Annotated in this window: 48 protein-coding genes and 2 tRNA genes (2 of these 50 cut by a window edge); 11 read left to right on the top strand and 39 right to left on the bottom strand. The window is 70.2% G+C overall.

Annotated elements, in window-relative coordinates; all coding sequences use genetic code 11:
• The 5 genes from ppgK to N7E59_RS00240 all read left to right on the top strand — a co-directional run.
• On the top strand, positions 1-137 hold the 3' portion of the coding sequence (gene ppgK, locus N7E59_RS00220) for a polyphosphate--glucose phosphotransferase (RefSeq protein ID WP_261622902.1). It extends 742 nt beyond the left edge of the window; the window shows 137 of its 879 coding nt (coding positions 743-879); the start codon falls outside the window, past its left edge; it ends in the stop codon at positions 135-137.
• Between the two features lie 153 nt (positions 138-290).
• On the top strand, positions 291-593 hold the full coding sequence (locus N7E59_RS00225; protein ID WP_261622903.1) for a DUF6504 family protein: 303 nt from the start codon (positions 291-293) through the stop codon (positions 591-593).
• A gap of 11 nt (positions 594-604) precedes the next feature.
• Positions 605-3,976: a DNA polymerase III subunit alpha gene (locus tag N7E59_RS00230; protein ID WP_261622904.1), complete on the top strand. Its 3,372-nt coding sequence runs from the start codon at positions 605-607 to the stop codon at positions 3,974-3,976.
• Between the two features lie 81 nt (positions 3,977-4,057).
• Complete coding sequence (locus tag N7E59_RS00235) at positions 4,058-4,435, top strand: GNAT family N-acetyltransferase (protein ID WP_261622905.1); 378 nt, start codon at positions 4,058-4,060, stop codon at positions 4,433-4,435.
• Between the two features lie 68 nt (positions 4,436-4,503).
• Positions 4,504-4,579, top strand: a tRNA-Val gene (locus tag N7E59_RS00240).
• Positions 4,580-4,648: 69 nt separating this feature from the next.
• Here the strand turns inward: N7E59_RS00240 and N7E59_RS00245 are convergent.
• The 4 genes from N7E59_RS00245 to N7E59_RS00260 form a co-directional block, all read right to left on the bottom strand.
• Positions 4,649-5,032, bottom strand: a complete 384-nt coding sequence (locus tag N7E59_RS00245) for a DinB family protein (RefSeq protein ID WP_315942967.1) — start codon at positions 5,030-5,032, stop codon at positions 4,649-4,651.
• Between the two features lie 283 nt (positions 5,033-5,315).
• The gene (locus tag N7E59_RS00250; protein ID WP_261622906.1) at positions 5,316-6,575 is read right to left on the bottom strand and encodes a phospholipase D-like domain-containing protein; all 1,260 of its coding nucleotides are present in this window, start codon (positions 6,573-6,575) and stop codon (positions 5,316-5,318) included.
• Positions 6,576-6,681: 106 nt separating this feature from the next.
• The gene (locus tag N7E59_RS00255; RefSeq protein ID WP_261622907.1) at positions 6,682-8,295 is read right to left on the bottom strand and encodes an MDR family MFS transporter; all 1,614 of its coding nucleotides are present in this window, start codon (positions 8,293-8,295) and stop codon (positions 6,682-6,684) included.
• On the bottom strand, positions 8,292-8,897 hold the full coding sequence (locus tag N7E59_RS00260) for a TetR/AcrR family transcriptional regulator (RefSeq protein WP_261622908.1): 606 nt from the start codon (positions 8,895-8,897) through the stop codon (positions 8,292-8,294). The genes N7E59_RS00255 and N7E59_RS00260 overlap by 4 nt, the downstream gene beginning before the upstream one ends.
• Before the next feature lie 160 nt (positions 8,898-9,057).
• Here N7E59_RS00260 and N7E59_RS00265 point away from each other — a divergent pair, with 160 nt between their 5' ends.
• On the top strand, positions 9,058-9,552 hold the full coding sequence (locus N7E59_RS00265) for a DedA family protein (RefSeq protein ID WP_261622909.1): 495 nt from the start codon (positions 9,058-9,060) through the stop codon (positions 9,550-9,552).
• A 69-nt stretch (positions 9,553-9,621) separates the two neighbouring features.
• On the opposite strand, the gene nrdF is transcribed toward N7E59_RS00265, so the two are convergent.
• From nrdF to N7E59_RS00290, 5 genes are all read right to left on the bottom strand, one after another.
• Positions 9,622-10,596: a class 1b ribonucleoside-diphosphate reductase subunit beta gene (nrdF, locus tag N7E59_RS00270; protein ID WP_261622910.1), complete on the bottom strand. Its 975-nt coding sequence runs from the start codon at positions 10,594-10,596 to the stop codon at positions 9,622-9,624.
• Between the two features lie 72 nt (positions 10,597-10,668).
• The gene (nrdE, locus tag N7E59_RS00275; protein WP_261623273.1) at positions 10,669-12,789 is read right to left on the bottom strand and encodes a class 1b ribonucleoside-diphosphate reductase subunit alpha; all 2,121 of its coding nucleotides are present in this window, start codon (positions 12,787-12,789) and stop codon (positions 10,669-10,671) included.
• A gap of 44 nt (positions 12,790-12,833) precedes the next feature.
• Positions 12,834-13,319 (bottom strand): class Ib ribonucleoside-diphosphate reductase assembly flavoprotein NrdI, encoded by a 486-nt coding sequence (nrdI, locus tag N7E59_RS00280; protein ID WP_261622911.1) that lies wholly within the window; start codon positions 13,317-13,319, stop codon positions 12,834-12,836.
• A 32-nt stretch (positions 13,320-13,351) separates the two neighbouring features.
• Positions 13,352-13,597 carry a glutaredoxin-like protein NrdH gene (gene nrdH, locus N7E59_RS00285; protein WP_261622912.1) on the bottom strand — a complete coding sequence of 82 codons (246 nt, stop codon included), beginning with the start codon at positions 13,595-13,597 and terminating at the stop codon, positions 13,352-13,354.
• Positions 13,598-13,956: 359 nt separating this feature from the next.
• Positions 13,957-15,762, bottom strand: coding sequence for a glycerol-3-phosphate dehydrogenase/oxidase (locus N7E59_RS00290; protein WP_261622913.1), 1,806 nt, complete (start codon positions 15,760-15,762; stop codon positions 13,957-13,959).
• Positions 15,763-16,053: 291 nt separating this feature from the next.
• Between N7E59_RS00290 and N7E59_RS00295 the strand changes: the two genes are divergently transcribed.
• Positions 16,054-16,983: a GTP pyrophosphokinase gene (locus tag N7E59_RS00295; RefSeq protein WP_261622914.1), complete on the top strand. Its 930-nt coding sequence runs from the start codon at positions 16,054-16,056 to the stop codon at positions 16,981-16,983.
• 30 nt (positions 16,984-17,013) lie between these two features.
• Here N7E59_RS00295 and thiD read toward each other — a convergent pair whose 3' ends face one another.
• The 5 genes from thiD to mptB (N7E59_RS00320) form a co-directional block, all read right to left on the bottom strand.
• Positions 17,014-17,856 (bottom strand): bifunctional hydroxymethylpyrimidine kinase/phosphomethylpyrimidine kinase, encoded by an 843-nt coding sequence (thiD, locus tag N7E59_RS00300; protein ID WP_261622915.1) that lies wholly within the window; start codon positions 17,854-17,856, stop codon positions 17,014-17,016.
• Positions 17,857-18,031: 175 nt separating this feature from the next.
• Entirely contained in the window at positions 18,032-18,889 is an 858-nt protein-coding gene (locus N7E59_RS00305; RefSeq protein ID WP_261622916.1) for an SOS response-associated peptidase, read from the bottom strand.
• Between the two features lie 30 nt (positions 18,890-18,919).
• On the bottom strand, positions 18,920-20,293 hold the full coding sequence (locus tag N7E59_RS00310) for a glycosyltransferase family 87 protein (RefSeq protein ID WP_261622917.1): 1,374 nt from the start codon (positions 20,291-20,293) through the stop codon (positions 18,920-18,922).
• Positions 20,290-21,939 (bottom strand): polyprenol phosphomannose-dependent alpha 1,6 mannosyltransferase MptB, encoded by a 1,650-nt coding sequence (gene mptB / locus N7E59_RS00315; RefSeq protein ID WP_261622918.1) that lies wholly within the window; start codon positions 21,937-21,939, stop codon positions 20,290-20,292. Before mptB (N7E59_RS00315) ends, N7E59_RS00310 begins: the two co-directional genes overlap by 4 nt.
• Complete coding sequence (gene mptB / locus N7E59_RS00320) at positions 21,932-23,587, bottom strand: polyprenol phosphomannose-dependent alpha 1,6 mannosyltransferase MptB (RefSeq protein ID WP_261622919.1); 1,656 nt, start codon at positions 23,585-23,587, stop codon at positions 21,932-21,934. Before mptB (N7E59_RS00320) ends, mptB (N7E59_RS00315) begins: the two co-directional genes overlap by 8 nt.
• A 131-nt stretch (positions 23,588-23,718) precedes the next feature.
• Here mptB (N7E59_RS00320) and orn point away from each other — a divergent pair, with 131 nt between their 5' ends.
• Together orn and N7E59_RS00330 are read left to right on the top strand one after the other, a co-directional pair.
• Positions 23,719-24,249: an oligoribonuclease gene (gene orn / locus N7E59_RS00325; RefSeq protein WP_261623274.1), complete on the top strand. Its 531-nt coding sequence runs from the start codon at positions 23,719-23,721 to the stop codon at positions 24,247-24,249.
• Between the two features lie 138 nt (positions 24,250-24,387).
• Positions 24,388-24,463, top strand: a tRNA-His gene (locus tag N7E59_RS00330).
• A 73-nt stretch (positions 24,464-24,536) separates the two neighbouring features.
• Here N7E59_RS00330 and phoA read toward each other — a convergent pair.
• A complete protein-coding gene (phoA, locus tag N7E59_RS00335; RefSeq protein WP_261622920.1) occupies positions 24,537-26,159 on the bottom strand; it encodes an alkaline phosphatase in 1,623 nt (540 codons plus the stop codon).
• A gap of 513 nt (positions 26,160-26,672) precedes the next feature.
• Between phoA and N7E59_RS11825 the strand changes: the two genes are divergently transcribed.
• On the top strand, positions 26,673-27,449 hold the full coding sequence (locus N7E59_RS11825; RefSeq protein WP_315942968.1) for a transglycosylase family protein: 777 nt from the start codon (positions 26,673-26,675) through the stop codon (positions 27,447-27,449).
• A gap of 147 nt (positions 27,450-27,596) precedes the next feature.
• On the opposite strand, the gene N7E59_RS00350 is transcribed toward N7E59_RS11825, so the two are convergent.
• The 4 genes from N7E59_RS00350 to leuS form a co-directional block, all read right to left on the bottom strand.
• Positions 27,597-30,206, bottom strand: coding sequence for a ComEC/Rec2 family competence protein (locus N7E59_RS00350; protein WP_261622921.1), 2,610 nt, complete (start codon positions 30,204-30,206; stop codon positions 27,597-27,599).
• Positions 30,203-31,069, bottom strand: a complete 867-nt coding sequence (locus N7E59_RS00355) for a ComEA family DNA-binding protein (protein ID WP_261622922.1) — start codon at positions 31,067-31,069, stop codon at positions 30,203-30,205. Before N7E59_RS00355 ends, N7E59_RS00350 begins: the two co-directional genes overlap by 4 nt.
• Before the next feature lie 104 nt (positions 31,070-31,173).
• Positions 31,174-32,232 carry a DegV family protein gene (locus tag N7E59_RS00360; RefSeq protein ID WP_261622923.1) on the bottom strand — a complete coding sequence of 353 codons (1,059 nt, stop codon included), beginning with the start codon at positions 32,230-32,232 and terminating at the stop codon, positions 31,174-31,176.
• A gap of 4 nt (positions 32,233-32,236) precedes the next feature.
• Positions 32,237-34,765: a leucine--tRNA ligase gene (gene leuS / locus N7E59_RS00365; RefSeq protein WP_390904987.1), complete on the bottom strand. Its 2,529-nt coding sequence runs from the start codon at positions 34,763-34,765 to the stop codon at positions 32,237-32,239.
• Between the two features lie 146 nt (positions 34,766-34,911).
• On the opposite strand from leuS, the gene N7E59_RS00370 reads away from it, so the two are divergent.
• Positions 34,912-35,949, top strand: a complete 1,038-nt coding sequence (locus N7E59_RS00370; RefSeq protein WP_261622924.1) for an alpha/beta fold hydrolase — start codon at positions 34,912-34,914, stop codon at positions 35,947-35,949.
• Here N7E59_RS00370 and N7E59_RS00375 read toward each other — a convergent pair.
• The 20 genes from N7E59_RS00375 to mltG form a co-directional block, all read right to left on the bottom strand.
• Positions 35,946-37,967, bottom strand: a complete 2,022-nt coding sequence (locus N7E59_RS00375; protein ID WP_261622925.1) for a primosomal protein N' family DNA-binding protein — start codon at positions 37,965-37,967, stop codon at positions 35,946-35,948. The two genes, N7E59_RS00370 and N7E59_RS00375, sit on opposite strands and share 4 nt — an antisense overlap.
• A gap of 141 nt (positions 37,968-38,108) precedes the next feature.
• Positions 38,109-39,329, bottom strand: coding sequence for a methionine adenosyltransferase (gene metK, locus N7E59_RS00380; protein ID WP_261622926.1), 1,221 nt, complete (start codon positions 39,327-39,329; stop codon positions 38,109-38,111).
• 90 nt (positions 39,330-39,419) lie between these two features.
• Positions 39,420-40,679: a bifunctional phosphopantothenoylcysteine decarboxylase/phosphopantothenate--cysteine ligase CoaBC gene (gene coaBC / locus N7E59_RS00385; protein WP_261622927.1), complete on the bottom strand. Its 1,260-nt coding sequence runs from the start codon at positions 40,677-40,679 to the stop codon at positions 39,420-39,422.
• Between the two features lie 44 nt (positions 40,680-40,723).
• On the bottom strand, positions 40,724-40,987 hold the full coding sequence (gene rpoZ, locus N7E59_RS00390; RefSeq protein ID WP_261622928.1) for a DNA-directed RNA polymerase subunit omega: 264 nt from the start codon (positions 40,985-40,987) through the stop codon (positions 40,724-40,726).
• A gap of 99 nt (positions 40,988-41,086) precedes the next feature.
• Entirely contained in the window at positions 41,087-41,665 is a 579-nt protein-coding gene (gene gmk, locus N7E59_RS00395; RefSeq protein ID WP_261622929.1) for a guanylate kinase, read from the bottom strand.
• 86 nt (positions 41,666-41,751) lie between these two features.
• Positions 41,752-42,069: an integration host factor, actinobacterial type gene (gene mihF, locus N7E59_RS00400; RefSeq protein ID WP_261622930.1), complete on the bottom strand. Its 318-nt coding sequence runs from the start codon at positions 42,067-42,069 to the stop codon at positions 41,752-41,754.
• A gap of 217 nt (positions 42,070-42,286) precedes the next feature.
• Positions 42,287-43,162, bottom strand: a complete 876-nt coding sequence (pyrF, locus tag N7E59_RS00405) for an orotidine-5'-phosphate decarboxylase (RefSeq protein WP_261622931.1) — start codon at positions 43,160-43,162, stop codon at positions 42,287-42,289.
• 11 nt (positions 43,163-43,173) lie between these two features.
• The gene (gene carB / locus N7E59_RS00410) at positions 43,174-46,467 is read right to left on the bottom strand and encodes a carbamoyl-phosphate synthase large subunit (RefSeq protein WP_261622932.1); all 3,294 of its coding nucleotides are present in this window, start codon (positions 46,465-46,467) and stop codon (positions 43,174-43,176) included.
• Positions 46,460-47,647, bottom strand: a complete 1,188-nt coding sequence (gene carA / locus N7E59_RS00415; RefSeq protein ID WP_261622933.1) for a glutamine-hydrolyzing carbamoyl-phosphate synthase small subunit — start codon at positions 47,645-47,647, stop codon at positions 46,460-46,462. Before carA ends, carB begins: the two co-directional genes overlap by 8 nt.
• Positions 47,644-48,168, bottom strand: coding sequence for a PH-like domain-containing protein (locus N7E59_RS00420; protein WP_261622934.1), 525 nt, complete (start codon positions 48,166-48,168; stop codon positions 47,644-47,646). Before N7E59_RS00420 ends, carA begins: the two co-directional genes overlap by 4 nt.
• The gene (locus N7E59_RS00425; protein ID WP_261622935.1) at positions 48,165-49,502 is read right to left on the bottom strand and encodes a dihydroorotase; all 1,338 of its coding nucleotides are present in this window, start codon (positions 49,500-49,502) and stop codon (positions 48,165-48,167) included. The genes N7E59_RS00420 and N7E59_RS00425 overlap by 4 nt, the downstream gene beginning before the upstream one ends.
• Positions 49,499-50,524: an aspartate carbamoyltransferase catalytic subunit gene (locus N7E59_RS00430; protein WP_261622936.1), complete on the bottom strand. Its 1,026-nt coding sequence runs from the start codon at positions 50,522-50,524 to the stop codon at positions 49,499-49,501. Before N7E59_RS00430 ends, N7E59_RS00425 begins: the two co-directional genes overlap by 4 nt.
• Complete coding sequence (gene pyrR, locus N7E59_RS00435; protein WP_261622937.1) at positions 50,521-51,120, bottom strand: bifunctional pyr operon transcriptional regulator/uracil phosphoribosyltransferase PyrR; 600 nt, start codon at positions 51,118-51,120, stop codon at positions 50,521-50,523. Before pyrR ends, N7E59_RS00430 begins: the two co-directional genes overlap by 4 nt.
• 68 nt (positions 51,121-51,188) lie before the next feature.
• A complete protein-coding gene (gene nusB / locus N7E59_RS00440; RefSeq protein WP_261622938.1) occupies positions 51,189-51,599 on the bottom strand; it encodes a transcription antitermination factor NusB in 411 nt (136 codons plus the stop codon).
• 16 nt (positions 51,600-51,615) lie between these two features.
• Entirely contained in the window at positions 51,616-52,179 is a 564-nt protein-coding gene (efp, locus tag N7E59_RS00445; RefSeq protein ID WP_261622939.1) for an elongation factor P, read from the bottom strand.
• A gap of 159 nt (positions 52,180-52,338) precedes the next feature.
• Positions 52,339-53,544, bottom strand: a complete 1,206-nt coding sequence (aroB, locus tag N7E59_RS00450) for a 3-dehydroquinate synthase (protein WP_261622940.1) — start codon at positions 53,542-53,544, stop codon at positions 52,339-52,341.
• A complete protein-coding gene (locus N7E59_RS00455) occupies positions 53,541-54,170 on the bottom strand; it encodes a shikimate kinase (RefSeq protein ID WP_261622941.1) in 630 nt (209 codons plus the stop codon). The genes aroB and N7E59_RS00455 overlap by 4 nt, the downstream gene beginning before the upstream one ends.
• A 5-nt stretch (positions 54,171-54,175) precedes the next feature.
• Positions 54,176-55,429, bottom strand: a complete 1,254-nt coding sequence (gene aroC, locus N7E59_RS00460; protein ID WP_261622942.1) for a chorismate synthase — start codon at positions 55,427-55,429, stop codon at positions 54,176-54,178.
• A gap of 54 nt (positions 55,430-55,483) precedes the next feature.
• The gene (locus tag N7E59_RS00465) at positions 55,484-56,404 is read right to left on the bottom strand and encodes a shikimate dehydrogenase family protein (protein WP_261622943.1); all 921 of its coding nucleotides are present in this window, start codon (positions 56,402-56,404) and stop codon (positions 55,484-55,486) included.
• Positions 56,401-57,671 carry the 3' portion of an endolytic transglycosylase MltG gene (gene mltG, locus N7E59_RS00470; protein WP_261622944.1) on the bottom strand. Its footprint extends 247 nt past the window's final position, so 1,271 of the gene's 1,518 nt are visible here — the last part of the coding sequence; the start codon falls outside the window, past its right edge; it ends in the stop codon at positions 56,401-56,403. The genes N7E59_RS00465 and mltG overlap by 4 nt, the downstream gene beginning before the upstream one ends.

The raw sequence follows: 57,671 nt of genomic DNA on the forward strand, positions 1-57,671 counted from the left end.
TCCCCTTCGTCACCGACACCCGGGCACCGGTGGTGACGGCGAAGCTGCGCAACAACGCCGGCATCGTCGGCGCCGCCCTCTTCGCCGCGGAGCAGGAGGCCTCGGCGCGGGCGATCCGCGACGGCGCCGTCGACTGATCCCACCCCGTCCCCACGCCGTCCCCACCCCCGTTCCACACCCCCGTCCCCGGCGCGCTCTCCGTCGGATGGGGCGGCGACCGCTTGGCGATGTCATCGGACGGACCTACACTCAGAGGATCGAAAGTATGTTCGAATCTCTGAGGGTGTGAGATGACTGTCGAGACCACCACGGGCCATGAGCTGGCCACGGTGTGGACCACCGCGACGGGTGCCCCCGAACGACTCCTCTGGGCGTCCCGGCGCTTCGTCGTGGTGGCCCGACCCATCCCGTGGATCGATCGGATCTCCTGGTGGGAGCACTCCCCCCGGGTGCCTGCCGGTGAGGCGGCCCAGGTGTTGGAGCGGCAGATGTGGCAGGTCCAGGTCAGGGCCCTGGACACCGGTGAGCTGCTGATCGTGGACCTCTCGGTCGCCGAGGGTCCCCAGTGGCCGATCACCGCAGTCTTCGACTGAGGGGCGCTGCGATGGCGAGCTTCACCCATCTGCACGTCGCCGGCGCCTTCTCCGCCCACTACGGCACGGCCCGTCCGGAGCTGCTGGTCGACGCCGCTCGGGACGCCGGGGCGACGGCGGCGGCGCTGACCGACCGCGACGGCGTCTACGGAGCGGTACGGCACATCCGCGCCTGTCTCGAGTCCGGCCTCTCCCCCATCGTGGGGGTCGACCTCCAGGTCCGCGAGGCCGAGGAGCTCTCCGAGGTCACCGTGCTCGCCCACGGGCAGGACCGCGGAGCGGGCTGGGCCTCACTGGTCCGACTGGTCTCCGCGGCGCATTCTCCGCGACGCCGCGGAGGACGCAGGCTCAGCGGCACCGCCCACCGGTCCGCCTGGGTGGAGGTCGGGCGCCTGGAGGGCTTCCTCGCCGGCGAGGAGGGGCCCACCGCCACCGTGCTGCTGGGACCCTCCTCCGACGTGGGCCGGGCCGTCCTGGCCGGGGAGAGGAGCCGCGCCCGTCAGCTGCTCCAGCGGTGGCGCAGACTGCTGCCCGGCGGCGTCGTCGTGGAGGTCGTCTGCCATCGGACCCGGCCGGGCATCTCGGCCAGTCTGCGGCATGCCGCAGATATGCTCCGCCTCGCCGTCGCCTCGGAGACTCCGGCGGTGCTGACCAACGCAGTGCGGTACCTCACCCCCGACGACGCGCTCACCGGCGACGTCCTCGACTCTGCGGCGCATCTGCTCCCGCTGGGCAGCTTCCGCCCCCAGCCCAACGGGCAGGCCTGGCTGAAGCCCCCGGAGGCGATGCGTCGCCTGGCCCACGAGATCACCGAGTACGCCGGGCTGCGTCGGGACGCGGCGGCGGATCTGCTGACCGCCACCGAACAGGTCGCCGACCGGTGTCGGCTGGACCCGGTGACCGATGTGCAGTGGCGCAGGCCCAAGGTTCCCGAGCTGGAGGTCATCGGCGTGGATGAGGACCCCCGCAGAGTCCTGGCACGACGCTGTGAGACCGCTCTGGCCGAACGTTATCCGGACGCCGGCGGGCGGCGTCTGACCGGGCTGCATGACCGTCTGGACACTGAGCTGAGGACGATCACCGACTTCGGCTTCGAGACCTACTTCCTGGCGGTGGCCGACGTCGTCTCGCTCATCCGGGGGATGGACGTCCGGGTCCAGGCCCGCGGCTCCGGGGCCGGAAGCCTGGTCAACTACCTGCTGCGCGTCAGCAACGTCGATCCTGTCGAGCATGACCTGCTGTTCGAACGGTTCCTGGGCAGCAGGCGCTCGACCCTGCCGGACATCGACATCGACACCGAGTCCGCCCGCCGCCACGACGTCTACCGCAGGATCTTCGAGCACTACGGCCATCACCGCGTGACGCTGCTGTCGATGCAGAACGCCTACCGGGCGCGCGGGGCCGCCCGTGACGCGGGCCTCGCGCTGGGCCTGGAGGAGCACCGGATCGATCAGATCGCCGAGAGCCTCTGGCGGTTCCCGGCCCGCGAATTCCGTGAGGTCCTCGGCGAGAAGCCCGAGCTGCGCGAACTGGCCGAGCTCGTCGACGCCGACCCCCGGCTGGACACCCTGGTGGACCTGACCGAACGGCTGGACCGTCTGCCGCGGCACATCTCCATGCATCCCTGCGGGGTGATCCTCGGCGACAGCGGCCTGCTCTCGGTCACTCCCACGCAGCCCTCGGGGATCGGGCTGCCCATGAGCCAGTTCGACAAGGACGACATCGACGATATGGGGCTGCTCAAGCTCGATGTGCTGGGGGTGCGGATGCAGTCCACCATGGCCTATGCGGTCGGGGAGATCATCCGTGTCAACGGCTCCGGCGCGGCGGTGGCGGGAGGTCTCCCTCCGGATGCGCCGTACGTCTCGGCGGAGGGCAGGATCGATCTCGACGAGATCCCCCAGGACGACGAGCCCACCTTCGCCGCGATCCGCACCACCCACACCCTGGGCATGTTCCAGATCGAGTCCCCGGGACAGCGCGAACTCATCGGCAAGCTCCAGCCCGACCGGTATTCGGATCTGATCGCCGACATCAGTCTGTTCCGCCCGGGTCCGATGAAGGGGAACATGGTGCTGCCCTTCATCGACACCAAACACGGATACCAGCGGCCCGACTACCTCCATCCGCGGTTCCGTCCCTTCCTGCAGGACTCCTACGGTGTGGTGATCTATCACGAGCATGTGCTGCGGATCCTCCACGAGACCATGGGGGTCTCCCTGGCCGAGGCCGATGAGATCCGCCGCGCCATGGAGCGCGACGTCGACCGGATCGAGGAGGCCTTCCGCACCCGCACCGCGGCCCGCCGGGACGAGGACGGAGAGCGCCTGTTCGCCGATCGGGACGTCGACAGGATCTGGTCGACGCTGCGCGGGTTCGGCAGCTTCGGCTTCTGCAAGGCCCACGGGGCCGCCTTCGCCCTGCCCACCTACCAGTCCTCCTGGCTGAAGACCCACTATCCCAGCGAGTTCATGGCGGGGATCTTCGAGCATGATCCGGGGATGTACCCCCGCAGGCTGCTGATGGGCGAAGCCCGCAGGATGGGCATCAGTCTGCTGCCCCTGGACGTCAACGCCTCCACCGAGCAGTACCGCGTGGAACGTCTGGAGGACGGGAGCAAGGCCGTCCGGCTCTCCCTGCGGGACGTCCGGGGCATCACCGACGCCGAACTCGGACGCATCACCACCGGTGCGCCCTACGGGTCGATCAGCGACTTTCACCGCCGGGCACGTCCGTCCCGTCCGCTGATGCGGAGCCTCGCCGCCCTCGGTGCGCTCGACTCCCTCGCCGCGGAGGGCGGCATCCCCGCCGGACGCGGAGGCATCATCGCCTACGTCAGGCAGCTCACCGCCGCCCCTCCGAGGCACCCGGTCCCGGAGGCGGAGCACCAGCCCGCCCTCTTCGACGACCGGCTGCTCATCGACCCTGCCGCTCCCGAGCCGAGCGCGGAGGAGAGGATCACGACCTCCCTGGACCTGCTGGCGGCGGAGACCGAGGGGCACGTCATGGACCTGTACCGCCCGATGCTCAGAGGTCTCGGCGTCGTCGCCGCGGAGGATCTGCTCGGTGAGCGCAACAACTCCGAGGTCCTGGTGGCCGGCATCCGGGTCGCCACCCAGACTCCGCCCATGCGGTCGGGCAGGCGTGTGGTGTTCATCAGCCTCGACGACGGCACCGGCTGCTCCGACGCCACCTTCTTCGAGGACGCCCAGGAGCAGGTCGGACCGCTGCTGTTCGGCACCAAGCTGATGATCATCCGAGGGCGGACCCGACGCACCGGAGAGCGGGGGATCTCCATCCAGGCGGAGACGGCCTGGGACCTGCGAGAGGTCTTCGAGCAGTGGCGGGCGGATCAGGAGCACACGGCCCGGCAGGCGGTCTGACCCCCTCAGTGGACGCCCCGGTGCCCTGCCTTGCACCCCACCTCAGGTGCTCGTACAGTGCGGAGCGGAGGAGGGCGGATCATGTCAGAGACCACAGGTGAGGCACGGAGCCCGGAGCACCCCCACGCTGCAGACATCTCCGTGCGGGAGGACGTCCGGCGCCGACGCTTCGAACTGCTCGACGGAGAGACCGTGATCGGAGCGACCCATTGGGTGCCCTTCGAGGTCTCCGACGAGACCGTGAGGATCTTCCACCACACCACCGTCGATGAGGCCTACGGCGGGCAGGGCCTGGCCTCGATGCTGGTCCGGCACGCTTCGGACCGCACAGCCGAGGAGGGGATCACGCTGGTCCCGGTCTGCCCGTACGTCAAGAGGTGGCTCGAGAAGCATGAGGATCACCCGGTCCGACGCTCCCCGGTGCGTCCGGAGCACCTCGAGGCGATCCGGAACGCCTGAACGCCGCCGACGGCGGTGATAGAGTGTGTGGCCGGTCGGCCGGACCGTCTGCGTCCGACGCCGCACGAGGGCCTTTAGCTCAGCTGGTAGAGCATCGCGTTTACACCGCGAGTGTCATCGGTTCGATCCCGGTAGGGCCCACCAGAGCGCCGCCCACCCCGCCGCAGCCCGATCGACGGTCGAGCTCCGGGACGGGGCCGTGCCTGCACATCCTCACCCGTCTCGGGTGTGCAGGTGGAGATCGCGCAGCAGGGACACCTCGGACAGGTGGTGGATCAGCTCCCGGTTGATGTGCAGCACCAGCCGCGCCACCGGATCCTCGGCGAAGGGCCCCTCCGCCTCGCCGCACGGTCGCCGGAGCCCCTCTTCGCCGAGGGATCGGACGCCGTCGATCCACCGGGCGTACTCCTCGTCGAGCTGGGCCAGCGCCCGGTCTGCGCCGGCGGCATACTCGAAGGACTCGTAGTCGACCGGCGGGCGCCCGAAGTGTGAGGCGCTGCGCATCGCCAGCACGCCGACGATGACGTGACCCAGCCTCCAGGCGATCGTCGTCATCGGCGCAGGCGCGGGCTCCGGGAAGGCGAAGTCGATGGTCATCGCTCCGGCCCCGGCCTGCACCGGCGCGGTGCCCGTGCCCCGCGGTCTGACGTTCCAGCAGCCCGGGGCGGGCTCCCAGAACTACTCCTCGTCGGTCAGACCGTCGAGCCGAGCACGCAGCTGGAACTGCCAGTGCCAGTCGATCTGGTCCACCGAGAGGCGGTTCAGTGAGGGGCTGCCCATGGCACCGATCCTTCCATCATCCGACCCGCCGCGTCCTGCACCGTCTAGAGCGCACCGTCTAGAGTGCACCGTCTGGAGTGCACCGTCTGGAGTGCACCGTCTAGAGGAACGACCGCAGCGGCACCAGCACCAGTTCGGCGACCCGGGCCAGCGGATTGCGCTCGCGCCACTCCGGCGAGGTGAGCACCTCGCAGTGCTCCACGTCGGAGCGGAAGACCTTCTCCATCTCTGCGGCGAAGTCCTCGTCGATGATCTCGATGTTGGTCTCATAGTTGAACGAGAGCGACAGACGATCGATGTTCGCCGTGCCCACGGTGGACCACACCCCGTCGATGGTCGCGGTCTTGGCGTGGATCATGGCCGCCGAGTAGAGCAGGATCGTCACCCCGTGGTCGAGCATCTGTCCGTAGAATCCGCGGGAGACCCAGTCGGCGACGATGTGGTTGGAGTCCTTCGGCACCATCACCCGGACGTCCACTCCACGCTCCGAGGCGACCAGCAGCGCCTTGAGGATCTGCTGGTCCGGGATGAAGTACGGGGTGGTGATCCAGATGTGGTCACGGGCCCGCTCGACGGCGTTGAGGTACATCTGACGGATCGGGTAGACCAGCTGCACCGGCAGGTTCGCCGAGACCTGGACCTCGGGGTCCCAGTTCGTCGGCTCGATCCACGGGATCTTCGCACCGTGGTCGAACATGTCGTTCCAGACGCGCTTGACCGAGTGCCGCAGGCCCCACACCGCCGGTCCGATCTCGCGGACGTGGGTGTCCCGCCATTCCCGCGCATAGGTCTCACCGATGTTGAATCCGCCCACGAAGCCGATCCCGTCGTCGACGACGAGGATCTTCGAGTGGTTGAACCCGGTGTGCCGGACGGGACCCCTCCAGTAGCGACGGGCCAGCACCGGCATCCTGACCACGTGGACCTGCTCCGAGAAGCCGCGGAAGAACGCCCGCGGCACCACGAGGTTGGCGAATCCGTCGTAGAGGACGTGGACCGCCACCCCCCGCTCGGCGGCCCGGTTCAGCGCCTGCATGAACCGCCGTCCGACGGCGTCGTCCTTCCAGATGAAGGTCTCCATCTGGATGGAGCTCTCCGCCGAGTCGATGGCGGAGATCATGTCGTCGTAGAGCTCGGCCCCGGAGGTGTAGATGCTCAGCTGCGAGTCCTCGACCTGGGTGTGGAACGTCCCCGGCCGCGGGGCCTGCCGCTGCTTCCGCTCGCTCTTCTTGACCGCGTCGAGGGCGATCAGAGACCCGGCGACCACGATCTGGGCGGCGGCGGTCACCCCGACCGCCAGTCCTGCGGCCTTCAGGACGAGGCGGCGACCGCCGCGGTTCGGATCGGTGGAGATGCGCATGCCCACACACTAGCGCGCCGGAACGGGTCCGACCGACTGTCGCGGCAACTCGATCGGGGGCCTGCGCGCCGATACGCGCTGATCAGCGACCGACCTGCGACCAGTCTCACTCCCGGTCCGATCCGGTGGTCGTCGGACGGGCCTCCTCGACGTCGTCTGCGGCGACCCTCGTAGCCAGGGGCTCCTCCTTCAGGAGCAGCAGAGCGACGAAGGCGACGAGGACCAGCGGGATCATGTAGAGGAAGATGGGCAGCAGGGCGTCGTGGTAGGCCTCGACCAGAGGGACGCGGGTCGCCTCGGGCAGCTGCCGCACGGTCTCCGGCGTCAGCGAGTTCACTCCCCCGGTGCCCAGCTGATCGGACACCTGCGGCATGTCCGCGACGCCCGAGCGCAGGCGCTGGACGAACAGCGAGCCGACCATCGCCGAACCCACGGTGGCCCCGACCTGACGGAAGAACGTGTTGGCCGCGGTCGCCGTGCCGACTATCCGGTGGGAGACCGTATTCTGCACGATCAGCGTCAGGATCTGCATGCAGAGTCCGATGCCGGCGCCGAAGACGGCCATCGCCACACACACCGCCCAGATGGGGGCATCGATGGGCACGCCGGCCATCAGCCACAGGCCGAGCGCCATGGTGGCGGTGCCCACCACCGGGTACACCTTGTACCGCCCGGTGCGGGTGACCAGCTGTCCGGCGACGATCGAGGTCAGCAGCAGCGACCCCATCATGGGCGTCATCATCAGTCCCGCCTGGGTGGCGTCGACTCCGGTGACCATCTGCAGGTACGTAGGCATGTATCCCACCGCCCCGAACATGGCGATCCCCACCATCAGCGCACCTACGGTGGTCAGCAGGAAGTTCCGGTCGGCGAAGAGGCTCAGCGGGATCACCGGCTGCGCCGCCCACCGCTCGACGAGGACGAAGCCGACGAGCACCACCAGTGTGGCCGCACCCAGCCAGAGGATCTGCCCGGAGCTCCATGCGAAGGTGTGCCCGCCCCAGGTGCAGATCAGCACGACGCCCGTGGTCGCGGCGGCCAGCAGCGTGATCCCCGCGTAGTCGGTGCGCCGGCCCTCGCCGCGGGGCCGGGCGGGAAGTCGGAGGAAGGCCGCCACGGCGGCCAGCGCCAGCAGGCCCAGCGGCACGTTCATCCAGAAGACCCATCTCCAGCCGGGACCTTCGGTCAGCCAACCGCCCAGCAGGGGCCCGGCCACCGAGGACACGGCGAAGACCGCGCCCATGATGCCCATGTAGCGGCCGCGCTCGCGGGCCGGGACGACGTCGGCGATGGCGGTCTGGGAAAGGATCATCAGTCCGCCGCCGCCGAGCCCCTGGACCGCCCGTGCCGCGATCAGCCACCACACGTCCGGGGACAGCGCCGCGGCCACGGACCCGCCGATGAAGAGCAGGATCGCCACCAGCAGCAGCGGTCGGCGACCTACGGAGTCGGAGATCCGCCCGTAGACGGGCATGGTGACCGTGGAGGCCAGGATGAAGGCGGTGATGACCCATGTCATCTGGTCCACACCGCCGAGCTCCCCCACCACCGTGGGCAGTGCGGTCGCGAGCACGGTCTGACTCATCGCCGCCAGCAGCATGGTGACCACCAGTGCGACGAAGAGTGGGACGATCGGTGGCCGGTCCGGGTCGGAGCCGAACGGAGCCCGGGCCTCCCCCGGACCGGCTGCGGATGCCGACCGGCGGACGTCGGCGGTCATCGCAGCTCCTCCATCGCGGTCCGGAAGGTCTCGGTGGCCCGGGCGACGGCGTCGTCGAGCAGCGTCTGGTCGGGCGATCCGGCCGCCTCGGGATGCCGGGCGAAGGTGTAGCGCAGCACGGTGCCGGCCAGCATCACCAGCGCTTCGGAGGTGGCCGAGGAATGGGTCTGATCGGCGCAGCAGAGCACCTCACGGATTCGGCGCTCGGTGCCCATGACGTAGTCCAGGATGCGGCGGCGCAGCTCGGGGTGCACCGAGGCCAGGGCGCGTCGGCGGGCGTAGGTGTGCGTCGGACCGGTGCCGGTGCTCATCACGGTGTGGAAGAGCCGCACGATGCGGGTGAACTCATCGGCGGCGGAGGTGCGGAAGGTCTCCACCGCCTCATCGGTGACCTGTGGGACGGTCATCCCCAGGACCGCGTCCTCCTTCACGGCGTAGTGGTTGAAGAAGGTCCTGCGCGCGACGCCGGCTCGGGCCGCGATGTCGTCGACCGTGGTCTCGGAGAAGCCGTGCTCCTCCACCAGGGAGAGGGCGGCCTCATGGAGCTCTCCCGAGATCAGCCGCCGCTGACGCTCTCGGGCTCCGATCACGTGAGTCTGCACTCCTGCATTCTATGCACCAGTGCACGCTATGATCCAACGGGCGGAAAGTGGTGCGTCTCACGGGTTCGGCGTCGGCCTCTCTGCGAGAGAATGGTGCCATGCTCCGTCGCCTCGTCTCCGTCGCACCAGCATGCCGCGACGCGTGCCGCGGAGGCCTCGGATGACCGGGATCTATGAGTGGATCCTCGCCCAGCCCCTGGCGGCGGCCATCGGGCTGCTCTTCGTCGTGGTGTTCCTCCGCGCAGGAGCCACCTACCTGCTCGGACGCGGGGCCCACCGGCTGGCCGACCGCGGACGCGGGGCGGCCGTGCTGCGCAGCCCGAAGGTCATCGCCGCCACGGGGGCGGTCAATCGGTGGGGCGCCCCGGTCGTGGCCCTGAGCTTCCTCACCGTCGGGTTCCAGACGGCCCTCAACGCCGCCGCCGGTCTGACTCGGATGCCGGTCTCCCGGTACCTTCCGGCACTCATCGTCGGCGGACTGGCCTGGGCGACGCTCTATGCCACCGTCGGACTGGCTGCGGCGGCCCTGTGGCTGCAGCTGTTCCTGCACAGCCCCTGGGCGGCATGGATCGCCGTCATCGCCGCGGTCGCGGCCGTGACCGCCGTCGTGATGCGACGACGGGCGCACCGCAACGGTCGTCTCGCCGCACGGTGACGGTCCGGGCGGTCCGCAGTCGGGCCGCCCGGGCACGGAGGGTCAGCGGGCACCGCCGAGGGGGCAGACCTAGAAGTCCCAGTCCTCGTCTTCGGTCTCCACGGCCTTGCCGATGACGTAGGAGGATCCCGAGCCGGAGAAGAAGTCGTGGTTCTCGTCGGCGTTGGGGCTCAGCGCCGAGAGGATGGCCGGGTTCACGTCGGTCACGTCCTTCGGGAACATGGCCTCGTAGCCCAGGTTCATCAGCGCCTTGTTGGCGTTGTAGTGCAGGAACTTCTTGACGTCCTCGCTCAGCCCCACCCCGTCGTAGAGGTCGTGGGTGTACTGGACCTCGTTCTCGTAGAGCTCGAAGAGCAGCTCGAAGGTGTAGTCCTTCAGCTCCTGCCGACGCTCCGGGGTCTCCTGCTCCAGGGCACGCTGGTACTTGTAGCCGATGTAGTAGCCGTGCACGGCCTCATCACGGATGATCAGGCGGATGATGTCGGCGGTGTTGGTCAGCTTCGCGTGCGACGACCAGTGCATCGGCAGGTAGAAGCCGGAGTAGAAGAGGAAGGACTCCAGGATCGTGGAGGCCACCCGCTTCTTCAGGCCGTCGTCGCCGTGGTAGTAGTCCATGACGATCTGCGCCTTGCGCTGCAGGTTCTCGTTCTCCCGCGACCAGCGGAAGGCGTCGTCGATCTCCTGGGTTGAGCACAGGGTGGAGAAGATCGAGGAGTACGACTTCGCGTGCACCGACTCCATGAAGGAGATGTTGGTGTACACCGCCTCCTCATGCTGGGTCAGCGCATGCGGGATCAGCGCCACCGCGCCGACGGTCCCCTGGATGGTGTCCAACAGGGTGAGCCCGGTGAACACCCGCATGGTGAGGGTCTTCTCCTGCTCGGTCAGCGTGGACCACGACTGGACGTCGTTGGACAGCGGGACCTTCTCGGGCAGCCAGAAGTTGTTGACCAGCCGGTTCCAGACCTCGACGTCCTTCTCGTCCTGCAGCCGGTTCCAGTTGATCGCCTCGACGTGGTCGAGGATGGTGCTTGTCTTAGCCATTGCGGCGAACTCTCCCTAAGCGGCGGCTCCGGCGGTCTCGGCTCCGGAGCGGGGTCTGATCGTACCGATGTCTCACAGCATGCAGGAGACGCAGCCCTCGACCTCGGTGCCCTCCAGCGCCAGCTGGCGCAGGCGGATGTAGTAGAGGGTCTTGATGCCCTTCTTCCACGCGTAGATCTGGGCCTTGTTGATGTCACGGGTGGTGGCCGTGTCCTTGAAGAACAGCGTCAGCGACAGGCCCTGGTCCACGTGCTCCGTCGCGGCGGCGTAGGTGTCGATGATCTTCTCGTAGCCGATCTCGTAGGCGTCCCGGTAGTACTCCAGGTTGTCCTGGCTGAGGTACGGCGCCGGGTAGTAGACCCGGCCGATCTTCCCCTCCTTGCGGATCTCGATGGGCGAGGCCACCGGGTGGATCGAGGAGGTGGAGTTGTTGATGTAGGAGATCGACCCCGTCGGCGGGACCGCCTGCAGGTTCTGGTTGTAGATCCCGTGCTCCATGACCGAGGCCTTCAGCTCCCGCCAGTCCTCCTGGGTGGGGACGCGGACGTGGGCGAAGAGCTCCCGGACACGCTCGGTGGTCGGCTCCCATACGCGCTCGGTGTACTTGTCGAAGAACTCCCCGGAGGCGTAGGCCGAGCGCTCGAAGCCGTCGAAGGTCTCGCCGTGCTCCATGGCCAGGCGGTTGGAGGCGCGCAGGGCGTGGTACAGCACCGTGCAGAAGTAGATGCTGGTGAAGTCCAGCCCCTCCTCCGAACCGTAGTGGACCCGCTCGCGGGCGAGGTATCCGTGGAGGTTCATCTGCCCGAGCCCGATGGCGTGGGAGCGGCGGTTGCCCTCGGCGATCGAGGGCACCGAGTCGATGTAGGACATGTCCGAGACCGCCGAGAGCGAACGGATCGCCGTCTCCACGGTCTGTCCGAAGTCCGGGGAGTCCATAGTCGCCGCGATGTTCAGCGAACCGAGGTTGCAGGAGATGTCCTTGCCGATCTGGGAGTAGTTCAGATCGTTCTCGTACACGCTAGGCTCGGAGACCTGCAGGATCTCGGAGCACAGGTTCGACATCGTGATCCGACCCTCGATCGGGTTGGCGCGGTTCACGGTGTCCTCGAACATCATGTACGGGTAGCCGGACTCGAACTGGATCTCGGCCAGGGTCTGGAAGAACTCGCGCGCGTTGATCTTGGTCTTGGTGATCCGCGCGTCGTCGAGCATCTCGTAGTACTTCTCCGTCACCGAGATCTCGGTGAACGGCACGCCGTAGACGCGCTCGACGTCGTACGGAGAGAACAGGTACATGTCCTCGTTCTTCTTGGCCAGCTCGAAGGTGATGTCCGGCACGACCACGCCCAGGGAGAGCGTCTTGATGCGGATCTTCTCGTCCGCGTTCTCCCGCTTGGTGTCGAGGAACCGGTGGATGTCGGGGTGGTGCGCGTTGAGGTAGACCGCGCCCGCCCCCTGACGCGCACCCAGCTGGTTGGCGTAGGAGAAGGAGTCCTCCAGCAGCTTCATCACCGGGATCACGCCGGAGGACTGGTTCTGGATCTGCTTGATGGGCGCCCCGGCCTCCCGCAGGTTCGTCAGCGACAGGGCCACCCCGCCGCCGCGCTTGGACAGCTGCAGGGCGGAGTTGATGCCGCGGGCGATGGACTCCATGTTGTCCTCGATGCGCAGCAGGAAGCAGGAGACGAGCTCGCCGCGCTGCTTCTTCCCGGCGTTGAGGTAGGTCGGGGTGGCCGGCTGGAAGCGCCCGGAGACGATCTCGTCGACGATGTGCTCGGCCAGGGCGCGGTCGCCGCGGGCCAGGTGCAGGGCCACCATGCAGACCCGGTCCTCATAGCGCTCCAGGTAGCGCTTGCCGTCGAAGGTCTTCAGCGCGTAGGAGGTGTAGAACTTGAAGGCGCCGAGGAACGTGGGGAACCGGAACTTCGCCGCGTAGGCGCGCTTGAACAGCGCCTTGATGAAGGCGAAGTCGTACTGCTCGAGAGTCTCGGTCTCGTAGTAGTCGTGCTCGACGAGGTAGTCGATCTTCTCCTCGAGGTCATGGAAGAACACCGTGTTGGTGTTGACGTGGTCCAGGAAGTACTGGCGCGCGGCGAACCGGTCGGCGTCGAACTGGATCTCTCCGTTCGGCCCGTACAGGTTCAGCATGGCGTTGAGCTCGTGGTAGCTCAGCCCCTGCCACTCGGCGGGCATCTCCTTGGCGGAGCTGCGGGAGCGGGCGCGGCCGCTGGGCGCTGTCACTGCTGTGTCCAAAACTCTTCCAATCCCTTCTGCACGACGGACACGTCCTCGGCGGTGCCCATCAGTTCGAAGCGGTACAGGTGCGGAACCCCGCATTTGCGGGCGACGATGTCCCCGGCGATGCAGTAGCTGTCAAAGAAGTTCGTGTTGCCCGCGCCGATCACTCCGCGCAGCAGAGCCCTGTTGGACTCCACGTTGAGGAACCTGATGACCTGCTTGGGCACCGATCCCCGGCCGCCGGCGGCGCCGTAGGTCGGCAGGACGAGGACGAAGGGCTCGGTGGCCCGCAGCGTCTCGTCCTTGGTCCGCAGCGGCAGCCTGGCGGCCTCCTCATCGGGGAGGCCCAGCTTCAGCACGAACCGATGTGTGTTGTTCGAAGCGGAGGAGAAGTAGATCAGCCGCGCCGTCGTCTCCTCCCCCGGGCTCCGTGTGTGACGGTCCCGGGCGACGTCGCTCCCGAGGGGCGCCTGTGCGGTCTCCATGACGGGGGACCTTCCTGCTCCGGAGGTCCGGATCAGGCCACCGAACTGGCTGCGGAGGTGCTCAGGCCGGAGATCTTGTCCGGGCGGAAGCCCGACCAGTGGTCGTCCTCGGTGATGACGACGGGGGCCTGCATGTAGCCCAGCGCCCGCACCCGCTCCAGAGCGTCGGCGTCCTGGGAGATGTCCACGGTGCTGTAGGTGACGCCGTTCTTGTCCAGCGCGCGGTAGGTGGCGTTGCACTGCACGCAGGCGGGCTTGGTGTAGACGGTGACTGACATGGCGGTCCCCTCTCTCATCTGTCGAAGAAGTCGGCCGGTCCGTCCGTCGAAGTGGGCGTCCCGGGGGAAGCAACACTTCAATACTACATCTTGGGTCCGCCGGAGTCAGCCACCACTAGATGCTGTACTTACATCGTTGTGACTCCTCCACCGGCTGTGCACAGCCGCTGTGGAGAGGGTCGACCGCGCGGTGACGCGGAACCCGGGGTCCTGCGACCTCCCCGTCCACAGCTGTGGACATCGCTCATCCACCGCCGGGGACGCAGAAACCGGCACCCAGGAGCGGCGTGTCACGGCGTGTCGCACCTGCCGATCAGTCCGCGGTGCACCACATATGGGGTGCTGCGGACCTCCGAGGATCAAGATGTGGTGTCGAGCGACGGCGGAGCCGCCGCGTCACGTGCCTCCGCCTCTCGGGCCGCATCCGCCGGTGCGCGGCGTCGGGCGTCGGCCACGAGTCCGGCGGCCTCGGCGTCGGAGGTGCGCGACTCCGCCTCGCGCTGGGCCCGGACCAGCCCCAGGTAGTGGGACCGTTCGGCCTCCCGCCGTGCGGTGCCCCAGCCGAGCCTGTCGCCCAGGATCTCCGCCACCTCCTCGGCGGCGTCGGCTCCACGGTCGGCGGACTCCTGGAAGAGCTTGGTGCGCCGGACGAGCACATCCTCCACATGGAGCACCGCCTCGGCCACAGCGGCATAGGCGACCTCCGCGCGCAGATGCTGCGGAGCACCCTGCAGAGGTTCGCCCAGACCCGGATCGTCGTCGATCATCGACAGGACCTCACCGGTGAGGCTTCCGTAGCGCTCGAGCAGCCGCTCCATCCGCTCGGCGTCCCACCCACGCTCCCGAGCGATCCGGTCGGCGCGGTCTACCCATTCGCCGTACCCCTGAGCGCCGATCAGAGGCATCGAGGCGGTCAGGCTGGGACGGTCCCGGAAGGTGCCCCGCAGCGCGAAGTCGACCGCGTCCTCGGCCATGACCCGGTAGGTGGTCAGCTTCCCGCCGGCCACCCCGGTCAGCCCGGCGGCGAGCTCGACGACGGTGTGCTCGCGCGAGACCTTCGTCGAACCTCCCTCGGAGGCCCGCATCGGCTGCACCAGCGGACGGAGACCGGCCCAGGTGCCGCAGACGTCCTCTCGGCCCAGGTCCTCCCCCAACACCGCATTGGCGTGCTCGAGGACGTAGTCCACGTCCTGGGAGGTCGGCGCCGGGGAGTCCACCGCCTCGTGCCACGAGGTGTCCGTGGTGCCGATCGCCCAGCAGTCCCGCAGCGGAATGATGAACAGCACCGACTTCTCCGTCTGGGAGATCACCCCGACGTGGCCTTCGGCGCGGATCCGCCCCTTCGGCACGGTGATGTGGATCCCCTTCGACGCCAGCACCCGCAGCCCGGACGACGTACCGGCGATCTCCTCGGTGGATTCGGTCCACACGCCGACGGCGGCGATGGTCTCGTTGGCGTAGACCTCCCGCGTCTCACCGGTGATCCGATCGCGCAGCGCCGCGCCGACGACTCGTCCGTCGTCGTCGCGCAGATAGTCGGTGACCTCCGTCCCCGTGCTCACATGAGCACCGAGGCTGTGAGCGGAACGGGCCAGGGTGAGCACCAGGCGCGAGTCGTCGACCTGAGCATCGTGGTACTCCAGACCGCCGACGTACCGATCGGCGTCCAGGCCCGGCATCCGCTCCATCAGCCGCGTCTTCGACAGGTGGCGGTGGAACGGGACCGCGCGGCCGGACCCGCCTCCGCCGCCGCGCAGGGACAGGGCGTCGTACAGGGAGACTCCGGAGCCGACGTACGCGCGCTCGAAGACGTGCCGTTCGAAGGGGAAGATGAACGGCAGCGCCCGGACCAGATGCGGCGCGGTGCGGGTCAGCAGCAGATCACGCTCACGCAGAGCCTCATGGACGAGCTTGAAGTCGAGCATCTGCAGGTAGCGCAGCCCGCCGTGCACCAGGCCCGAGGACCGTGACGAGGTCCCGTGGCCCAGGTCCTCCGCCTCGACGAGGCCCACCTCGAGCCCGCGCGTGGCCGCGTCGAAGGCGGCTCCGGCGCCGACGATCCCTCCGCCGACGACGAGCACGTCCAACGGCGCCTCGGGGCTCGTGCGTCCGAAGCGCTCCAGGGCCCTGCTGCGGGCCTCTGAGCTGAGCGGCTGTGGTCTCATGTGGTCCTCCTGCTCGGGGCCGGGTCGGTGCCGCGGACCGGCTGCTGGGACCCAGCCTAGTCAGAGCACCTGATGACTCGCTCCCCTCGAGTCCCGAGAGGCCCCCGGGAGGCCGTCGAGGGGGCGTCGTACGGAACTCGCCCGCTCGGCCGACAGGCAGGCACCGTCCAGGCTGATTCCGTATATTCACGAGGGAACGCACGGTTCGTGTCCGTCAGCGCCGCACGCCGTCCGACCACCTGCCTACACGACCTCCCGCCGAAGGACCTGCGGGGAACAAGGAGTCCTCATATGACGACCTCCCGATCCGACCGGGCGCAGGACGACGCCGCGCTGACCCGCACCGGGGCTCCCCAAGCGCCGGCACCCGTCGACCAGGGCCCTGCGTCACCGGGCCATGGGGAGCGGATGATGCGACAGCTGCTCAGCCGGTTCTCCGGCGACGGGGGCCGGGGGGCGGATCCGGAGAGCATGCCGAACCTCGCCGAGATCAGGCGCCAGCTCACAGAGTTCCAGCTGCACTACAAGTTCGGGATGGACGAGGTCCTCACCAAGATCAACATCCTCCGGGAGGAGTTCGAGCACACGCGGGACTACTCCCCCATCGAGCACGTGAACTTCCGTCTGAAGTCCCTGGACCGCATCCTCGACAAGGTCCAGCGCTACGGCATCCAGCCCGACCTCTCCGTCGTCCGCGACCGGATCCGCGACATCGCCGGAATCCGGATCACCTGCTCGTTCGTCTCGGACTCGTACTGGGTCGCGGAGATGCTCTGCAGCCAGCCGGACGTCCGTGTGATCGAGGTCAAGGACTACATCAGTCGGCCCAAGCCCAACGGCTACCGCTCGCTGCACGTGATCCTCCAGGTGCCGGTCTTCCTGTCCGACCGCACCGAGTTCGTCTACGTCGAGGTGCAGATCCGCACCGTCGCGATGGACTTCTGGGCCTCCCTCGAGCACAAGATCTACTACACCTATTCCGGGGAGGTCCCCGAGGACATCGTCGCGGACCTCTACGACGCCGCTCAGCGGGCTCGGGCCCTCGACCGTCAGATGGCCGACATCCGGGACCGCGTGTCCAGCCTCAGGGCGCAGGCTCCCCATCCCGGCGAAGGAGCTTCGGGCGGCGCTCCCTCGGCGGAGCACCGGCCCGACGGCGGCCGCTGGTTCCCCGGCGCCCCGAGCGACCCTCCGGAGTCCGAGCACCCCGGGACGGCCTGACCCGAGCCCCAGGACATGTTCTCCGACCGGTCAGCCCCAGAGCTGGGCGAAGTGTTGGATGGGCCCGCGGCCCCGCCCCACCTGCAGACGTGCGGCGTCACGCAGCGCCGCGGTCATCCACTCCTTCACCTCGCGGAGGGAGGTCTCCCAGTCCAGCCCCCGAGCACCCAGCGCGGCCAGGGCGGCGGAGACCGAACAGCCGGTGCCGTGGGTGTCGGTGGTGCGGATACGAGGTGAAGACACGCTGACGGCCTCCGGGCGACGGCCGTCGACGGCAGGTCGGACCAGCAGGTCGACGACCTCGTCCTCGGTCTCCAGATGACCACCCTTGGCCAGGACGACGACGTCGTGGGCGTCGGCGACCAGTTCTGCCTGTGCGATGAGGCCGCCGGAGTCCTCGGCCGGTGTGCGCCCGGCCAGGAGCGCCAGCTCGGGGACGTTGGGGGTGATGAGATCGGCCCGGTGCAGGAACCCGATCAGCGCCTGTTCGGCCTCCGCGACGAGCAGCCGGTCTCCGGAGGTGGCGACCATCACCGGATCCAGCACCAGCGGGGGACGCTCCGGGAGCCCGTCCCACCAGGCCGCCACAGTCTCCACGATCTCCGCGGTGCCGAGCATCCCGATCTTCACCGCGTCGACGACCACGTCGTCGGTCACCGACTCCAGCTGCGCGGTCAGGAACGACGTCGGCGGCAGGTGGATCTCGCGGACCCCCTGCGTGTTCTGCGCGACCAGGGCCGTGACCACCGACATCCCGTAGGTGCGGTGGGCGGCGAAGCTCTTCAGATCGGCCTGGATCCCCGCCCCGCCGGTGGGGTCGGTCCCGGCGATGCTCAGGACGTTGGGGATCGGGCGGGCGGGCGTATGCGTCATCTTCGGGCATCCCTTCGCGATGAGTGACCATGATCAGGTTCAGCGGGTGTGCTCTCAGCCCGTCCCGGTGTGACCTCGGCGGATCTGGGGGACGGACACCCCGTGCCGAGGCAGAGTCTACCCGCGGCCCCGACCCGCGCCCGCGACCCGCATCCTCCGTGCTGGGCCGCCGTGCTCAGAGCAGCCGGGACGGCGGCTCGATCAGCTCGGGCGAGTCGTTCCGCACGTCGCCGACCGCACGGTCGACCTCATGCAGGCCCCACCCGCGGGCGCATTCCAAGGCCGTCCCACGCAGCCCGGCGACCGCCGCCTCCGCCTGATCGGCCGACCACGGCTCCGGGTCCAGCCAGGACTCCAGGGTCCTGGGGGCCAGGGCCAGTGGGAGCCGATCGTGGATGTCTGCGAGCGCGCGGAGCACCTCGTCCCCACCGTCCGCGTCCCCGTGCTCCCGACCGCCGCCCTCGCCCGCACAGTCGTCACCGACGACGGGGGCGGCGCCGGTGAGGATCGTGGTGGAGAGCACCCACGGGGCCGGGTCCCCGGAGGCGAGCAGCTGCGGGTCCTGCCACCACTCGTAGAGTCCGGCGAAGAGGATCAGCGACCCGTCGGCCGGAGCGATGTGGAACGGCTGACGCACGGTGCGTCCGGTATGAGGGTCCCGGGCGGCCCGCCATTCGTAGTACCCCTGGGCCGGGACCGCGCAGCGGCGACGTCGCACCGCGGCCCGGAAGCTCGGCTTCTCCGCCGCAGTCTCAGAGCGCGCATTGAACGTCTTCGAGGAGAATGAGGCGTCCTTCGCCCAGTGCGGGAGCAGCCCCCAGCGGGCCGGGTGGACCTCGCGCCGCAGGGTCGTGGCGGCGCCGTCGGTCGGTGCCGCACCCTCGGGCTCCTCGTACCGCTCCACCAGGATCGGCACGGTCGAGGTGGGGGCGATGTTGTACGAGAGCCGCAGCCTCTCGGGCTCAGGGACCTCGGCATCGAGCACGTCGCCCAGATCACCGGCCCGCAGGGCCATCACATAGCGTCCGCACATGGGTCTCGCCTCCTCACCGGCGCGGCGTCGTCACCACCGCAGCGTCATCGACCGCCGAGACCCGAGTCCCGGCACCACGAATCGATCATCGCGCCCCGAGGTGATCCCCGCCAGGGGGTCGTAGGCAGGATGGTGACCTTCGGCACGGACGACGTCGAGCTCGGGCCGGAGGATCTCCCGGACCACCAGGACCATCAGCCAGATCAGCGTGGCCATGTGGAGCACGATCCCGGTGCCGTAGAAGATCTCCACCCCCGGATGACCGGCGCCGAACTCCCCGCCGGAGGTGATCTTCGCGCTCATCAGCCACACCGAGGCCCAGTGGAGGACTTCCGCGGCCTGCCAGACGACGAACGCCGTCACCCGAGGTCTGGCGAGCACCAGGAGCGGGATGAGCCACATGACGAACTGCGGGGAGTAGACCTTCCCCAGCAGGATGAACGAGGCGACGATGAGGAAGCACAGCTGCGCGGTGCGCGGACGGGTGGGCGCGGCCCAGCCGAGCCAGGCGATCCCCAGGCAGCACAGCAGGAACAGGCCGTTCTGCAGCGTGGAGAAGTCCGAGCCGTCCAGTCCGGTCCACTGGAACGCCAGCCACATGGAGGAGAAGCTGACCTCGCGCTCGGAGGAGAACACGTAGAAGAGCGACCACTGCTCGAAGGCCGTGAGCATGAACGGAACGTTGACCACCAGCCAGGTCACCGTCGCGGCTGCGGCCACGGCCGCGGCGGATCGGATCCTGCCGGTGCGCACGCACAGCACCAGGATCGCGCCGAGGAAGAACAGCGGGTAGAGCTTCATGGCCGTGCCCAGACCGATGAGCACCCCGGCCCACACCGGACGGGAGCGGCCCCACAGCAGCAGCGCGAACCCGCCGAGGAACACCGCCCACATGTCCCAGTTCACGCTGATGGTGAGGATGATCCCCGGAGCCAGGGCCACCATCAGCGCATCGCGGCGACGACGTCCGGCCGAGAGGGCTGTGATGACGACGACGGCGAACCAGCACGCGATCACCAGCAGCATGTTGATGTCGAAGAACATCAGCGTCCGCTCGGGGCCGTGACCCGTGCCCGGCACCAGCATCGAGGTCAGGCCCGCGACCACGGCGATGAGGACCGGGTACTCCATGATCTGGTCCTCGGGCACCGAGTCCACGAACGGGAAGCGTCCGTCGGCCAGACCGCGTTCGGTGAACAGCAGGGAGAAGTCCGAGTAGCACATGTGGATGTGCTGGCCGGGGTCGCTCCACCCGTTGGCCCGGCACCACTGGACCGAGGCGACGGCGGCCAGTGCGGCCAGCACCGTGACCGCCATCAGCAGGGTGAGCATCCGGCCCGAGGGCCCGGTCGGAGTCGTCGCCCCGGGCGGGGAGGTCGGATCCTCGGTGGGCGTACTGGTCACCGGTGCGTCCCCTCGTCGTCGGCGCGGTCCGTCGCCCGCCAGGAGACGGCGGGCGGTCTCGATTCTCGCAGGCCGACCCAGCCCTCGGCGCGATTCCACCGCTGGGACGGCCGACGCATGTCGAACAGATCGGCGGTGTTGGGGTCGATGAGCAGCAGGTAGACCAGATACGCGACGCCCACTCCCCCGCCGATCAGCTGCACCGCGGCGGAGTCGATCCACTGTGCCACCGAGGCCTGCATGATCAGGACGATCAGCACCAGCATCGTGATGACCAGGGTCATCAGCACCAGGATCCGCCCGCGGTAGACGTGCACCACGGCGAACAGAGGCAGGATCCAGAGCAGGTACCAGGGCTGGAGCACCGAGGAGAGCAGCACCACCACCGTCATCGCGTACCCGGCCCAGAGCACCGGGTTGCCCATCCGCGGACGCAGGAGCAGCCAGACCAGCACCAGGCCGGAGAACAGCCGGACCGCGGCGAAGAAGTACCCCGCCCCGACGTCGGGCGACGCCCCGCCCAGCGCGGAGACCACCTCTCCGACGCCCAGTCCCAGCAGGCCGATCGGAGCCGCCGGCAGCGCCGCCGAGCCTGCTCCGAGCGCCGCGGGGATCCATCCGAATCCGACCCTCAGGATGAGTCCGAGCAGACCGAGGACCGCCGCACCGACCAGTCCGATGCCCAGCCAATGCCGCATGCGGACCCGCCGCGAGGACGTGTCGGCCAGCGGCAGCAGCACGGCGAAGGGCACCACGATCACCGCGATCGGCTTCACTGCGACGGCGGCGATCAGCAGAGCCGCACCGAGGAGTCGGCGTCGATCCAGCATCGCCGCGCAGCCCGCGGTCATCAGACCGATCATCAGCGCATCGTTGTGTCCTGCGGCGACGAAGACCAGCAGGCTGAGCGGATTCAGCAGACACAGCCACAGCGCCCAGGACGCCTCCGAGCCGAAGGCCGCCGCCAGTCGGGGCAGACTCAGGACCATCAGCACGATGCCGACGATGCTGAGCAGCCGGAACATCAGGACGGCGGCCTCCGGCACGTCTCCGGAGACGAACCAGATGAGCCGGGCCATCGCCAGGAAGAGCGGCCCGTAGGGGGAGGGCGATTCGGCCCACAGCCCGTCGGCACCCTCGGCGAACCACCCCGGAAGCTCCGAGATCCCCGTCTCGTACGGATTCAGTCCCGCGTGCAGGGCACGGCCCTGGGCGATGTAGGAGTACACGTCGCGGGAGAAGATGGGGACCGTCAGCAGCAGCGGAGCGCCCCACATCAGCAGGGCACGACGCATCACAGGCACGGCCTGCGGCCCCCAGCCGCCGACGCGCTGCGAGATCCGCATCCAGGAGCGGACCAGCAGCATGGCCCCGAGCGCCAGGAGCACGATGCAGGTCACCACGCCCGCTGTGGTGGTGCGCAGCGGCAGCAGCCACGGGTTGACGACCAGCACCGAACCGGGCGTGGCGGCCACCCACCCCACGCCCCAGGAGCCCAGCATGATCAGCAGCGAGGCGAGCATCCCCTGACGGAGCGTGTGGGAGGCTTCCGCCTCCGCCCCGCCGATCAGCCAGGAGGTGCCGGGAAACCTGCCCAGGCCGTCGCGCAGCCCGGAGACCGCGCGGCTCAGAACGTCGTCACGCATCGGAGTCCTCAGCGGTCGGGGGCTCGGAGCGGCGTCGCCGGCGTCGAGGAGGATCGGCGGCCCGCCGTGCGGCCCGCCATCGGGCATGCACCCGTCGGAGCCCCAGATTCTCCAGGACCACCCACCGAGTGCCGGGGTCCAGCACCGCCAGCCAGACGATGCACGCCCAGGAGACCACCTGGGAGAGCACGATCATCTGCTGGTCCATCTCGAGGAACTGCCAGATGGAGAGCTGATCGGCCGCGCCGAAGGCCAGGAAGAAGGCCACGGTGAACGCCACCCAGGTCAGCTGCCAGTCTCCCCGCCTGATGCCGGTGACCGCGAACAGCGGCAGCAGCCAGAGCAGGTACCAGGGCTGGATGATCGGCGAGAGGACCACCAGGGCCGTGAACGCCCACATCATGCGTTGGACCACGAAGCGGTCGGGGCCGCGGAACATCAGGGCAAGCACGATGAGGACCGAGAGCACCCGGGCGATGTTCTTCAGGGTGTCCAGCGTCCAGAAGTGCGGGATGCCGACGGCGTCGAGCACGGTGATCATGAAGCCGTCCATGATGCCCAACGGAGACCAGAAGACGCTTCCCGTCCCGGTGCCGGCGAGCACGGTGACCCATCCGAATCCATAGCCCTGCACCAGACCGATCACGGCGAGCACTCCCCCGGCCAGTCCGGCGGTCATCGCCCAGCGGCCGAAGCGTCGGCGCCAGCTCGCACCGGGCCCGGCCCACAGCAGTCCGATGAACGGCAGGAGCACCATGGTGATCGGCTTGACGCCGATGGAGAGCACGATGAGCAGCGTCGCGACGACGCCCCTGCCCCGCGCCGCCCAGTACACCCCGGCGAGTGCGAAGCCGATCATCAGGGCGTCGTTGTGCGCCGAGGAGATGAAGCTGATGATCAGCAGCGGGTTCGCCGCCGCGATCCATTGGGCCCGGGCCGGATCCACCCCGTGCAGCCGCGCGAGCTTGGGGATGTACACCATCATGAGCACCACACCGGCCACACAGACCAGCCGGAAGAGCAGGATCGCCAGGTCCACGTCCTCACCGGTGAGCCGCATCACCGCGGCCTCCACCCAGAGGAACAGAGGGCCGTAGGGCGTCTCGTCCTCCGCCCAGGTGATGTCGGTGCCGAGCTGGAACCAGTTCGCCAGATGCGACACACCGGTGGTGTACGGGTCCTCTCCGGCGAGCACCAGACGTCCCTGTCCCAGGTAGGCGAAGACGTCGCGGGAGAAGATCGGGACCACGACGAGCTGGGGCAGCGACCACAGGACGACGGCGATATTGACCGTGCGCAGCGAGGAGCCCCCGAACTCGCCCAAGGTCCGACCGAGCCGCAGCCAGGCGCGGAACATGATCCAGCAGCCCAGGGTCAGGGCGACGGTGCACACGACGACGCCGGCCGGTTCGGTGCGCAGCGGGATGACGAGTTCGTGGCGGGCGAGTCGGGAGGTGTTGACCAACCATCCGACGCCCAGGGAGCCGAAGAGGACGAGCAGGGAACCGAGCACACCCTCCAGGAGGGGCCCGAGGGACTCTCTGCGACGGCGGCCCTCGTCCGCGGGGGCGGTGTCCCGGCCCGACCGGGACCCGCCGTCGCCGGGGTCGGGCGTGCGGAGATCGCCGGAGCCGGCCACGTCGGTCATCAAGACAGAAAGATATCATCGGGCCTGTGAGCACAGATGCGACGCAGAACCCCGAAGAGTCCCCCGCCGCCGACCCCGCCGCCGACCCCGCGCCGAGCCGGAGAACCCCCGGCGGGGACTGGAGCGGCCGGATGGTGTGGATCGACTGCGAGATGACCGGGCTCGACCCGGATTCGGACGCCCTGATCGAGGTCGCCGTCCTGGTGACCGACGCCGAGCTGAACATCCTCGGCGAGGGCGTCGACGTCGTCATCAGACCCCCGCAGGGAGCCCTGGAGTCCATGAGCTCATTCGTCGAGAGGATGCACCGATCATCGGGCCTGCTGGAGGAGCTGGACTCGGGGACCGAGATGGCCGACGCCGAGGACCGGGTGCTGGAGTACGTCCGTGCGTGGGTGCCCGAGGCCGGGTCGGCTCCCCTGGCGGGCAACTCGGTGCACGCGGACCGTGCGTTCCTGCGCCGGGACATGCCGAAGCTGACCGGACACCTGCACTACCGTCTCATCGACGTGTCCACGCTGAAGGAGCTGGCCCGCCGGTGGCGTCCCGAGGCTCTGGAGGGCGCCCCCAGGAAGACGGGGAACCACCGAGCCATGGGCGACATCCGGGACTCGATCGCCGAGCTGCGCCACTACCGCCGCGCTCTGCTGCGGTCGGACTGAGCAGCACCCACCGGGGGATGCAGATCACAACCGGTGCGGACGGGGTCCGATGTCTCATCCGCCGGTGATTACGTGTAGTATTGACCGGGTTGTTCGCCGGAACTCCTCCGTGAGGACGTCGGCGATCAGCCCCCTATGGTGGGCGTAGCTCAGTTGGTAGAGCATCGCGTTGTGGTCGCGAGGGTCGCGGGTTCAAACCCCGTCGCTCACCCCACGCAGTCGGGCCCGGAATCCTGTTCAGGATTCCGGGCCCGACGCGTCTGAGGGTACGGGGCCTCAGCGGAGGCTCAGGAGTCTTCGTCGACGGCCGACTCGCGGTCGACGTCGAAGTCCAGGGCCTCGGCCATGGTGAAGAACAGATCGGTCTGATCCGTCAGTCCCACCACGTTGGCCGCTCCGGGCCCGTAGGCGGCGATGCGCAGCTGAGCCCCGGTGTGCATCTGGGACTCGTCCTCCTCGGCGGTGCCGTAGGACACCGTCATCTCCGCGCCCTCATTGGTCGTGAGCGTGCGGGTCAGGCCCGGGGTGTCCTCACCGGTGTAGGTGATCTGGCTGGTGTGGGCATGGTCCGCGGTCACCACGACGAGGGTCTCACCGTCCTCCTCGGCGAAGTCCATGGCGACCTCGGTGGCCTCATCGAGGTCGATGGTCTCCCCGATCTGACCGCACGGGTTGTGCGCGTGGTTCTCCTTGTCGATCGAGGCACCCTCGACCTGCAGGAAGAAGCCCTCATCATCGTCCAGGAGCTCGATGGCCTTGTCGGTCATGGTCGCCAGGTCCGGGATGTCCTCTGTCCGCTCCTCGTTCTCGGTGCACTCCTTCGCACCCTCGTCGGCTCCACCCTCCGTGGCCAGCGGACCCTCCCAGCGGACGGGCATGTTCCCGTCAGAGAAGAGACCCAGCAGCGGAGCATCGTCGTCTGCGGACTCGACCGCGCCGAGCTCCTCGGCGTCGGTCACGACCTGGTACCCGCGGTCCTCGGCCTGGTCCATCAGGGTCATGCCCTCCCAGTCACCGGCGACAGCCTCCTGTTCGAAGGTCTCAGCCCCGCCGCCGAGGGTCACATCCGCACGCGCCTCGAGGTACTGCTCGGTGATCGAACCCGCTCCGCCGTCCTCCAGGAGCGCCTCCGGGCACTCATCCGCAGTCTCCTCGGGGCCGTAGCAGCCCCGCTGACTGATGTGGGAGACCAATGCCGCCGGAGTGGCGTCCTGGATCTCAGCGGTGCTGACGTTGCCGGTGCGCAGCCCGGCCTCTTGGGCCATCTCCAGGATGGTCTCCTGGGACTCGCCGTCGACGTCGACGCCGAGCGCTCCGTTGTACGTCTTGGTCCCCGTCGACCAGGCTGTGGCGGAGGCCGCCGAGTCGATGACGTAGTCGGTGTCACCGGTCTCCTCATCGAGGGCGTAGGTGGTGTACTGCCCCGTCATGGGGAGGCTGTCGAGCCCGGGGAGGAACCCTCCGGCCCCGTGCTCATAGTTCCGGGCGATGGTCAGTTCGGAGTCGGCCATCCCGTCGCCGATCAGCAGGATCACGTTCTTCGCGCCGGCATCCTGGACGGCCTCACGGATCTCGTCCGTCTGGTCCTCGGTGATCCGCTGGGCACCGCCGTGCACGGAGGTGTCCCCCACCGCGCTGCGGTCGTCGTGGCGTCCGCCGGATCCGCCGCCCTCCTCCTGCTCGTCCTGGTCTTCGCCCTGCTCGTCCTGGTCCTCGTCGGAACCGTCGGCGGCCTGGGCCGTCCCCTCCCCGCAGGCCGTCAGAGCCAACACCGCGCCGAGCGCAGTGACGGCCATGAGTCGCGGCACCCGACGCGGCCTCACCTCGAGGCCGCCGTCGTCGAGAGCCGCGGCGGCACCCGATGCCTCCGTCCGGCCGATGGTCTCCGAGTGCGAGTGGTGTGCTGTCATGATGTGTCCCTCCGGTGTGTCCTGCGGTGTCGCTGTGGTGTCGATGCTGTGTCGATGCGGTCGCCTCCGGTGCCGACGCTAGGGACGCAGAGCGAAGCGGAGATGACGCGCCGGTGTCCGGGACGTCACGGTTCGGAGAACCGGTCTTGGTCCGAACACCCGTGGTTCGTAACTCACATGTTGTTCACAGGAACGCGTGTAACAGGCCGATAACAAGGGAAGAACCCCGGAATCATGCGGAAGTGAGCTTCGACACGCTGCTCTGAGATGGTTGACGCAACCGATTCGAGACCTTTTACTAGTACGCGGACGTCTTCCGTGATGTCGGCGTGACCTTCGGGTCAGCCATCTCAGTCCGAGATCGCGGGAGCTCAGGAGTCGAGGATCATCCCTGCACCGTCTACGACCTCGACTCTGTTGAGACCACCTGCAATTCCTACGTGAAGAAGCGCAGACGGTGCCATGACGACGGTCCGGGAGGACTCGAGTGAAAGGGACTTCGGAGTGACTGCTATGCAGACTAAGAACACCGTGAAGCGTATCGTCGGCGGCGGCCTGGCCGCAGCCACCCTCGCCGGCGTCGGCGTCGCCGCCACCGCCCCGGCCGCTTCGGCCAACGTGTGGGACCGCCTGGCCGAGTGCGAGTCCGACGGCAACTGGTCGATCAACACCGGCAACGGCTACTACGGCGGACTGCAGTTCTCGCAGCAGTCCTGGAACGCCGCCGGCGGTTCCGGCAGCCCGGCCAACGCCTCCAAGGGTGAGCAGATCCGCGTCGCCCAGAACCTCCACTCCATGCAGGGCTGGGGCGCCTGGCCGTCCTGCTCCGCTCAGCTCGGCCTGCACGGCCAGAGCCCGAGCGCCGGCGCCACCTCCGAGGGCTCCAACACCGGTGCCTCGCAGCAGGAGAGCCAGCAGCAGGAGCAGGAGGCCCCGCAGCAGGAGGAGTCCGCTCCCCAGGAGCAGGCCCCGGCTCCGCAGGAGCAGGAGGCCCCGCAGCAGGAGTCCGCTCCCCAGGAGCAGGCCCCGGCTCCGCAGCAGCAGGAGCAGGAGGCCCCGCAGCAGGACTCCGCTCCCCAGGAGCAGGCCCCGGCTCCGCAGCAGGAGGCCACTTCCGAGCCGTCGGCTGAGGCCAGCGGCGAGGTCTACGTCATCCAGGCCGGCGACACCCTGAAGGAGATCGCCGACGCCCACGGTGTGACCCTCGAGCAGCTCCTAGCAGTCAACCCGCAGATCGAGGACGCGAACCTCATCTTCGCCGGCGAGGAGCTCCAGCTGCCGGTTCGCTGATCCGAGCCGAGCTGAGCGGCTGACTCCGGTCGCCGTACGCGCCGCATCCTGAGGGCCCGCCCACCGTCATCCGGTGGGCGGGCCCTCAGTCGTCTCATCCCGCTCGGTCGTCTCATGCCGCTCAGTCATATCCTCCCGACCGTGGGCTCACCGTGCCGGGGCCTCTGCCCGCAGACCCTGATCGTCGATGCTGAGCACCACGGTGCCGTGCCGATCGGTGCGATAGACGGCAGCTCCGACGGCGTCGAGCTTGTCCGTGATCTCCGGGGCCGGATGCCCGTACATGTTGTCCTCACCCACACCGATCAGGGCGACGTCCGGGCGCACCGCGGCCAGCAGCTCCGTCCCCCCGTTGGCCGCGCCGTGGTGGGCGACCGAGAGCACGTCCACATGATGGGGCATCCGACCGGCGGACAGGGCGGCACGGGTCTGCTCCTCCTCGAGGTCCCCGGTGACGAGCATCCGCAGCGGATCGGCCTCACCGCCGACGGCGACGCCTGCGGCCTCCGCGTCTCCGTCGCCCGCAGGGGTGCCCTCCCAGAGCTCGAACAGCACCACCAGGGAGTTGTCGTTGGGGTCGGGATGGTGGGCGTCGGCCCGCCACACGCGCCAGGCCACCCCCCGCTCGCCCTGCTCACCCCCTGCGGCCGTGAGCCTGTCCGAGTCGCCGACCGCGGCCCGTCGTATCCGGAGGTCCGAGGATCCGTCGGCCTCATCACCGAGATCGAGCTCCTCGGCCGGGTCCCATTCGGCGGAGCCGGCGTGCAGCACCTCATCCACCTCTCGTCCCCGCAGCACCCCGGACACGCCGCCGACGTGGTCCTGATGCTCATGGGTCAGCATCAGCGTCTCCACGCTCCGCACCCCGAGGCTCCGCAGGCAGTCATGGGCGAGGTGCGGGTCCTGACCTGCGTCTATCACGATGCCCGATCGCTCCCCGGTGCGCACCACCAGCATGTCGGCCTGGCCCACGTCGCACAGGGCGATGCGCCACTGGTGTCCCGACGTGCCTCCGATGAGCCCGGTGCTCGGGACGACCAGGGCCAGCACCGCGCCGGCGGCCGCGGCGACCACCACGATGCGGACCGCCGCCCAGTGCGGCCTCGGAGTCGGCGCCGCGGAGGCCTCGACCGCGTCAGCGGCCTCACGGGGAACGCTGCGCCCGACCAGATGATGGGCGATCACCAGACAGGCGCCCACATAGAGCACGACGAGCCCCACGCCCGCGCCGCCCTCGGGCCAGGGGGCCAGCGCCTGCGGCAGCTGCGAGGTCGCACGCCCGACCGCTCCGATTCCCGCCGCCGCGAGTCCGGAGCACCAGAGCACCGCCGTGGCCAGCCACGGGGCGGTGGTGGAGATCACGGCGGCGAACGTCCCCGGCACCGTGATGAGCGGCACCAGCGGGGCGGCGAGCATGTTCGCCGGCACCGCGTAGGTGTTGACCCCTTCGGACAGGGGCAGCAGCACCGGCGTGACGAACAGCTGCGCCGAGAAGGCCAGCGCCAGCGGCGCAGCGACGAGGCTCGGCATCCGCCGTTCCAGGAGCCGACGGATCGGCGTGCCGATCACCACGATGCCCGCAGTGGAGGCCACGCTCAGCTGAAACTCCGGTTCGACGGCGAACCACGGATCGACCACCAGCAGCAGCACCACGCAGACGCAGAGCAGGGAGAACGAGGCACGACCACGTCCGGCGAACAGCGCCATCGCTCCGATGGATCCCATCACGGCGGCGCGGATGACGCTGGGCTCAGGTTGGACGAGCATGACGAACAGCCCCAGTCCCAGCAGCGAGACCGGGACCGACGTCCACCGCGGGGCCCGCATCAGCCGCAGCAGTCCGAGCAGGGCTCCGAGCACGAGCGCACAGTTCGCTCCGCTGACTGCGGTGAGATGACTCAGACCGGAGAGACGCATCGCCTCACCCAGCTCAGGGCTCTGCAGAGACCTGTCGCCCAGGATCAGCCCCGGAAGCAGCGTCGGTCCGTCGCCCACGGCGGCGGAAGAGGCCTCCGCCGTGGCCGTGCGCATTCCGTTGAAGACTTCGGTGAAGTCCGTCCAGTCGTCGGACGGGGTCCGGGTGAGAGGCTCGTCGCCGAAGGGGAACAGCAGCGCGGCGGCCCGCTCCCCGGCCTCCGACGGAGTGGCGCGGACCAGCCCCTCATACCGGTGCCCTGCCCGGAGCACCTCCCCGATGTCTTCGGCGTCGGGCCCCTCACCGGTGACGGCGACCTCCTCGACCGGCACCTCCATGATCAGGACCACATCCACCGAGAGGTCGTCGACCATGCTTCGGCCCCGGTGCGCGGCGGCAGGGTCCGGCAGCGCGGCGCGGAGCACCTCGGCCTCGGCGATCAGCCGCGGCTGTCCGTCGAACCCCCGCCGTTGGGCCACCACCGGGTCCGAGGTCACACGGACCTGCACCTCCACAGGCCGGTCCGACTCGACCGCACGGGTCCAGCCCGTCTCGTCCCGTCCGGACAGCTCAGCACCGGCCTGCAGGGACGCCGCCGAGACCGCCGCCGCGCAGAGGCCCGCATGCAGCAGCACACCCCCGAAACGGCCGCCGAAGCGCCCCGTCCGCAGCAGCGCGCCCACCGCGAGCACCCCGCCGATCACCAGCGCAAGCATTCCTGCCGCGACTCCGAGCGTGATGCCCGTCGGCCCGGAGACCCTCACCACCAGCAGCGACGCTCCCCAGGCGCACACGGCGGTGGGGAGAAGCCTCAGGTCCAGCGGCGGGGAGGCTCGGCTCACCACGTCACCCGACCGTCGAGCTCCTGAAGCCGTGCGGGACCGATCCCGCTGACGGCGGCGAGGTCCTCCAGAGCGGCGAACGGTCCCTCAGACTCCCGATGGTCGATGATCCGCTCCGCCATGGCGGGGCCCACACCGGGCAGGTTCTGCAGCGTCTCCGAGTCCGCGGTGTTGACGTCGACCGCAGACTCGGCGGTCTCAGGACCCGCATCGGGACCGGACCCACCGTCCTGTTCGCCCCCACCGTCCGCGGAGGGCGGACCGACCCCCTCGTCGAGCTCCTCCGAGGTGGGGACATGGATCAGCGATCCGTCCTCGGCCGGAGCGGCGAGGTTCAGACCCTCCGGTGCGGCCTCTGAGGTCACACCGCCGGCGGCCTCGATCGCCTCATGCACGCGGGCCTCGGGCTGCAGCTCCACGATCCCCGGGCTCTCCACGGCACCGGCCACATGGACCACCAGCGCCGACTCCTGTTCCGGCTCGCCCGCCGGCTCACCCTCAGACGGTTCCGGCCCCTCGTCGGTCGACTCCTCCGACGGAGGCGTCTCGGACGGACGGACACCGCCGGCGTCCTCTGAGTCGTCGCGCGCCTCGTCCGCTCCGCCCTCCACCGAGGCGGTCTCCGAGAACTCCTCGGACGGAGCGGAGCCCGTGCCGATCCGAGAGACCAGCAGCCAGACGGCGAGCACCACCACGACGGCGAGGACCGCAGCGGCACGCAGTCGGGCCCGGGCGGGAGCCGTATGCTCACGTTCGCGTCGGAGACGCCGGTGCTCGGCCCGAGAGAGTACGGGGTCCTGGGTCCAGAGGTCCTCGAGGGGGTGGTCGCGGTCCGCGCCGCCCGTCGCCCACCGATCCTCCATGGCCACAGGCTAGGCGCGGGGCTCTCCGACCCTCTGACCTCTGCGACGGGCCTGTGGAGCCCGAGCCGGTGCATCTCCCCCTCTGCCGCGCCTGTGGAGGAACCTCAGTCGGTGGACGAGGCCTCTGACCACTGGTCGGCCTGCGGATCCGTCTTCCGCTCCGGCCCCAGGCTCGGGCTCACCGAGACCGCCAGGACGCCGAGTCCGAGATGCGCGCCGAGCACGGCCGGCACTTCGAGGACAGGGACCGTGCGATTCGACAGCGGCCTCAGACGCCGGGCCAGGTCGACCCCCTCGGACTCATTGCCGAACACGTGGACACCGATGCTGGGCGCACGCAGCCCGGCTGCCGCCTCCTCGACCCGACGGTGCAGCGCCTCGGCCGCCCGGGCCATGGTGCGGGGACGTTCGACGGCGACGATCTCGCCGTCCTGCAGCGAGAGCAGCGGTCGCACCTGCAGCAGCGAACCGGCGAAGCCCGCCAGGGCGCTGATCCGACCTCCTCGGCGCAGCTGCTCCAGGTTCGGGACCGCGAACAGGCTCGAGGCGGCGGATGCGCTGCGACGTGCCAGGTCGGCGCAGCCGTGCACGTCCAGACCCAGTCTGCTGCCCGCCGCGGCGTCCAGCGCGGCCTGCCCCAGGGCGAGGCCCGCCTGCTGCGAATCCACCACCTCGACCGGGATTCCCGCCTCGGCCGCCGCCATCTGCGCGGACTCCACCGTGCCGGAGAGCGGCCCCGCCAGGTGGACCGACACGATGCCGTCCACCCCCCGATCACGGAGGTCCGAATAGACCGCGGAGAACACTCCGGGCGAGGGGCGGGAGGTGGTCACCGACGTGCCGGAGGCGACCGCCAGCGCCAGTTCCCTCGGGAGCTCCTCACCGTCGCCGGAGTGGATCTGTCCGCCGATCATCAGCGGCAGCGGCACCACCGTCAGCTGTCCGGCCAGGGGTCCGAGCAGCTCCACGGGCAGCCCGCAGGACGTGTCGGTGACCACGGCGACGCGGCCGCGGCGGCGTCGGGGCCCGGTCGACAGTCCGAGGGCCTCCCCCCGGCGGGGGGTGAGCGCGGCCACCGTCTCCTCGGCCCACCGTCGACGATGCGCGGCGGCTGAGCCCTGATCGGATTCGGGGTCCTGTCGGCTGTGTGCGGCGCTGTCCATCGGCTCAGCCGGTGACGACGTTGACCAGCTTCGGCTCGCGCACGATCACCTTGCGCACGCCGCCGTCGGCCTCGATGTACTTCCGGATCTTCGGCAGCTCCAAGGCACGACGCTCCAGCTCCTCGGCATCGATGTCGGCGGGCACCTCGAGGCGGTCGCGCAGCTTTCCGCGCACCTGGACCACCGCGGTGACGGTGTCCTCGACCAGCAGGGACGGGTCCACGGTCAGCCACGCCGAATTCGCCACCGAGGCCTTCCGTCCCAGCAGCCACCACATGTCCTCGGCGGTGTAGGGCGCGACCAGGCTCAGCAGCTGGGCGACGACTCCGACCGCCTCTCGGACCGCAGGATCGGCTCCTCCGGCGCCGGAGTCGATCTCCTTGCGCACGGCGTTGACCAGCTCCATGGTCCGGGCGATCACCACGTTGAACTTCTGATCGTCGAGCAGCTGCTCGGCCTCGCTCACCGTCCGGTGCGTGACCGCCCGCAGACCGGCCGCCCCGTCGGCGGGGTCGGTGCCGACCTCACTGGTCACGTCCTGCGCCAGACGCCAGGCACGGGCCAGGAACTTCGAGGCGCCGGAGGGCGAGACGTCGGCCCAGTCGACGTCGTCCTCCGGCGGGGAGGCGAACACCATGGTCAGACGGACTGCGTCCACACCGTAGGCGTCGAGCTGCTCGCCCAGGTCGACCCCGTTGCCCAACGACTTCGACATGGCGCGGCCGCCGTTGAGCACCTGCCCCTGGTTCAGCAGGGCGCGGAACGGCTCCTCGACGGAGACCAGCTCCATGTCGAAGAGCACCTTGGTGATGAAGCGCGAGTACAGCAGGTGGAGGATGGCGTGCTCGACGCCGCCGACGTACTGGTCCACCGGCATCCACCGGCGTGCCGCCTCCGGGTCGAACATCTGATCCTCATCACCGGGCGACAGGTACCGCAGGTAGTACCAGGACGAGTCGACGAAGGTGTCCATGGTGTCGGTGTCCCGCTGGGCGGCCGCGCCGCAGCTCGGGCACGGCACCGCGCCCCACGCATCGGCCGCGGCCAGCGGACTGCGGCCCTTGGGCGCGAGCTGCTCGCCGCGCAGGTCGTCCGGCAGGGTGACGGGGAGCTGGTCCGTCGGCACGGGCACCTCCCCGCAGTCCTCGCAGTGGACGATGGGGATCGGTGCGCCCCAGAACCGCTGGCGGGAGACCAGCCAGTCGCGCAGACGGTAGTTCGTCGCCGCCTCGCCGGTCCCCTGCGCGGTCAGCACCTCCACGGCGCGGGCCACGGCCTCGTCCCGCCCCAGCCCCTCCCACGCCGGGGAGTCGATCAGCACGCCGTCGCCGCTGGTCGCCGTCCCCGTCACGGCGGGGTCCTCCTCGTCGGTGCGGACGACGGTCCGGATCGGCAGGTCCATGGCGCGGGCGAACTCGATGTCGCGCTGGTCGTGTGCCGGGACGGCCATGACCGCTCCGGTCCCGTAGTCGGCCAGCACGTAGTCCGAGGCCCAGAGCGGCAGCCGGTCTCCGGTGAGCGGGTGCAGGGCGTACCGGCCCAGGAAGACACCGGTCTTCTCACGATCTGCGGCCTGCCGCTCGATGTCGGAGACCGAGCCGAGCCGGCGGCGATACTCCTCGAGCTCGGGGGCGCGCTCCTCGGTGACCAGGTCACGGGCCAGCTGAGCGTCTGCGGCGACGACCATGAAGGTGCAGCCGTACAGGGTGTCGGGACGTGTGGTGAACACCTCCACCGGGTCCACCTCCGCCCCACCGTCGGCCGGGGCGATCTCGAAGCGCACCGAAGCGCCCTGGGACCGGCCGATCCAGTTCCGCTGCATGGCCAGCACCCGCTCGGGCCAGCGGTCCGCGAGGTCGTCCATGTCGTCGAGGAGTCGGTCGGCGTAGTCGGTGATCCGGAAGTACCACTGGTTCAGGGACTTCTTCACCACGAGGGTGTGGCACCGCTCGCAGGCGCCGTCGACGACCTGCTCGTTGGCCAGCACCGTCTGGTCCTTCGGGCACCAGTTGACCGGAGAGTCCTTCCGGTAGGCGAGCCCGCGCTCGTAGAGGCTGAGGAACAGCCACTGGGTCCAGCGGTAGTACTCCGGATCGGAGGTGTGCAGGCGACGGGTCCAGTCGGTGCTGATCGCATAGCGCTTGAAGGACCCGGCCTGCGTGTCGATGTTCGCGTAGGTCCATTCGGCCGGATGCGCGTCGTTCTTGATGGCGGCGTTCTCCGCGGGGAGTCCGAAGGAGTCCCACCCGATGGGGTGCAGGACGTCGTAGCCGCGGAGCCGCCAGTATCGGGCCGGCACGTCGCCTATGGCGAAGGCCTCCGCGTGCCCCATGTGCAGGTCGCCGGAGGGGTAGGGGAACATGTCGCAGACGTAGCGCCGTTCGCGGTCGCCGCCCTCGTCGACCACGAAGGTGCCGTCCTGCTCCCAGAAGTCCTGCCAGCGCGCTTCGATCTCCCGCACGTCGTACTGACGGTCCTGAAGCTCCTGCGTCGTCCGCTCGACGGGGGCCGTCCGGGTCTCGGACTCGCTCACGCTGCTCACCTGTGGGGCACCTCTTGGTCGTGGGATGTCTCGACGGGGTCGCTGCGCGGGCCTCCCGCGTCGTCCCCGACGTCTGTGATGTCGCCGCCCAGTCTATGGGACCGGGGCCTGCCCCGCGCGCCGCTACGCTGGTGGCCGTGCACCTCGATCCTCGTCCTGAGAAGACCCCGGACCTGACGCCGGACCCGGCCCCGAAGCCGGCCCCGGACCATGCGGCCGCGCTGACCCGTGAGCGGTCGGCCGAGGTCCGGCTGGACCTGGCAGACGGGCCTACCCGTGTCCGGGTCCACCGCTATGCGGCCGCGCGCCGACCCGAAGCCGGAGGCCTACCCGGAGGCGGGGCCCGTCGACGCCGACTGCTCATGGTGCACGGCTTCCGAGGCGACCACCACGGGATGCTCCGGCTGGTGGGTCACCTGGACGACGTCGACGTCGTCGTCCCGGACCTGCCGGGCTTCGGAGCCTCACCCCCGCTGCCCGGGAGCCACACCGTGGAGGCCTATGCCGAGGTGCTCGAGGCGGTCGCCGCGGCGGAGGGATTCGACGCAGGCGACGTGGTCCTGGGACACTCCTTCGGCTCAGTCGTCGTAGCCCATCATGCCGCTCAGCACCGTCGCCGGTGGTCCGGCGTCGTCCTGGTCGGACCGATCAGCGACGAGCTCTTCGCCGGCCCCCTGCTGCCGGGCGCCCTGGCGACCGAAGCCTATTACCGGCTCGCCGCCTCGCTGCCCGAGCGGGCCGGGGTCGCGGTGCTGCGGAGTCGCCTCGCACTCGCGGTCACCGACAGGGCGATGATCACCTCCCGGGATCCGACGGTCTGCGACTACATCCGCGACCAGCATCGGCGGCACTTCGGAGGATTCGCCGACCGACGCACGGTGCTGGAGGCCTACCGAGCCTCGAGCCGGCACACCGTCACCGAGGTCGCGGATCGGATCACCGACCCCGTTCTGCTGATCACCGGGGTCCGGGATCCGATGACCACCCCGGTCGGTCTGGGGCGGCTGCGCGGGCGACTGCCTCAGGCGCGCACCGAGACTCTGCGCGGAGTCGGCCACCTGATCCACTACGAGGCCCCGGGGGCCGCCGCGGCGGCGGTGCGACGCTTCCTGGCCGACGGCGCCCGGAGGCTCGCCTCCCGGAGGACGGACACAGACCTCCGCCCGAGTTCCTAGACCTGCAGCGCGTCGGCGTCGTCGACCCGCAGCCGGACCCCCCGGACTCCGCGCTGCGCACTGGAGGTCCGCCGCACCCGGAGCATCTCCTCGCTGACCGCGTCGCCGTCGGCGTAGCCGAAGAACAGGAGGTACCGGTGCGCTCCCCCGTCGGTGGGAGTGGGACCGATCCACGCCAGGTGCTCCGGCAGGTCAGCCGCGGCGACGAAGGCCTCCGCGTCACCGGGATCCCCCGTGAGGCTGAGCATGCGCCGGGCAGGAGGGAGCCCCAGCTCGAGCCGCCGACAGAGCTCCCGTCGGGCGTAGCCCACCGGGTCCCAGCGGACCAGCGCCCCGGTCAGCTCCTCGTCCGAGGCCGCGACCACCACCTCTCCCCGGTCCTGCTGCGACCGGACCAGGGAGGCGGCACGGAACCAGCGCGCGAGCACCCGGCGCGGGACGTCCAGGCCCTCGCGCATCAGCTGGGAGTCCCCGTCCAGCAGCAGGGCGGCGGCGTAGCCCTGCGGCGCCGTCGGCTCGACTCCGGGGGTGCTGACGACCAGCGCCGGGCGCTCCGATACGTCCACCACGGGGTGATCTCCGGTCGAGGAGACGACCGGCACGGACGGGAACGCCCGCCCCAGCTCCTGGGCGGTCCTGTCGGCCCCTCGTCCGGCGGCGCGGAAGGCGGTGTGGCCGCAGGTGGTGCAGCGATGGTCCCGCCTGTGCAGGCCGCACCACCGGCAGCGCACGGTCCGTGACTGTCCGTGATGGGGCGGAAGCGCCAGCGGGCCGGAGCATTCGGGGCACTGCTGGCGGCTGCGGCATCGATCGCACAGCAGCGCGGGCACGAAGCCGGCACGCCCGACCTGGACCAGCACCGGGCCCCGCTCCAGTCCCTGACGTGCGGCCCGGTAGGCCGCGGAGGGAAGGCGCGCATGCACCGCGGCACCGTCATGGGCCTGCTGGTGCGAATCTGCCGCCGCGGTCACCCGCGGTGCGGCCGCGCGTCGCGCGGGACGGTCCGGGGCGAGGTCCTCCAGCCAGCCGCGCTCGACCAGTCGCTGCACCTCCAGGCTGCGCGACGTCGAGAGCAGCATCAGGGCCGCTCCCGAGGAGACCGTCCGGAGCAGCGCCGTCTCCCGGACGTGGTGGTAGGGCGCCCGCGGCTCCTCGTGGCTGCGGTCCTCGTCGTCGAGGACGATGATCAGCCGAGGACGCGGCACCGGCGCGAAGACCGCCGAGCGCGTGCCCACCGCGACTCCGGCCTGACCGTGGCGCAGCCGCAGGAAGGACCGGTACCGAGGTGTGGGGCCCATGTCGGCGCTGAGCCTGGCCACCGCCTCGGCGCCGAGACGTTCGGTCAGCGCGGCCTCGGCGACGTCGACGTCGCGGGCGTCGGGGAGCACGACGACGGCGTCACCTCCTTCGTCGAGGCATCCCGACACTCGGTCCGCCACGAGACGGGCCCACCCGTCCGGCCCGTAGGACTTCAGGGCGAGGGCGGCCTGTCGCGACAGGGGGTCCTCAGGTCTCAGGTCCGGTGCCGGGGCCACGACACCCTCGAACGCACGCTCCACCCGGGCGACCCGTGTGGGTACGGCGGCGCGCAGCACGTCCGAGGTGACACCCGCTCCTCGGGCAGCCACCTGCTCGGCCAGGGCCAGTATCTCGGGTGAGACGACGGAGATCGGGGAGACGACCTTCCGCAGCGGGCTGAGACGGGCCCGGGTGACGGCTGAACCGGAGCGCGAGAGCACGTATCCGGGCACCTCGCGTCCCGAGAATCGGACGCGCACGCGGCATCCGGGACGCACGGCGGCGTCCAGCTCGGTGGGCACGGTGTAGTCGAAGGCGCGGTCCAGATGGGGCACCGCGCTCTCCAGCAGGACCTGAGCGATCGGGTCCTCGTCGGCGGTGCCGGCGGGCAGATCGGGTTCGGGAGGCGGAGCGAGATCGTCCAAGAGGGCCGGCTGCCGCCGGACGTCGTCCTGCGCGCCGTCCTGCGCGCCGTCCCGCGCGTCCTGCTCGCCTCCCACAGGGTCCTCCTCCCCCACGTCGCAGCCGGTCCTCCGGCTACGATGCTACGCGCCGACCGGCTGCGGCCCGACTCGCCGGAGCGTGCCTGTGGAGCATTCCTGTGGAGTGTGCCTGTGAGGGGCACGTACACCGGCGGCGGCTCAGGCGCCGAAGCGGGAGCGCAGCTCCTCCACACGGTTGAGGCGCTCCCAGGGGAACTGCGCGCCCTCGCGGCCGAAGTGTCCGTTCTCGGAGGTCACGCGATAGATGGGACGCTTCAGGTCGAGCTCTTCGATGATGCCCAGGGGACGCAGGTCGAAGATCTCATCCACTGCGGCGGCGATCTCCTGGGGCGCCACGGTCTCGGTGCCGAAGGTCTCGACATAGATGCCGACAGGACGCGCCCGCCCGATGGCGTAGGCGATCTGGATCTCAGCCCGGCGGGCCAGCCCGGCCGCCACGACGTTCTTCGCCGCCCACCGCAGGGCGTATGCGGCGGACCGGTCGACCTTCGACGGGTCCTTCCCGGAGAAGGCCCCTCCGCCGTGGCGTGCGAACCCGCCATAGGTGTCCACGATGATCTTCCGCCCGGTCAGGCCGGCGTCGCCGACCGGTCCGCCGATGACGAACGGGCCGGAGGGGTTGATGATCTCGGAGAGCCCGGAGGCCTCCAGTCCGGCGCCCTCGACCACCGGGGCGATCACATGCTCAGAGATCTGCTCCCGCAGCTCCTTCTGCGTGGTCTCGCTGGTGTGCTGGGAAGAGACGACCACCGTGTCCAGACTCACCGGACTGTCCCCGTCGTAGCCCACCGTCACCTGAGTCTTCCCGTCGGGACGCAGGTTCTGCAGCAGCCCGGACTGCCGGGCGTCGGTCAGTCGCGCAGAGAGCCGGTGGGCCAGGGCGATGGGCATCGGCATGTAGGTGTCGGTCTCATCGCTGGCGTAGCCGAACATGATGCCCTGGTCCCCGGCCCCCTGAGCGTCGCGGGGGTCGGTGGCCCCGGCGCGGGCCTCGAGGGAGTTGAAGACGCCGGAGGAGATGTCCTGAGACTGCTGGCCGATGGACACCGAGACGCCGCACCGGGCCCCGTCGAAGCCGTTGGCGGAGGAGTCGTAGCCGATCTCGAGCAGGGTCTGCCGCACGATCTGAGGGATCTCGACGTAGGCGGAGGTCGTGACCTCTCCGGCCACGTGGACCAGTCCCGTCGTCGTCAGGGTCTCCACCGCCACGCGGGACTCCGGGTCGGCGGTCAGCAGAGCGTCGAGCACGGCGTCGGAGATCTGGTCGCAGATCTTGTCCGGATGTCCGACGGTCACCGACTCCGAGGAGAACAGACGCAGTGCGGAGGACTCGGGAGGCGGAGCGCTGGAGGTGGTCACCGGGTCATCCTACGCCAGCGGCCCGACGGGCCGCCGGGCAGGCCGATGACGGCGTCACACGGCGCCCCATGACTGCAGGGTTCCCCCGGCTCAGAGCAGGCGGGCTGCGGCGTCGACGACCGCGCGGGCGGCCTCCGACTTGGAGCCGGTCACGGTCTGCGGAGTCTCCGTCCCCAGGGACTCACGGACTCGAGGAGAGGCGAGGATGTGGATCTCGGTCTCGTCACGGCCGAAGACCAGGTCGGTGCCGACCCGGTTGAGCACGAGCAGCTCGCAGCCCTTGCGGTCGAGCTTCTCGCGCGCCAGGTCCAGGGGGTCGTGGTCGGCGTCGCCGGTCTCGGCGGCGAAGCCGACGATGACCGTGGGGCCGGTGCCCGTCCGGTCGCGGGCGGCCACCACCTCGGCGAGGATGTCCGGATTCCGGGTCAGCGTGATGACGGGGTCCGTCCCGTCGGCCGTCTTCTTGATCTTGGCCTCGCCGATGCTCGCAGGCCGGAAGTCGGCCACGGCTGCGGCCATGACCAGCAGGTCGGCGTCGACGACGGCGGCCTCCACGGCCGTCTTCAGCTCGGCGGCGGACTCGATGTGCTCGATCCGCAGTCCGTCCGTCTCGGCCGGGGGCTCGACGTCCACGGTTCCGAGGATGAGGTGTACCCGGGCACCGGCGGCCACGGCCGCTTCGGCCAGCGCGAGGCCCTGCCGACCCGAGGAGCGGTTGCCCAGGTAGCGGACCGGGTCCAGGGCCTCTCGAGTCCCCCCGGCGGTGATGACCACGCGGCGTCCGGAGAGCGGTTGCGGCTCCTCGCATTCGACGTCGTCCGCACCGGGGTCGAAGTGACCGGAAAGCCGGTCTCGGATGTCCATCGGCTCCGGAAGCCGGCCCGGCCCGGAGTCCGAGCCTGTGAGACGACCGTCGGCGGGCTCCATGACGTCCACACCCCGGGAACGGAGCACGGACACGTTGTCCGCGGTCGCCGGGTGGCGCCACATCTCGGTGTGCATGGCCGGGACCATGACGACCGGTGCCTCCGTGGCCAGCAGCGTGGAGGTGAGCAGGTCGTCGGCCCGGCCGGCCCGGGCGCGTGCCAGGAGGTCGGCGGTGGCGGGCGCGACGACGACGAGGTCGGCCTGCTGGCCCAGTCGGACGTGCCGCACCTCGTCGACGTGGGAGAACACGCCCGTGGTCACCGGCCGGCCGCTGATGGCTTCCCAGGTCGCCGAGCCCACGAAGCGCAGGGCGGACTCGGTCGGGATGACGTCCACCTGGTGGCCCTCCTCGCGGAGCAGGCGAAGCAGGTGGACGACCTTATAGGCGGCGATGCCGCCGCTGACTCCCAGGACGATGCGCATCTGGTCGTTCCGTGGACCGTCGGTCCGCCGGTCGTCGCCGACGATCAGGAGGCGGGGTTCTCGGCCGGGTGGTTCACCAGCAGGCCGTCGTTGATCTCACGCAGCGAGATGGACAGCGGCTTCTCATTGAGCTTGGTGTCCACCAGCGGGCCGACGTACTCGAAGAGGCCCTCGTGCAGCTGGGCGTAGTAGGCGTTGATCTGGCGGGCGCGCTTGGCGGCGAACAGGACCATGGCGTACTTGGAGTCGCTCTTGTCCATGAGCTCGTCGATGGGTGGGTCGATGATGCCTTCGAGCTGCTCAGTCACGGAGTATCCGTCCTCACTCGACGATGTGGTCGTCGGTCGGGGTGTCGTATCAGGTCTGTCGGGCGCCGCGAGTCAGGGTCGGCGGCGCCGGGGGCACCCTCAGGCGCGGTCGGCGCCGACCAGGGTGACGAGTTCTGCGGCGGCGCGTTCGAGCTCGTCGTTCACCACGGTGACGTCGAACTCGGACTCCGCCGCAAGTTCCATCCTAGCCGTTTCCAGGCGTCGGTGCTGTTCCTCCTCGGACTCGGTGCCGCGTCCGATGAGGCGCTCGACCAGTTCGTCCCACGAGGGCGGAGCCAGGAACACGAATCGGGCCTGCGGCATCGTCGAACGCACCTGTCGGGCTCCCTGGAGGTCGATCTCCAGCAGCACGGCCCGGCCGGCGTCCACCGCCCGTTCCACCGTCGAGCGCAGGGTCCCGTACCGATGACGTCCGTGGACGGTCGCCCACTCGAGGAAGGCGCCGTCCTCGACGAGCTGATCGAAGCGGGCCGGATCGATGAAGTGGTAGTCCTCACCGTCGACCTCCCCCGGGCGGGGATCGCGCGTGGTCGCCGAGACGGAGAAGAACACCTCGGGGTGGTGCTCTCGGATGTGGCGACTCAGGGTCGACTTCCCCACCGAGGTGGGTCCGGCCAGCACGGTGACCCGCGGGCCACGGGTCTCGGTCTCGTTCATCGATCCTCCTGCACACAGACGTCGGGCGCGGTCCATCCTACTGAGTGGACCGCGCCCGTCGGGTGCGTCGTATGGCGGCCGACCGGTCAGCCGTGCTGCAGGTGCTCGCCCAGTGCCGCACGCTGCTTGATGCCGAGGCCGCCGATCCGGCGGCTCTCGGAGATCCCCAGCTCGCCCAGGGTCTTCGCCGCGGTGACCTTGCCCACTCCGGGGAGGGCCTCCAGCAGCTCCACCGTCCGCAGGCGCGCGACGGCCTCCGAGGTCTCCGCCCGCTGCAGGACCTCCTCGAAGCTCAAACGACCGGCACCGAACTCCTCCTTCACGCCCGCACGTTCGAGTCGGGCGGCCAGAGCCTTCTGACGAGCGGTGTCGCGCTCTTCCTTGCTCAGCTCCCGCAGTGCCATCGAAACCTCCTGATCGCGTCGGGACTCCGAATGCGACGGGTCACCCCCATCCGATCCGCAGACCCCCATTCGACTTTCTCTGTGCCAAAAGTAGCCGTTCGATTCCTCACGTGCAATCACCGGCAACGGCCGATTCCAGGGTGTCCGGGAGGCACCCCGAAGACCTCCGAGAAGTCCCAGGTCACAGGGCGTTCAGCACCTCTGCACCAGCCGAGTCTCAGCTGAGCAGGTCCAGATCTCGGCGTGTCCGTCCGACGGCCGCGGTCAGGGCCGCCGTCGACGGCCCCGCCCGGAGGATCGCGCGGGAGGAGTTCACCAGGACCTGGTCCACGGCGTCGCCGAATCCGTCGGCGAGCTGCCGCACCCCGGCTCCCTGTGCACCGTATCCGGGGGCCAGGACGGGAGGACGGCCGACGGTGAGGTCGATGCCGTGGGCGGAGGCCTCGGAGGCCGTCGTCGCACCGATGACGAGACCGACCGAACCCAGGTGCCCCTCCGGGGAGGGCAGAGCGGCGGATGCCGCCCGGACCACGGACGCCGCCACAGTGTCCGGCCCCTCGGCCGGAGACGCGGTGCGCGCGAGCTGGACCTCGCGGCCCTCCGGGTTCGAGGTCAGTGCGAGCACGAAGAGGCCCGCACCGTAGGTGTGCGCGGCCTCCACGGCCGGTGCCAGCGCACCGAAGCCCAAGTAGGGGTTCACCGTCAGCGCGTCCGCCGCCCAGTCCGAGTCGGGGTGCAGCCAGGCCTGTGCGTATCCCTCCATGGTGGAGCCGATGTCGCCGCGCTTGGCATCGGCGATCACCAGCAGTCCGGCCTCGCGGGCCAGCCGGTGGACCTCGGCCAGCGCCTCCATCCCCGGCGGCCCGTGCTGCTCGAAGAACGCCACCTGAGGCTTGACCGCCGCGGCTCGTCCCGCCGCCGCGTCCACCGTGCGCCGGCCGAAATCGATCAGACCGGCCCTGTCGACGGAGAGCCCCCACTGTGTGAGCAGCTCCGGGTGGGGGTCGATGCCCACGCACAGCGGTCCGAAGCGAGCCATGGCGTCCTCGAGCCGCTGTCCGAAGGGCACGGCCGGAACGACGGGATCGGTCATCGTCGCTCCCCTCAGACCAGTCGCTCGGCGTGGCGCTGAAGGGGCGTGACCGCCCAGCTGAACTGACGCAGCGCGTCGATGGCCTGCACCGCCACATTGAACTCGGCCACGGTGGTGATCACCGGTGTGCCCACCGACGTCGCCGCCGCACGGATCTCATAGCCGTCGCTGCGGGCCTCGCCGCCCGAGGGCGTGTTGATGATCAGATCGATGCCTCCGGATTCGACGAGGTCGAGGACCGTCTCCCCCGCGCCGGGCGCGTCGGCGATCTTGTGCACCACAGAGGTCTCCACATCGTTGCGGCGCAGCACGTCGGCGGTGCCGCCGGTGGAGACGATCTCGAAGCCCAGGTCGGCCAGCCGCTTCACCGGCATGATGATCGCCCGCTTGTCCCGATTGGCCACCGAGACGAAGACCCGGCCGGCGGTCGGGAGGGGGTTGCTCCCGGCGAGCTGCGACTTGGCGAACGCCGTGTCGAAGTGGCGATCGATGCCCATGACCTCGCCGGTGGACCGCATCTCCGGGCCCAGCAGGGAGTCGACCACACGACCCTCTGGTGTGCGGAAGCGGCTGAACGGCAGGACCGCCTCCTTCACCGCCACGGGGGCCCCCGCGGACAGGTGCGATCCGTCGCCCGCTGCCGGCAGGACGCCGCTGAGCGCATGGCCGGACCCCTCCCGCAGCTCAGCGATGGTCGTGCCCGCGCCGATCAGCGCCGCCGCCTTCGCCAGCTGCACCCCGGTGGCCTTGGAGACGAAGGGCACCGTGCGCGAGGCCCGAGGATTGGCCTCGATGACGTAGAGGACGTCGGAGGCCACGGCGAACTGGATGTTGATCAGCCCCCGCACGCCCACCCCCTCGGCGATGGCGGCGGTGGCCTCCCGGACCCGGTCGACCACGTCGGGGCCCAGGGTGATCGGCGGCAGCACGCAGGCCGAATCGCCGGAGTGGATCCCCGCCTCCTCGATGTGTTCCATGATGCCGCCCATGTAGAGCTGGTCACCGTCGTAGAGGGCGTCGACGTCGACCTCGATCGCGTCCTCGAGGAAACGGTCGACGAGCACAGGGTGGTCCGGGGTGACCTCGGTCGCGTTGGCGATGTAGCGCCGCAGACCGTCGAGGTCGTAGACGATCTCCATGCCGCGTCCGCCCAGGACGTAGGAGGGCCGCACCAGCACGGGGAAACCGATGGACTCGGCGACCCGCTGGGCCTGCTCGAAGCTCACGGCGGTGCCGTTCTTCGGCGCGATCAGCCCGGCGCCGCGCAGCACCTGGTCGAAGGCCCCGCGGTGCTCGGCCAGATCGATGGCCTCCGGCGAGGTGCCCAGGATCGGCACCCCGGCATCGGCCAGCTGCTGGGCCAGCTTCAGCGGGGTCTGCCCCCCGAGCTGGACGAAGACCCCGTGGACTCCCCCGGTGCGCTGCTCGGCGGCGATGACCTCGAGCACGTCCTCCAGCGTCAGCGGCTCGAAGTACAGCCGGGTGGAGACGTCGTAGTCGGTGGAGACCGTCTCGGGATTGCAGTTGATCATCACGGTGTCGTACCCCGCCTCGCGCAGCGCCATGGTGGCGTGGACGCAGGAGTAGTCGAACTCGATGCCCTGGCCGATCCGGTTGGGTCCCGAGCCCAGGATGATCACCGAGGGCCGATCGTGACGGGCGATCTCGTCCTCGAGGTCGTAGGCCGAATAGTGGTAGGGGGTGTACGCCTCGAACTCGGCGGCGCAGGTGTCCACGGTCTTGTAGACCGGGCGGACGCCCAGGGCATGCCGCACCCCCCGCACCACGGCCGGGTCCATATGGCGCAGCCGCCCGATCTGCTCGTCCGAGAAGCCGTGCCGCTTGGCCCGACACAGCATCGGGACCGACAGCTCCTCCGCGTCGCGCACCTCGAGGGCGATCTCATCGATCAGGGCGATCTGGTCCAGGTACCAGGGGTCGATGCCGGTGATCCCGTACACCTGCTCCGGGTCCGCCCCGCCGAGCAGCGCCCGCTGGACCTGATGGATGCGCTCAGTGGTCGCCGTGGCCATGTCCTCCAGCAGGCCCTCGAGCTCTTCGGCGTCGGGCACGTCGAAGGAGAACTCGCTGCCCCGCTGTTCCAGGGACCGCTGCGCCTTCTGCAGCGCCTCGGTGAAGCTGCGACCGAAGGCCATCGCCTCCCCGACGGACTTCATCGTCGTCGTCAGGGTGGGGTCTGCGGCGGGGAACTTCTCGAAGGCGAAGCGGGGCACCTTCACGACCACGTAGTCCAAGGTGGGCTCGAAGCTCGCCGGAGTCTTCTGCGTGATGTCGTTGGGGATCTCGTCCAAGGTGTAGCCCACGGCGAGCTTGGTGGCGATCTTGGCGATCGCGAAGCCCGTGGCCTTCGAGGCCAGGGCCGACGAACGGGAGACCCGGGGGTTCATCTCGATCACGACCACACGACCGGTCTGCGGCTCCACGGCGAACTGGATGTTGCAGCCGCCGGTGTCGACGCCGACCTCGCGGATGACGTTGATGGCGATGTCGCGCAGCCGCTGGTACTCGCGGTCGGTCAGCGTGAGCGCCGGAGCCACGGTGATCGAGTCACCGGTGTGGACCCCGACCGGGTCCAGGTTCTCGATGGAGCAGACGACGACGACGTTGTCGTGCGCGTCGCGCATCATCTCCAGCTCGTACTCCTTCCACCCGAGGATCGACTCCTCCAGGAGCACCTCGGTCGTGGGGCTGTACTGCAGACCGGCTCCGGCGATGCGGCGCAGGTCCGCCTCGTCGTGGGCCATCCCGGAGCCGAGTCCGCCCATGGTGTAGGACGGGCGGACCACCACGGGGTAGCCCAGGTCCTCGACCGCCGCCAGGGCCTCATCCATGGAGTGCACGATCCTCGACCGTGCGGACTCCGCGCCGGAGCGCTCGACGACGCCCTTGAACTTCTCCCGGTCCTCGCCGAGCTCGATGGCGGCGATGTTCGCCCCGATGAGTTCGACCCCGTACTCGGCCAGGACGCCGGACTCGTCGAGGGCGATGGCGGTGTTCAGGGCGGTCTGACCGCCGAGGGTCGGCAGCACGGCGTCCGGCCGCTCCTGGGCGATGATCTTGGCGACGACCTCCGGGCTGATCGGCTCGACGTAGGTCGCGTCGGCGAACTCCGGGTCGGTCATGATCGTCGCCGGGTTGGAGTTGACCAGGATGACCCGGATGCCCTCCTCCCGCAGCACGCGCAGGGCCTGGGTGCCGGAGTAGTCGAACTCGGCGGCCTGACCGATGACGATCGGGCCGGAGCCGATCACCAGCACGGATTCGATGTCGGAGCGCTTAGGCATCGGTGGGGGTCCCTCCCGTGGCGGCGGAGTCTGTGGTCGGTGCGATCAGCAGGTCGACGAATCGGTCGAACAGGTGGGCGGAGTCGTGGGGCCCTGCGGCCGCCTCCGGGTGGTACTGCACGGAGAACGCCGGCAGGTCGAGGCAGCGGAGACCCTCGACGACTCCGTCGTTGAGGCTGGAGTGGCTGACCACCACACGCCCGTACCGCTCCTGCGGTGCGGTGACCGTCTCCCCCACCGGAGCGTCCACGGCGAATCCGTGGTTCTGCGAGGTGATCTCCACCTTCCCCGTGGCGTGGTCCATCACCGGCTGGTTGATCCCGCGATGGCCGAAGGGCAGCTTGTAGGTGCCGAAGCCCAGGGCGCGGCCGAGGATCTGGTTGCCGAAGCAGATGCCGAAGAAGGGGATGCCGGCGTCGAGCACCTGCCGCAGCAGCTCGACCTGAGAGGCCGCGGTGGCCGGGTCGCCGGGGCCGTTGGAGAGGAACACCCCGTCCGGGGCGACCTCGCGGATCTCGGCGAAGCCGGCGCTCGCCGGCAGCACGTGCACGCGCAGTCCGCGCTCGGCCATGCGGACCGGAGTCATGGTCTTGATGCCCAGGTCCAGGGCGGCGACGACGGCCAGCGGCTCATCGCTCCACCCGTGGTCGCCGGGCTCCACGACGTAGGCCTCCTGTGTGCTGACCTCCTCCGCCAGGCGGGAGCCTTCCATGGTGGGCTGGGAGAGGACCTCGTCCAGCAGCTCGGCCCGCGGACGAGATGCGACCTCCCCGGAGAAGACCCCGGCGCGCATGGCGCCCGCGGTCCTCAGCCGCCGGGTCACCGCTCGGGTGTCGACGTCGCGGATGCCGACGACGTCCTGGTCGACGAGCTCCTCGTCGAGGCTGCGCGTCGACCGCCAGTTCGAGGGGCGGCGAGCGGCGTCGCGGACCACGTAGCCGGCCACCCAGATGCGGCGCGACTCCGGATCCTCGTCATTGACCCCGGTGTTGCCGATGTGCGGGGCGGTCTGGACCACGATCTGCCGCGCGTAGGAGGGGTCGGTGAGCGTCTCCTGGTAGCCGGTCATCCCGGTGGCGAAGACGGCCTCCCCGAAGCGCGTCCCGAGGGCTCCGTAGGCCGAGCCCTCGTAGACGGTGCCGTCCTCGAGGACGAGCAGTGCCGGTGCGGTGGTGCTCATGGGGTGTTCGTCTCCTCTTCGACGATGGTCTGGAGCTGCTCGAGGAGCGGCTGCTGGGTCCGGGCGTAGCGGGGGCGGAAGGCCGTCTCGACGGGAGTCCCGCCCAGTCGCCAGCCGATGATCAGCACCCCGTCGGACTCGACGAACTTCCCCACCACTCCGCGGTCGGTGCGGATGTGGGTGAGCCCCTCGCGCGGGATGAGGTAGTTGCGGGCGCCGGCCCGCAGGACGGCCACGCCGTCGTCGTGGACCTCGATCCGGCCGTGGCTGCGCAGCCCGAGGCCGTGCACGGCGATGCGGTCGAGGTGGTCCTCCGCGGCGACCGTGCCGACCACCATGCCCTCGGCACCGATCCGCGGCTCCTCCTCGAGCAGGCGGTCGGGGACCTCGTCGGGGGCCGGCAGTCCGGACTGCCGGCGTCGGCGTCCGCGCCATCCCAGCCAGAGCAGGACGGTGACGAGCAGGATGATGCCCAGTGAGACGCCCAGGTAGCTGAGGTAGGTCTGCGTCTGCTCGGTCATGCCGCGGCCGTCCTGCCGGTCAGTGAGGTCTCCAGGGCTCCGTCGACCACGACCGGGTGGCCGGAGAGCAGGGTGGCCCGGACCTCACCGCGAAGCTCCATCCCGGCGAAGGGCGAGTTGCGGCCCTTGGAGGCGTGGAGCGCGGGATCGACGGGCCTTCGCGCAGTCGGATCCACCAGGACCAGGTGGGCCGGCTCACCGACGTCGATCGGTCTCCCCTGGTGCGGGTGTCCGCAGATCTGTGCGGGGCGCTCCGAGGTGACCTCCGCCAGGCGCCTCCAGTCCATCATGCCGGTGTCGATCATCGTGTGCTGCAGGACCGACAGGGCGGTCTCCAGCCCGGTCATCCCCATGGCCGCGGTCGACCACTCGCACTCCTTGGCCTCCACCGGGTGCGGTGCGTGGTCGGTCCCGACCACGTCGAGGGTGCCCTCGGCCAGGCCCTCGCGCAGGGCGCGGACGTCGGCGTCGGTACGCAGGGGCGGGTTGACCTTGTACACCGGGTCGTAGCTGCGCACGAGCTCGTCGGTGAGCAGCAGGTGGTGGGGGGTCACCTCGGCGGTGACGTCCACGCCGCGCCGCTTGGCCCAGCGGATGATGTCCACCGAACCGCGGGTCGAGACGTGGCAGACGTGCAGGCGCGAGCCGACGTGCTCGGCGAGCAGCACATCACGGGCGATGATCGCCTCCTCGGCCACCGCCGGCCAGCCGGGCAGCCCCAGCACCGCGGAGACGGAGCCTTCGTTCATCTGGGCTCCGTCGGTCAGCCGGGGCTCCTGGGCGTGCTGCGCCACCAGACCCCCGAAGGACTTCACGTACTCCAGGGCTCGGCGCATGAGGACCGGGTCGTGCACGCACATGCCGTCGTCGGAGAACATCCGGACCGCCGCGGCGGAGTCGGCCATCGCGCCGAGCTCCGCCAGCTCCTCGCCGCGGAGTCCGCGGGTCACCGCTCCGACGGGGTAGACCTCGGTCCATCCGGACTCGAGTCCGAGCCGGTGGACCTGCTCGACGACGCCGGCGGTGTCCGCGGTCGGCGACGAGTTGGCCATGGCGTGCACGGCGGTGAATCCTCCGCGGGCGGCCGCGCGTGATCCGGTCTCGACCGTCTCGGCGTCCTCGCGTCCGGGCTCGCGCAGGTGGGTGTGCATGTCCACCAGGCCCGGCAGCAGCAGGCATCCGGCCCCATCGATGCGTCGGAGGTCGTCGAGACGCTCGGCCTCCTCCGCCGCCTCCCGGCCCATGGCGCGGATCGTGCCCCCGGCCAGGAGCACGTCCTGCCGCGCCTCCCCGTAGGGTGCGGCGTCGGTGATGAGGATCGGGCGGGTGGTCATCTCGGGCTCCCGTCGGTCGATGCGCGGTCAGGTGCAGGGTGTGGTGCACGGTCGGTCCGTCGGTCGTGGTCGCCGCTGAGCAGCAGGTGGAGCACGGCCATCCGCACCGCCACACCGTGGGAGACCTGATCCAGCGCGCGCGTGTGGGGTGAGTCTGCGGCGGCCGAGGAGATCTCCACCCCGCGGTTCATCGGTCCCGGGTGCAGGATGGCGGGGGATCCGACCCGACGGACGTAGTCGGCGAGCCGTTCGTCGGTGAGGCCCCAGCGCCGGGCGTACTCGGCGGCCGAGGGGAAGTAGGAGCCGCCCATGCGCTCAGCCTGCACCCGGAGCATCATCACCGCGTCCGGGCCGGCCGCCAGGGCCTCGTCGAGGTCGTAGTGGACCCTGACCGGCCAGGTCTCCACCGTGTGGGGCAGCAGGGTCGGCGGTGCGACCAGCCCGACCGTGGCACCGAGGGTGTGCAGCAGCCACACGTTCGACCGGGCGACCCGCGAGTGCAGGATGTCGCCGACGATGAGCACGTCGACGCCGGTGAGGTCCGTGCCGCGCGGGTCCCGCCCGTCACGCTCGGCGACCGACCGTCGCACGGTCAGGGCGTCGAGCAGCGCCTGGGTGGGGTGCTCATGGGTGCCGTCCCCGGCGTTGACCACCGCACAGTCGGTCCATCCGGAGGCGGCCAGCCGCGCCGCCGCGCCGGAGGCCCAGTGCCGCATGACCACCGCGTCGGCGCCGATGGCCTCCAGGGTCTGGACCGTGTCCTTCAGGGACTCGCCCTTGGACACCGATGAGCCCTTGGCGGCGAAGTTCATCACGTCGGCGGAGAGCCGCTTGGCGGCCGCCTCGAAGGAGATCCGCGTGCGGGTGGAGTCCTCGTAGAACAGGTTAACCACGGTGCGGCCGCGCAGCGTGGGCAGCTTCTTGACCTGGCGCCCGGAGACCGCCGACATCTCCTCGGCGGTGTCGAGGATCCTCAGTGCGTCGGCGGCACCGAGCTCTGCGGTGGAGAGCAGGTGCCTCATGCCTCACCTCCGCCGGCCTGCGAGGGTCCGCCGCGGTCTATGACGACCGCCTCGTCCTCGACATCGGTCACATCCACGTCGGCGAGCCGCACGGTGACCCGCTCCCCGCGCGAGGTGGGCAGGTTCTTCCCCACGTGGTCTGCACGGACGGGCAGCTCTCGGTGGCCCCGATCGACCAGGACGGCCAGACGGACGGCCCGGGGGCGTCCCAGGTCGGAGAGCGCGTCGAGGCCGGCACGGACGGTGCGGCCGGAGTAGAGGACGTCGTCGACGAGCACGACGACGGCGTCGTCCACGCCCCGGTCCGGCACCCGAGTGGGCTCGGGGACCCGGGCGGCACGGGATCCGAGGTCGTCGCGGTACATCGTGATGTCCAGGGAGCCGACGCAGGCCTCGGCGTCGAACTGCGGGTCGATCCGGGACAGCCGCTCACCCAGCCGTCGGGCCAGCGGCACTCCGCGACGGGGGATCCCCAGGAGGATGAGGTCGTCGACGCCGCGGTGCGCTTCGACGACCTCATGGGCGATGCGGGTCAGGGCGCGGTCGATGTCCGCACCTGTCATGACCGTCGAGGTCAGAGGCGACTCTGCCGCCATCGGGCCCCCTTCCTCGCCTCACGGGACGATGCTTAAAGGAGAACGTTCGATCGACCAGTCTAGCGGTCTCAGTCGGTGAGCGTGGGCTTGAGCTTCTGGAGCCTGCCCAGCAGTCCGTTGACGAAGACCGGTGACTCGTCGGTGGAGAGCCGGCGGACCAGTGCGACGGCCTCAGCCACCGCGACTCCGTCGGGGACGTCGTCGTTGTGCAGAAGCTCCCAGGCTCCGATGCGCAGGGCCATCAGGTCGACCCGCGGCATGCGCGCCAGCGTCCAGCCGCGGGCATAGGTCTCCAGGAGTTCGTCGATCTCCTCCCGGTGCTGTGCGACTCCGCGGAGGATGTCGAGGACGTAGGCGTCGACGACCAGCTCGGCCCGTTCACGGCGGAGCCGCAGCACCTCGAAGGGGTCGGTCTCACGCTGCTCGGCCTCGAAGAGGATCTCCAGGGCGCGGCCGCGCGCTTTGCTCAGTCTGGCCACTTGTGGTCGCTCCCGCTCAGTCCGTGACGCGGCCGAGGTAGTCGGAGGAGCGGGTGTCCACCTTGACCCTGGTGCCCTGCTCCACGAACAGCGGCACCTGGATGACGTGGCCGGTCTCCAGGGTGGCCGACTTGGTGCCGGCGGAGGACCGGTCGCCCTGGAGGCCCGGCTCGGTGTAGGTGATCTCCAGCACGACTGAGGGCGGCATCTCGAGGTAGAGCGGCGTCCCCTCGTGGAGGGCGATGGAGACCTCGTTGCTCTCCAGGAGGAAGTTCGCCGCGTCGCCGACCACCTCCGAGGGCACGGTGATCTGGTCGTAGTCGCGCAGATCCATGAAGACGAAGTCATCGCCGTCGGTGTACAGGAACTGGTAGTTCGACCGGTCGACGGTGGCCAGCTCGACCTTCGCGCCGGCGTTGAAGGTCTTGTCCACGACCTTGCCGGACGTCAGGTTGCGCAGCTTGGTCCGGATGAACGCTCCGCCCTTGCCGGGCTTGACGTGCTGGAACTCCACGGTGTTCCACAGCTGGCCCTCCAGCTTGAGGACCGATCCGTTCTTGATGTCGTTCGAGGTGGCCACAGGCTGCGTCCTTCGTCTCTCGTGTCGGTTCCGATGTGCGGGCCCCGCAGGGCTGAGCGCCGGCGACCCAGTCTACCGCCTGCCGGAGGGAGGACCCGTCGCGTCGGCTCGGGGTCGGGCCCGGACCGGCCCAGGACCGGGCCTGAACCGGCCCGGGGCTCAGAGCTGGATGGCTCCGGTCTCCGGGGCGGCCGCGATCTCCTGGTAGGTGGCGTAGAGGATGGAGGCGTCCGGGATCTCCACGGTGGCCGGCTGGCCGACGCCGCTGAGCAGGACGAAGCGCAGTCGGTCTCCGCGGTTCTTCTTGTCCCGGCGGATGCCCTCCAGCAGCTGGTTCCAGCGATCGTCCCGGTAGGTGGTCGGCAGACCCAGCGAGGAGAGGATCCGGTGGTGGCGGTCGACCGTCGCGTCGTCGAGCCGGCCCATGCTGCGGGCCAGCTCCGCCGCGAAGACCATCCCCACCGACACGGCCGCACCGTGGCGCCACTGGTACCGCTCGGCGAGCTCCACGGCGTGGGCGAGGGTGTGGCCGTAGTTCAGCGCCTCCCGGTCCCCCGACTCCCCCGGGTCCCGACCGACGATCCGGGCCTTGACCGCAATCGCCCGTTCGATGAGCTCGCGCAGCCGCGGCGAATGCGGGTTCGAGGCCTGGTCGGGCGCCTCCTCGACGATCTCCAGGATCCTCTCGTCGGCGACGAACCCGCACTTGACGACCTCGGCCAGCCCGGTGACCAGTTCGTTGCGAGGCAGCGTCAGCAGCGTGTCCAGGTCGGCCAGCACGCCGGCGGGCTGGTGGAAGGCTCCCACGAGGTTCTTCCCCTCGGCGGTGTTGATGCCGGTCTTGCCTCCCACCGCGGCGTCGACCATGCCGAGCAGGGTCGTCGGCATGTGGACCACCCGGACTCCGCGCAGCCAGGTGGCGGCGACGAAGCCGGCCGCGTCGGTGACCGCTCCTCCGCCCACGGAGACGACGGCGTCGCTGCGGGTGAAGCTGTTCTGTCCGAGCACCTGCCAGCAGAAGGCGGCGACCTGGATGTGCTTGCCCTCTTCGGCGTCGGGGATCTCTGCGACCACCGCACGGTAGCCGGCGTTCTCCAGGTCCTCCCTCACCACATCTCCGGTGGCGCGCAGGGCGCGCGGATGGATGACGAGCACCCGTTCGGCGTGGGGGCCGACCATCTCCGGGAGGCGTGCGAGCAGTCCGTGGCCGACGAGCACGTCGTAGCCGAGCTGCTCACCTCCCTGACCGGTGCCGGTGCCCACCGTGATGCGCGTCGGGCCGGTCTCCCCGGCCCGCTCAGGGGTCGCGCCGCCCGGGTGCGTCGGCTCCTGCGGTGTGGGGGCGGACTCGGGGTGGGTGCTCATGGCTGAGAGGCTTCCTGATGGGGTCCGGATGTCGGCGGTCGGCGGACATGCGCCGTCAGCGCCTCCACGATGGTAACCGCTCTCTGACGGACCGGCGCATCCGCCGGCGGCAGGACGACGTCGGCCGCACCGCGGTAGAGCGGCTCCCGCTCCGCGTAGACCTCCGCCCACCGACGCATGGGGTCGTCACCGAGGACCGGGCGCGTGCTGGCGTCGCCGATCCGGCGGTGCGCCTGCTCCAGCGACATGTCCAGCAGCACGACCAGATGTCCGTGGAGGACCCGGCGGGTCGCCGGGGAGAGGATCGCCCCTCCGCCGAGGCTGATCACCGAGGGGCGCGGGGAGTCGAGGAGGTCGGCGACCACATGCTCCTCCTCACGCCGGAACGTCTCCTCGCCGTGGGTCCTGAAGTAGTCCGGGATGGGACCGTGCCGGGCCACGAAGAACTGGTCGCTGTCGACGTGCGGGCGTCCCAGGCGGCGCGCCAGCGCGGCACCGACGGTCGACTTGCCCGAGCCCATGGGTCCGATCAGGACGATGTTGCGGGCCTCGATCCCGCGGAGCTCGACGCCGGGCGCCTCGGGCCCCGGGCTCGACTCCGAGGCTCCTCGGTCGTCATCCCCCATCGGCCTCACCGAGGGCCGGCGTCGAAACCGGCCGGCGCCTGCAGCGGGTCGCCGTCGCCGCCGGAGGGACCCGAGGCTGAGCCGACGTCCGGCAGCGCCGCCCGGTAGGACGCCAGGTTGCGGCGGACCTCCTCGACGCTGTCGCCGCCGAACTTCTCCAGCACCGCATCGGCGAGGACGAGGGCGACCATGGCCTCGGCCACGACTCCGGCGGCGGGCACCGCGCAGACGTCCGATCGCTGATGGTGGGCGGTGGTCTGCTCCCCGGTGGCGGTGTCCACGGTGCGCAGCGCCCGGGGCACGGTGGCGATGGGCTTCATGGCCGCGCGCACGCGCAGTGTCGAGCCGATGCTCATGCCCCCTTCGATGCCTCCGGCCCTGTCGGTGGCGCGGCCCACGGCGTCGCCGTCGCGGACGATCTCGTCGTGGGCCTGCGATCCGGGACGGCGGGCGGTGCGGAAGCCGTCGCCGACCTCGACCCCCTTGATGGCCTGGATTCCCATGAGGGCACCTGCCAGACGGGCGTCCAGGCGGCGGTCCCAGTGGACGAAGGACCCGAGGCCCGGCGGGAGCCCGTCGACGACGACCTCCACGACGCCTCCGAGGGTCTCCCCCGCCTTGTGCGCCGCGTCCACGGCCTCGACCATCCGCTCCGAGGTCTCGGGGTCCGCGCAGCGCAGGGGATCGGCGTCGAGCCGCTCGATCTCCTCGGCGTGGGGGACGAGGGCCTCGTCGGGGACCTCCACCGTGCCGACGGCGACGGTGTGCGAGACGGTCCCGATGCCGAGCGCGGACAGGAACGACTGCGCGGCGGTGCCCAGGGCCACGCGGGCCGCGGTCTCCCGGGCCGAGGCCCGCTCGAGCACCGGGCGCGCTTCGGCGAAGCCGTACTTCTGCATCCCGGTGAGGTCGGCGTGCCCCGGGCGCGGCCGGGTCAGCGGCGCACTGCGGGCCAGTCCCTCGAGCTCCTCGCGATCGACCGGATCCGGCGACATGACCTTCTCCCACTTGGGCCACTCGGTGTTGCCGATCTCCACGGCCACCGGGCCGCCCAGGGTCCGACCGTGCCGGACCCCGCCGATGAGGGTCACCTGGTCCTGCTCGAACTTCATCCGCGCGCCCCGGCCGTAGCCCAGGCGTCGGCGTGCGAGTCGGTCCTGCACGGCCCGGGTGGTCAGCTCCACTCCCGCGGGCAGTCCTTCCAGGATGCCGACCAGGCTGCGGCCGTGTGATTCTCCTGAGGTGAGCCAGCGCAACATGGCCACCATCATGCCACGCGGCGGGAGGCCCGTGCGCCCCGGCGGTGCGGGTCGTCAGACCGCGGGGAGGCCGACTGCGGTCCGCATCTGAGCCGCGGTGCGATCCTGCTCCTCGGCGGTCAGGGAGTCGAACGGACGGTCGGTGCCGGCGGTGAACAGACGCACCTGCTCCACCGCCTGGTGCAGCAGCATGTGCAGTCCGCACACGCTCGACCCCGCGCGGTCGCCCCACACCCGAGCCAGCGCCGAGGGCCACGGATCATAGGCGACGTCGAGCAGCGGAGGCATCGGAGCGTGCGCGGGGCCCGGGGCGGGGATGCGGTCCGCCACCGACGCCGCGGTCCCGTCGGCCGCTCCGGCGGGCAGTGCGGAGACCACCAGGTCAGGGGGGTCGGCGAGGAGGTCGTCGGCGAACGTGGACAGCTCGCGGATGCGCAGACTCAGCCCGAGCCGCTCCGCAGGACCGCCGAGCTCTTCGGCACGCGCCGGAGACCGCGCATAGACCGCCGCGTCGGCGCATCCGAGGTCCCGGGCGGCCTCGAGGGCCGCCGCCGTCGTGGCCCCCGCACCCAGGACCGCCATGGACCGCGGTCTCTGCGGCGTCACCTCTCCGAGGGCGCCGACGATGCCGTCCACGTCGGTGTTCTCACCGTAGGCGGTCGACGGATCCGGGCGTCCCCCGACGTCGAAGACCACCGTGTTGAGGACCCCCAGGCGCCCGACCCGATCCGAGGCGGTGCCCGTCCGCCGGGCGAGCTCGCCCTTCAGGGGCATGGTCACAGAGAGTCCGAGCCAACGGTCCCCCGTCGCAGACAGCGATTCCAGGACGCGGTCCAGGTCACCCACGTCGGCCCGGATGCGCCGATAGTCCACCTCGAGGCCCAGACGCGCATAGGCCGCGCCGTGCAGGTCCGGGGACCTGGAGTGCCCGATGGGGCTGCCCAGCACCGCCGCCCGCATCAGCGGTGGGGTCACTGGTCTCCCTCGTCGTCCTCTTCGATCTCTTCGACGTCCGGCACCTGATCGGCGGCTTCGCCCGTGCAGATGTCCGGGTTGTCCGCACAGTAGTCGCGGAACTCCTGCCAGTAGACCTGGTGCTCGGAATAGTCCTCGGCGAACTTGGTCTCACCGGTCTCGATGTTGACGGTCAGCCAGTAGTAGTAGTCGTTCTCCTCGGGGTCGGCCGCGGCGTCGATGGCCTCCGAGGCGGGAGCCTCGATCGGACCGGGCGGCAGGCCCTCGTGGACGTAGGTGTTGAACTCGTTGTCGGAGTCCTGGCGCTCCTCCTCGGTGAACTGCAGGCTCTGCTCACCCAGGCCGTAGATCACCGTGGCGTCGATCTGCAGCAGCCCGTCGGTCTCGTCGTTCTCCGGATTGAGGCGGTTCTCGATGATCCCGGCGACGGTGCGGTAGTCGTCCGGCAGGGCCTCCGCGGTCAGCAGCGAGGCGACGATGATCCGTTCGAACTGTTCGTCGGAGTCGGTGACGCCGTCGTCCTCGAGCCGCTCGAAGGTCCGGTCGACCATCTCCTGCAGCATCTCCTCGGGCTCGGCCTCGAGGTCGAACCGGTACTCGCCGGCGGCGAGGAAGCCTTCGAGGGTCAGGGCCTGCTCCGGCAGTCCGTAGTCCGTGGGGTCCTCGGCGGCGTCGCGGAGCTCGTCCTCCTCGATGCCGGTGGCCTCGGAGATGCTCTCCAGTGCCGCGTCGAGGCGGCTTCCGACGTTGATGGCCACGTAGTGCTGGGCGTCGCGGTCGGGGACGATCGCGGACAGCGCGTCCTCGGCCGGCATCTCCTCGCGCAGCTCGTACTCGCCCGACTGCAGGGTCCCCAGGTCCTCGGAGTCCTGGAGGGCGTCGATGAACGCCTCCGAGCTGGCGATGATCCCCTGGTCCTCCAGCCGCGCGGCCACCGCGTCCCAACCCTCACCGCCTTCGACGGTGAAGGTCACCGAGTCGCCGGCCTGGGTGTCGTAGTCCTCCGGGCCGCCGAACATGCCGCCGAAGAGCGACTCGACGACGACCAGGAGGATCACCAGCATCAGCGCGAGTCCTCCGAGCACCGCGGCCACGCCGAGGGTGCGGCGACGCCGACGCCGTCGGCGCTTGTGCAGGATGGCCCGCGAGGCACCACCCTCCATGGGGGTGACGGTCTGGTAGCCCCGCCCATAGGTGGACGAGCTGATCAGCAGCGCGGTGCCGTCCTCGTCGTGCTCGATGTACGCGCCCTCGACCAGGTCGTCCT

Source organism: Nesterenkonia marinintestina (assembly GCF_025420485.1).
Classification (GTDB): Bacteria; Actinomycetota; Actinomycetes; order Actinomycetales; family Micrococcaceae; genus Nesterenkonia; species Nesterenkonia marinintestina.

Excerpts from the sequence above, each read along its gene's own strand:
- N7E59_RS00225 (WP_261622903.1), top strand. The coding sequence starts at position 291 with ATGACTGTCGAGACCACCACGGGCCATGAGCTGGCCACGGTGTGGACC.
- N7E59_RS00230 (WP_261622904.1), top strand. The coding sequence starts at position 605 with ATGGCGAGCTTCACCCATCTGCACGTCGCCGGCGCCTTCTCCGCCCAC.
- N7E59_RS00235 (WP_261622905.1), top strand. The coding sequence starts at position 4,058 with ATGTCAGAGACCACAGGTGAGGCACGGAGCCCGGAGCACCCCCACGCT.
- N7E59_RS00245 (WP_315942967.1), bottom strand. The coding sequence starts at position 5,032 with ATGACCATCGACTTCGCCTTCCCGGAGCCCGCGCCTGCGCCGATGACG.
- N7E59_RS00250 (WP_261622906.1), bottom strand. The coding sequence starts at position 6,575 with ATGCGCATCTCCACCGATCCGAACCGCGGCGGTCGCCGCCTCGTCCTG.
- N7E59_RS00255 (WP_261622907.1), bottom strand. The coding sequence starts at position 8,295 with ATGACCGCCGACGTCCGCCGGTCGGCATCCGCAGCCGGTCCGGGGGAG.
- N7E59_RS00265 (WP_261622909.1), top strand. The coding sequence starts at position 9,058 with ATGACCGGGATCTATGAGTGGATCCTCGCCCAGCCCCTGGCGGCGGCC.
- nrdF (WP_261622910.1), bottom strand. The coding sequence starts at position 10,596 with ATGGCTAAGACAAGCACCATCCTCGACCACGTCGAGGCGATCAACTGG.
- nrdE (WP_261623273.1), bottom strand. The coding sequence starts at position 12,789 with ATGCCCGCCGAGTGGCAGGGGCTGAGCTACCACGAGCTCAACGCCATG.
- nrdI (WP_261622911.1), bottom strand. The coding sequence starts at position 13,319 with ATGGAGACCGCACAGGCGCCCCTCGGGAGCGACGTCGCCCGGGACCGT.
- nrdH (WP_261622912.1), bottom strand. The coding sequence starts at position 13,597 with ATGTCAGTCACCGTCTACACCAAGCCCGCCTGCGTGCAGTGCAACGCC.
- N7E59_RS00290 (WP_261622913.1), bottom strand. The coding sequence starts at position 15,762 with ATGAGACCACAGCCGCTCAGCTCAGAGGCCCGCAGCAGGGCCCTGGAG.
- N7E59_RS00295 (WP_261622914.1), top strand. The coding sequence starts at position 16,054 with ATGACGACCTCCCGATCCGACCGGGCGCAGGACGACGCCGCGCTGACC.
- thiD (WP_261622915.1), bottom strand. The coding sequence starts at position 17,856 with ATGACGCATACGCCCGCCCGCCCGATCCCCAACGTCCTGAGCATCGCC.
- N7E59_RS00305 (WP_261622916.1), bottom strand. The coding sequence starts at position 18,889 with ATGTGCGGACGCTATGTGATGGCCCTGCGGGCCGGTGATCTGGGCGAC.
- mptB (WP_261622918.1), bottom strand. The coding sequence starts at position 21,939 with ATGCGTGACGACGTTCTGAGCCGCGCGGTCTCCGGGCTGCGCGACGGC.
- mptB (WP_261622919.1), bottom strand. The coding sequence starts at position 23,587 with ATGACCGACGTGGCCGGCTCCGGCGATCTCCGCACGCCCGACCCCGGC.
- orn (WP_261623274.1), top strand. The coding sequence starts at position 23,719 with ATGGTGTGGATCGACTGCGAGATGACCGGGCTCGACCCGGATTCGGAC.
- phoA (WP_261622920.1), bottom strand. The coding sequence starts at position 26,159 with ATGACAGCACACCACTCGCACTCGGAGACCATCGGCCGGACGGAGGCA.
- N7E59_RS11825 (WP_315942968.1), top strand. The coding sequence starts at position 26,673 with ATGCAGACTAAGAACACCGTGAAGCGTATCGTCGGCGGCGGCCTGGCC.
- N7E59_RS00355 (WP_261622922.1), bottom strand. The coding sequence starts at position 31,069 with ATGGAGGATCGGTGGGCGACGGGCGGCGCGGACCGCGACCACCCCCTC.
- N7E59_RS00360 (WP_261622923.1), bottom strand. The coding sequence starts at position 32,232 with ATGGACAGCGCCGCACACAGCCGACAGGACCCCGAATCCGATCAGGGC.
- coaBC (WP_261622927.1), bottom strand. The coding sequence starts at position 40,679 with ATGCGCATCGTCCTGGGAGTCAGCGGCGGCATCGCCGCCTATAAGGTC.
- gmk (WP_261622929.1), bottom strand. The coding sequence starts at position 41,665 with ATGAACGAGACCGAGACCCGTGGCCCGCGGGTCACCGTGCTGGCCGGA.
- mihF (WP_261622930.1), bottom strand. The coding sequence starts at position 42,069 with ATGGCACTGCGGGAGCTGAGCAAGGAAGAGCGCGACACCGCTCGTCAG.
- pyrF (WP_261622931.1), bottom strand. The coding sequence starts at position 43,162 with ATGACCGATCCCGTCGTTCCGGCCGTGCCCTTCGGACAGCGGCTCGAG.
- carB (WP_261622932.1), bottom strand. The coding sequence starts at position 46,467 with ATGCCTAAGCGCTCCGACATCGAATCCGTGCTGGTGATCGGCTCCGGC.
- carA (WP_261622933.1), bottom strand. The coding sequence starts at position 47,647 with ATGAGCACCACCGCACCGGCACTGCTCGTCCTCGAGGACGGCACCGTC.
- N7E59_RS00420 (WP_261622934.1), bottom strand. The coding sequence starts at position 48,168 with ATGACCGAGCAGACGCAGACCTACCTCAGCTACCTGGGCGTCTCACTG.
- N7E59_RS00425 (WP_261622935.1), bottom strand. The coding sequence starts at position 49,502 with ATGACCACCCGCCCGATCCTCATCACCGACGCCGCACCCTACGGGGAG.
- N7E59_RS00430 (WP_261622936.1), bottom strand. The coding sequence starts at position 50,524 with ATGAGGCACCTGCTCTCCACCGCAGAGCTCGGTGCCGCCGACGCACTG.
- pyrR (WP_261622937.1), bottom strand. The coding sequence starts at position 51,120 with ATGGCGGCAGAGTCGCCTCTGACCTCGACGGTCATGACAGGTGCGGAC.
- aroB (WP_261622940.1), bottom strand. The coding sequence starts at position 53,544 with ATGAGCACCCACCCCGAGTCCGCCCCCACACCGCAGGAGCCGACGCAC.
- N7E59_RS00455 (WP_261622941.1), bottom strand. The coding sequence starts at position 54,170 with ATGGGGGATGACGACCGAGGAGCCTCGGAGTCGAGCCCGGGGCCCGAG.
- aroC (WP_261622942.1), bottom strand. The coding sequence starts at position 55,429 with ATGTTGCGCTGGCTCACCTCAGGAGAATCACACGGCCGCAGCCTGGTC.